General features: G+C 49.0%; 62 protein-coding genes and 1 riboswitch (2 of these 63 running past the window's edge). Of the genes, 14 read left to right on the top strand and 48 right to left on the bottom strand.

The genetic code is table 11. The features are described from left to right. Positions 1-668: the 5' portion of a transporter substrate-binding domain-containing protein gene (locus ACRPK8_RS06385; RefSeq protein ID WP_432237446.1), read on the bottom strand. It extends 130 nt beyond the left edge of the window; the window shows 668 of its 798 coding nt (coding positions 1-668); it begins with the start codon at positions 666-668; its stop codon lies off the left edge, out of view. Then, a complete protein-coding gene (locus ACRPK8_RS06380) occupies positions 661-1,491 on the bottom strand; it encodes a transporter substrate-binding domain-containing protein (protein WP_432237445.1) in 831 nt (276 codons plus the stop codon). The genes ACRPK8_RS06385 and ACRPK8_RS06380 overlap by 8 nt, the downstream gene beginning before the upstream one ends. Before the next feature lie 264 nt (positions 1,492-1,755). On the opposite strand from ACRPK8_RS06380, the gene ACRPK8_RS06375 reads away from it, so the two are divergent. Next, a complete protein-coding gene (locus ACRPK8_RS06375) occupies positions 1,756-2,394 on the top strand; it encodes an SDR family oxidoreductase (protein ID WP_432237444.1) in 639 nt (212 codons plus the stop codon). A gap of 106 nt (positions 2,395-2,500) precedes the next feature. Here ACRPK8_RS06375 and ACRPK8_RS06370 read toward each other — a convergent pair whose 3' ends face one another. The 6 genes from ACRPK8_RS06370 to ACRPK8_RS06345 form a co-directional block, all read right to left on the bottom strand. Further along, positions 2,501-2,920 (bottom strand): universal stress protein, encoded by a 420-nt coding sequence (locus ACRPK8_RS06370; protein ID WP_432237443.1) that lies wholly within the window; start codon positions 2,918-2,920, stop codon positions 2,501-2,503. Positions 2,921-2,940: 20 nt separating this feature from the next. Next, entirely contained in the window at positions 2,941-4,404 is a 1,464-nt protein-coding gene (locus ACRPK8_RS06365; protein ID WP_432237442.1) for a SulP family inorganic anion transporter, read from the bottom strand. A gap of 184 nt (positions 4,405-4,588) precedes the next feature. Further along, positions 4,589-5,095, bottom strand: coding sequence for a peroxiredoxin family protein (locus ACRPK8_RS06360; protein ID WP_432237441.1), 507 nt, complete (start codon positions 5,093-5,095; stop codon positions 4,589-4,591). A gap of 134 nt (positions 5,096-5,229) precedes the next feature. Next, a complete protein-coding gene (locus ACRPK8_RS06355) occupies positions 5,230-6,240 on the bottom strand; it encodes a YhgE/Pip domain-containing protein (protein WP_432237440.1) in 1,011 nt (336 codons plus the stop codon). A gap of 68 nt (positions 6,241-6,308) precedes the next feature. Further along, positions 6,309-6,731, bottom strand: coding sequence for a MarR family winged helix-turn-helix transcriptional regulator (locus ACRPK8_RS06350; protein ID WP_023467873.1), 423 nt, complete (start codon positions 6,729-6,731; stop codon positions 6,309-6,311). Positions 6,732-6,806: 75 nt separating this feature from the next. Beyond that, complete coding sequence (locus ACRPK8_RS06345; RefSeq protein ID WP_432237439.1) at positions 6,807-7,541, bottom strand: nuclease-related domain-containing protein; 735 nt, start codon at positions 7,539-7,541, stop codon at positions 6,807-6,809. Positions 7,542-7,671: 130 nt separating this feature from the next. Between ACRPK8_RS06345 and ACRPK8_RS06340 the strand changes: the two genes are divergently transcribed. Beyond that, the gene (locus ACRPK8_RS06340; protein WP_432237438.1) at positions 7,672-7,977 is read left to right on the top strand and encodes a hypothetical protein; all 306 of its coding nucleotides are present in this window, start codon (positions 7,672-7,674) and stop codon (positions 7,975-7,977) included. 49 nt (positions 7,978-8,026) lie between these two features. Here the strand turns inward: ACRPK8_RS06340 and ACRPK8_RS06335 are convergent, their stop codons facing one another. The 5 genes from ACRPK8_RS06335 to ACRPK8_RS06315 all read right to left on the bottom strand — a co-directional run bounded on the left by ACRPK8_RS06335 (position 8,027) and on the right by ACRPK8_RS06315 (position 14,390). Next, the gene (locus ACRPK8_RS06335) at positions 8,027-8,575 is read right to left on the bottom strand and encodes a class I SAM-dependent methyltransferase (protein ID WP_432237437.1); all 549 of its coding nucleotides are present in this window, start codon (positions 8,573-8,575) and stop codon (positions 8,027-8,029) included. 105 nt (positions 8,576-8,680) lie between these two features. Continuing rightward, complete coding sequence (locus tag ACRPK8_RS06330) at positions 8,681-9,418, bottom strand: Bax inhibitor-1/YccA family protein (protein ID WP_432237436.1); 738 nt, start codon at positions 9,416-9,418, stop codon at positions 8,681-8,683. A 58-nt stretch (positions 9,419-9,476) separates the two neighbouring features. Further along, positions 9,477-10,268, bottom strand: coding sequence for an aminoglycoside N(3)-acetyltransferase (locus ACRPK8_RS06325; RefSeq protein ID WP_432237435.1), 792 nt, complete (start codon positions 10,266-10,268; stop codon positions 9,477-9,479). A gap of 13 nt (positions 10,269-10,281) precedes the next feature. Next, the gene (locus ACRPK8_RS06320; protein ID WP_432237434.1) at positions 10,282-13,287 is read right to left on the bottom strand and encodes an AAA family ATPase; all 3,006 of its coding nucleotides are present in this window, start codon (positions 13,285-13,287) and stop codon (positions 10,282-10,284) included. Then, positions 13,269-14,390 (bottom strand): exonuclease SbcCD subunit D, encoded by a 1,122-nt coding sequence (locus ACRPK8_RS06315; RefSeq protein WP_432237433.1) that lies wholly within the window; start codon positions 14,388-14,390, stop codon positions 13,269-13,271. The genes ACRPK8_RS06320 and ACRPK8_RS06315 overlap by 19 nt, the downstream gene beginning before the upstream one ends. 289 nt (positions 14,391-14,679) lie before the next feature. On the opposite strand from ACRPK8_RS06315, the gene ACRPK8_RS06310 reads away from it, so the two are divergent. Beyond that, positions 14,680-15,048 carry a hypothetical protein gene (locus tag ACRPK8_RS06310; RefSeq protein WP_432237432.1) on the top strand — a complete coding sequence of 123 codons (369 nt, stop codon included), beginning with the start codon at positions 14,680-14,682 and terminating at the stop codon, positions 15,046-15,048. 128 nt (positions 15,049-15,176) lie between these two features. On the opposite strand, the gene ACRPK8_RS06305 is transcribed toward ACRPK8_RS06310, so the two are convergent. The 8 genes from ACRPK8_RS06305 to ACRPK8_RS06270 form a co-directional block, all read right to left on the bottom strand. Beyond that, complete coding sequence (locus tag ACRPK8_RS06305) at positions 15,177-15,533, bottom strand: hypothetical protein (protein WP_432237431.1); 357 nt, start codon at positions 15,531-15,533, stop codon at positions 15,177-15,179. A gap of 121 nt (positions 15,534-15,654) precedes the next feature. Continuing rightward, entirely contained in the window at positions 15,655-16,659 is a 1,005-nt protein-coding gene (locus ACRPK8_RS06300) for a ThiF family adenylyltransferase (RefSeq protein WP_432237430.1), read from the bottom strand. Then, a complete protein-coding gene (locus ACRPK8_RS06295) occupies positions 16,656-17,420 on the bottom strand; it encodes a thiazole synthase (protein WP_432237429.1) in 765 nt (254 codons plus the stop codon). The genes ACRPK8_RS06300 and ACRPK8_RS06295 overlap by 4 nt, the downstream gene beginning before the upstream one ends. 2 nt (positions 17,421-17,422) lie before the next feature. Next, positions 17,423-17,623, bottom strand: coding sequence for a sulfur carrier protein ThiS (gene thiS, locus ACRPK8_RS06290; RefSeq protein WP_432237428.1), 201 nt, complete (start codon positions 17,621-17,623; stop codon positions 17,423-17,425). Further along, a complete protein-coding gene (locus tag ACRPK8_RS06285; RefSeq protein WP_432237427.1) occupies positions 17,620-18,564 on the bottom strand; it encodes an FAD-dependent oxidoreductase in 945 nt (314 codons plus the stop codon). The genes thiS and ACRPK8_RS06285 overlap by 4 nt, the downstream gene beginning before the upstream one ends. After that, positions 18,561-19,154 (bottom strand): thiamine phosphate synthase, encoded by a 594-nt coding sequence (locus ACRPK8_RS06280; protein ID WP_432237426.1) that lies wholly within the window; start codon positions 19,152-19,154, stop codon positions 18,561-18,563. The genes ACRPK8_RS06285 and ACRPK8_RS06280 overlap by 4 nt, the downstream gene beginning before the upstream one ends. A gap of 82 nt (positions 19,155-19,236) precedes the next feature. Beyond that, positions 19,237-19,339: riboswitch (TPP riboswitch) on the bottom strand. Between the two features lie 56 nt (positions 19,340-19,395). Beyond that, positions 19,396-20,616, bottom strand: coding sequence for a beta-N-acetylhexosaminidase (gene nagZ / locus ACRPK8_RS06275; protein WP_432237425.1), 1,221 nt, complete (start codon positions 20,614-20,616; stop codon positions 19,396-19,398). After that, complete coding sequence (locus tag ACRPK8_RS06270; RefSeq protein WP_432237424.1) at positions 20,613-21,038, bottom strand: OsmC family protein; 426 nt, start codon at positions 21,036-21,038, stop codon at positions 20,613-20,615. Before ACRPK8_RS06270 ends, nagZ begins: the two co-directional genes overlap by 4 nt. Before the next feature lie 190 nt (positions 21,039-21,228). On the opposite strand from ACRPK8_RS06270, the gene ACRPK8_RS06265 reads away from it, so the two are divergent. Next, positions 21,229-22,413 (top strand): MFS transporter, encoded by a 1,185-nt coding sequence (locus tag ACRPK8_RS06265; RefSeq protein ID WP_432237423.1) that lies wholly within the window; start codon positions 21,229-21,231, stop codon positions 22,411-22,413. 127 nt (positions 22,414-22,540) lie between these two features. Then, complete coding sequence (locus tag ACRPK8_RS06260) at positions 22,541-23,029, top strand: DoxX family membrane protein (protein WP_432237422.1); 489 nt, start codon at positions 22,541-22,543, stop codon at positions 23,027-23,029. A 28-nt stretch (positions 23,030-23,057) separates the two neighbouring features. Here ACRPK8_RS06260 and ACRPK8_RS06255 read toward each other — a convergent pair whose 3' ends face one another. The 8 genes from ACRPK8_RS06255 to ACRPK8_RS06220 all read right to left on the bottom strand — a co-directional run bounded on the left by ACRPK8_RS06255 (position 23,058) and on the right by ACRPK8_RS06220 (position 28,174). Then, entirely contained in the window at positions 23,058-23,351 is a 294-nt protein-coding gene (locus tag ACRPK8_RS06255) for a hypothetical protein (RefSeq protein WP_432237421.1), read from the bottom strand. Positions 23,352-23,433: 82 nt separating this feature from the next. Continuing rightward, positions 23,434-24,528: a hypothetical protein gene (locus tag ACRPK8_RS06250; RefSeq protein WP_432237420.1), complete on the bottom strand. Its 1,095-nt coding sequence runs from the start codon at positions 24,526-24,528 to the stop codon at positions 23,434-23,436. 10 nt (positions 24,529-24,538) lie between these two features. Beyond that, complete coding sequence (locus tag ACRPK8_RS06245; protein WP_432237419.1) at positions 24,539-25,354, bottom strand: hypothetical protein; 816 nt, start codon at positions 25,352-25,354, stop codon at positions 24,539-24,541. Further along, positions 25,351-26,028, bottom strand: a complete 678-nt coding sequence (locus ACRPK8_RS06240; RefSeq protein WP_432237418.1) for an ATP-binding cassette domain-containing protein — start codon at positions 26,026-26,028, stop codon at positions 25,351-25,353. The genes ACRPK8_RS06245 and ACRPK8_RS06240 overlap by 4 nt, the downstream gene beginning before the upstream one ends. After that, the gene (locus ACRPK8_RS06235; RefSeq protein ID WP_432237417.1) at positions 26,021-26,401 is read right to left on the bottom strand and encodes a GntR family transcriptional regulator; all 381 of its coding nucleotides are present in this window, start codon (positions 26,399-26,401) and stop codon (positions 26,021-26,023) included. The genes ACRPK8_RS06240 and ACRPK8_RS06235 overlap by 8 nt, the downstream gene beginning before the upstream one ends. Before the next feature lie 145 nt (positions 26,402-26,546). Then, complete coding sequence (locus ACRPK8_RS06230; RefSeq protein ID WP_432237416.1) at positions 26,547-26,735, bottom strand: hypothetical protein; 189 nt, start codon at positions 26,733-26,735, stop codon at positions 26,547-26,549. 13 nt (positions 26,736-26,748) lie between these two features. Then, positions 26,749-27,624 carry an SDR family oxidoreductase gene (locus tag ACRPK8_RS06225; RefSeq protein WP_432237415.1) on the bottom strand — a complete coding sequence of 292 codons (876 nt, stop codon included), beginning with the start codon at positions 27,622-27,624 and terminating at the stop codon, positions 26,749-26,751. Positions 27,625-27,712: 88 nt separating this feature from the next. Continuing rightward, positions 27,713-28,174: an NUDIX hydrolase gene (locus ACRPK8_RS06220; RefSeq protein WP_432237414.1), complete on the bottom strand. Its 462-nt coding sequence runs from the start codon at positions 28,172-28,174 to the stop codon at positions 27,713-27,715. 327 nt (positions 28,175-28,501) lie between these two features. Here ACRPK8_RS06220 and ACRPK8_RS06215 point away from each other — a divergent pair, with 327 nt between their 5' ends. Beyond that, positions 28,502-29,239 carry a peptidoglycan DD-metalloendopeptidase family protein gene (locus tag ACRPK8_RS06215; RefSeq protein ID WP_432237413.1) on the top strand — a complete coding sequence of 246 codons (738 nt, stop codon included), beginning with the start codon at positions 28,502-28,504 and terminating at the stop codon, positions 29,237-29,239. Positions 29,240-29,499: 260 nt separating this feature from the next. Beyond that, positions 29,500-30,435 carry a peptidoglycan DD-metalloendopeptidase family protein gene (locus tag ACRPK8_RS06210; protein ID WP_432237412.1) on the top strand — a complete coding sequence of 312 codons (936 nt, stop codon included), beginning with the start codon at positions 29,500-29,502 and terminating at the stop codon, positions 30,433-30,435. A 42-nt stretch (positions 30,436-30,477) separates the two neighbouring features. Here ACRPK8_RS06210 and ACRPK8_RS06205 read toward each other — a convergent pair whose 3' ends face one another. The 7 genes from ACRPK8_RS06205 to ACRPK8_RS06175 all read right to left on the bottom strand — a co-directional run bounded on the left by ACRPK8_RS06205 (position 30,478) and on the right by ACRPK8_RS06175 (position 38,195). Then, positions 30,478-31,587: a glycerol dehydrogenase gene (locus ACRPK8_RS06205; RefSeq protein ID WP_432237411.1), complete on the bottom strand. Its 1,110-nt coding sequence runs from the start codon at positions 31,585-31,587 to the stop codon at positions 30,478-30,480. A 153-nt stretch (positions 31,588-31,740) separates the two neighbouring features. Beyond that, positions 31,741-33,081, bottom strand: coding sequence for a branched-chain amino acid transport system II carrier protein (gene brnQ, locus ACRPK8_RS06200; protein ID WP_432237410.1), 1,341 nt, complete (start codon positions 33,079-33,081; stop codon positions 31,741-31,743). A 283-nt stretch (positions 33,082-33,364) separates the two neighbouring features. Beyond that, positions 33,365-34,558, bottom strand: a complete 1,194-nt coding sequence (locus ACRPK8_RS06195; protein ID WP_432237546.1) for an acetyl-CoA C-acetyltransferase — start codon at positions 34,556-34,558, stop codon at positions 33,365-33,367. A gap of 13 nt (positions 34,559-34,571) precedes the next feature. Beyond that, on the bottom strand, positions 34,572-35,348 hold the full coding sequence (locus ACRPK8_RS06190) for a 3-hydroxybutyrate dehydrogenase (RefSeq protein ID WP_432237409.1): 777 nt from the start codon (positions 35,346-35,348) through the stop codon (positions 34,572-34,574). Between the two features lie 5 nt (positions 35,349-35,353). Next, positions 35,354-36,016: a 3-oxoacid CoA-transferase subunit B gene (locus ACRPK8_RS06185; protein ID WP_432237408.1), complete on the bottom strand. Its 663-nt coding sequence runs from the start codon at positions 36,014-36,016 to the stop codon at positions 35,354-35,356. Between the two features lie 13 nt (positions 36,017-36,029). Beyond that, positions 36,030-36,731, bottom strand: a complete 702-nt coding sequence (locus ACRPK8_RS06180) for a CoA transferase subunit A (RefSeq protein ID WP_029341303.1) — start codon at positions 36,729-36,731, stop codon at positions 36,030-36,032. Between the two features lie 24 nt (positions 36,732-36,755). Then, positions 36,756-38,195 carry a GntP family permease gene (locus ACRPK8_RS06175; RefSeq protein ID WP_432237407.1) on the bottom strand — a complete coding sequence of 480 codons (1,440 nt, stop codon included), beginning with the start codon at positions 38,193-38,195 and terminating at the stop codon, positions 36,756-36,758. 238 nt (positions 38,196-38,433) lie between these two features. Between ACRPK8_RS06175 and ACRPK8_RS06170 the strand changes: the two genes are divergently transcribed. The 3 genes from ACRPK8_RS06170 to ACRPK8_RS06160 are packed head-to-tail and all read left to right on the top strand — an operon-like array spanning position 38,434 to position 40,190. After that, positions 38,434-39,549, top strand: coding sequence for a GGDEF domain-containing protein (locus tag ACRPK8_RS06170; protein ID WP_432237406.1), 1,116 nt, complete (start codon positions 38,434-38,436; stop codon positions 39,547-39,549). A gap of 55 nt (positions 39,550-39,604) precedes the next feature. Next, the gene (locus tag ACRPK8_RS06165) at positions 39,605-39,772 is read left to right on the top strand and encodes a hypothetical protein (protein WP_214729564.1); all 168 of its coding nucleotides are present in this window, start codon (positions 39,605-39,607) and stop codon (positions 39,770-39,772) included. Between the two features lie 13 nt (positions 39,773-39,785). Beyond that, positions 39,786-40,190, top strand: a complete 405-nt coding sequence (locus ACRPK8_RS06160; protein ID WP_023467822.1) for a DUF350 domain-containing protein — start codon at positions 39,786-39,788, stop codon at positions 40,188-40,190. A 92-nt stretch (positions 40,191-40,282) separates the two neighbouring features. On the opposite strand, the gene ACRPK8_RS06155 is transcribed toward ACRPK8_RS06160, so the two are convergent. From ACRPK8_RS06155 to trhA, 5 genes are all read right to left on the bottom strand, one after another. Beyond that, positions 40,283-41,026, bottom strand: a complete 744-nt coding sequence (locus tag ACRPK8_RS06155) for a hypothetical protein (RefSeq protein ID WP_432237405.1) — start codon at positions 41,024-41,026, stop codon at positions 40,283-40,285. 214 nt (positions 41,027-41,240) lie between these two features. After that, positions 41,241-41,501 (bottom strand): hypothetical protein, encoded by a 261-nt coding sequence (locus ACRPK8_RS06150; protein ID WP_432237404.1) that lies wholly within the window; start codon positions 41,499-41,501, stop codon positions 41,241-41,243. A 21-nt stretch (positions 41,502-41,522) separates the two neighbouring features. Further along, the gene (gene rpiA / locus ACRPK8_RS06145) at positions 41,523-42,221 is read right to left on the bottom strand and encodes a ribose-5-phosphate isomerase RpiA (RefSeq protein ID WP_432237403.1); all 699 of its coding nucleotides are present in this window, start codon (positions 42,219-42,221) and stop codon (positions 41,523-41,525) included. A gap of 42 nt (positions 42,222-42,263) precedes the next feature. Beyond that, positions 42,264-43,988, bottom strand: a complete 1,725-nt coding sequence (locus ACRPK8_RS06140; protein WP_432237402.1) for a M3 family oligoendopeptidase — start codon at positions 43,986-43,988, stop codon at positions 42,264-42,266. Between the two features lie 122 nt (positions 43,989-44,110). Then, on the bottom strand, positions 44,111-44,758 hold the full coding sequence (gene trhA / locus ACRPK8_RS06135; RefSeq protein ID WP_053453003.1) for a PAQR family membrane homeostasis protein TrhA: 648 nt from the start codon (positions 44,756-44,758) through the stop codon (positions 44,111-44,113). A gap of 112 nt (positions 44,759-44,870) precedes the next feature. Here trhA and ACRPK8_RS06130 point away from each other — a divergent pair, with 112 nt between their 5' ends. Next, positions 44,871-45,386 (top strand): DUF1836 domain-containing protein, encoded by a 516-nt coding sequence (locus ACRPK8_RS06130; RefSeq protein ID WP_432237401.1) that lies wholly within the window; start codon positions 44,871-44,873, stop codon positions 45,384-45,386. A gap of 54 nt (positions 45,387-45,440) precedes the next feature. After that, positions 45,441-46,400, top strand: coding sequence for a DUF4003 family protein (locus ACRPK8_RS06125; RefSeq protein WP_432237400.1), 960 nt, complete (start codon positions 45,441-45,443; stop codon positions 46,398-46,400). A gap of 75 nt (positions 46,401-46,475) precedes the next feature. Here ACRPK8_RS06125 and ACRPK8_RS06120 read toward each other — a convergent pair whose 3' ends face one another. The 4 genes from ACRPK8_RS06120 to ACRPK8_RS06105 all read right to left on the bottom strand — a co-directional run bounded on the left by ACRPK8_RS06120 (position 46,476) and on the right by ACRPK8_RS06105 (position 50,746). Next, entirely contained in the window at positions 46,476-46,751 is a 276-nt protein-coding gene (locus ACRPK8_RS06120) for a hypothetical protein (protein ID WP_432237399.1), read from the bottom strand. A gap of 61 nt (positions 46,752-46,812) precedes the next feature. Beyond that, complete coding sequence (locus ACRPK8_RS06115; protein ID WP_432237398.1) at positions 46,813-48,567, bottom strand: EAL domain-containing protein; 1,755 nt, start codon at positions 48,565-48,567, stop codon at positions 46,813-46,815. Between the two features lie 32 nt (positions 48,568-48,599). Further along, the gene (locus tag ACRPK8_RS06110; protein ID WP_432237397.1) at positions 48,600-50,231 is read right to left on the bottom strand and encodes a sensor histidine kinase; all 1,632 of its coding nucleotides are present in this window, start codon (positions 50,229-50,231) and stop codon (positions 48,600-48,602) included. A gap of 83 nt (positions 50,232-50,314) precedes the next feature. Next, on the bottom strand, positions 50,315-50,746 hold the full coding sequence (locus ACRPK8_RS06105) for a YaiI/YqxD family protein (protein WP_432237396.1): 432 nt from the start codon (positions 50,744-50,746) through the stop codon (positions 50,315-50,317). Between the two features lie 125 nt (positions 50,747-50,871). Here ACRPK8_RS06105 and ACRPK8_RS06100 point away from each other — a divergent pair, with 125 nt between their 5' ends. Together ACRPK8_RS06100 and ACRPK8_RS06095 are read left to right on the top strand one after the other, a co-directional pair. Continuing rightward, on the top strand, positions 50,872-52,617 hold the full coding sequence (locus ACRPK8_RS06100) for an ABC transporter ATP-binding protein (RefSeq protein ID WP_432237395.1): 1,746 nt from the start codon (positions 50,872-50,874) through the stop codon (positions 52,615-52,617). Beyond that, positions 52,614-53,495 (top strand): NAD(P)-dependent oxidoreductase, encoded by an 882-nt coding sequence (locus tag ACRPK8_RS06095; protein ID WP_432237394.1) that lies wholly within the window; start codon positions 52,614-52,616, stop codon positions 53,493-53,495. Before ACRPK8_RS06100 ends, ACRPK8_RS06095 begins: the two co-directional genes overlap by 4 nt. Positions 53,496-53,545: 50 nt before the next feature. On the opposite strand, the gene ACRPK8_RS06090 is transcribed toward ACRPK8_RS06095, so the two are convergent. The 3 genes from ACRPK8_RS06090 to ACRPK8_RS06080 form a co-directional block, all read right to left on the bottom strand. Beyond that, a complete protein-coding gene (locus ACRPK8_RS06090) occupies positions 53,546-54,181 on the bottom strand; it encodes a DUF975 family protein (RefSeq protein ID WP_432237393.1) in 636 nt (211 codons plus the stop codon). 184 nt (positions 54,182-54,365) lie between these two features. After that, positions 54,366-55,028, bottom strand: coding sequence for a copper homeostasis protein CutC (locus ACRPK8_RS06085; protein ID WP_432237392.1), 663 nt, complete (start codon positions 55,026-55,028; stop codon positions 54,366-54,368). Positions 55,029-55,052: 24 nt separating this feature from the next. Next, positions 55,053-55,604, bottom strand: the 3' portion of a protein-coding gene (locus ACRPK8_RS06080) for a DeoR/GlpR family DNA-binding transcription regulator (protein ID WP_432237391.1). It continues 213 nt past the right edge of the window; the window shows 552 of its 765 coding nt (coding positions 214-765); the start codon falls outside the window, past its right edge; it ends in the stop codon at positions 55,053-55,055.

Below are 55,604 nucleotides of genomic sequence, written 5' to 3'. Positions count from 1 at the left end.
GGAATCCACTTCTCCTGAATCCTTGGTGCAGCAAGTCGTTGATCGAGTGCTTCATAATGAATCGCCTCGACTGTATCGGTAATCATGACATCGACTTCGCCTGAGGCGACCGCGTGAGGGATGTCGAGGTTCTGTTCATACATGACGATCTTCGCTTTCGTGAACGTCTTCCGGACGAACTGCTCATTCGTTCCGCCTGGGTTTAAACCGATCGTGACGTTTGGACGATTGATCTGTTCAATTGAAGCGAAGCGTTCGGCATCTTCTTTACGGACGAGCGGCGTCTTCTGGAACGATAGGTAACTCGACGTGAAGTCACCGATGATCTCCCGCTCGATATTCTTCGTGACACCACCGACGACCATATCGAATTTGCCACTTGCGAGATCAGCAGATAACGTCGGCCAAGTCGTCGGAACGAATTCGACGTCGATCCCGGTCGTTTTCGCGAACGAGCGGATGACTTCGATATCGAACCCTTCGTATTCGTTCGTCTTCCGGTTCAAGTAGGTGAATGGCTTGTAATCTCCGGTCGTCCCGACGACGATTTTTTTCGTCGCAAAGACATTCTTTGCGTGTACACGTCGTGGTTGTTCGGTTTGCCATAACGTCAGTAAACTGGCAAATAAGACACCACCTCCGACGACGATCCATCCCCACTTATTCATCTACTCCCGCTCCTTTCACTCCGACCGTCTCACGCGTCGAGACGATGTCCCATTTTTCCTTTAGTTGTTTCATCTGCTCTTGCCCTTCCGCACTTTCAATCCAGACGCGGAAGACGTCTCCAAGCTGTTTTTGTCCCGGTTGCATCAAATACGCCATCTCGGCTGGTTCCCATGCTTCTGACAGTTTCGGAACTGCAAGATCGAGTTCTGTTGCGTAGTGCAATGCCTCGATGTCGTCTGTCACCATGACGTCGACTTGCCCACTTTGGACGGCTTTTGGAATGTCTAAGTTGTTCTCAAAGACGGTCACATCCGCCTTTGGAAAATGCTTCTTCACGAACGCCTCGTTCGTCCCACCCGGATTGACACCGATTTTGACTGATGGATCATTGATCGTTGCAAGCGAATTCAAGCGTTTGACATCTTCTTTCTTTACGAGTGGTGCTTTTTGAAAGGAGAAATACGATGCTGTAAAGTCTCCGACGACCTCGCGCTCGACTTTTTTCGTGATCCCACCGACAGCGATATCGAACTTGCCTGATTTCGTATCCTCGGATAACGTCGGCCATGTCGTCTTGACGAACGTCACGTCAAGATCCGCTGCTTTCGCAAACGCTTGGATGACATCGATATCAAAGCCTTGATAACGATTTTGTTCCTCGTTCCAGTATGTAAAGGGCTTATAATCCCCCGTCGTTCCGACGACCAGTTTTCGGTCTTCGAAGATGTCATGTGCTTCGGCATCCGTCTGTTGGTTCCAGATCATCCAAGCGGCAATACCTGTCAAAACAAGTCCAGCTAATAGCCATGGTTTCTTTCTCATCGTATCTCTCCTTTCTGTTTCGTCGTTGCCCATTCACCGAATATTGCTACAATTTAACCCAAACGATTTTCGATGTGGGTAATAGTCATTATCCTACCACACTTACACGTGATTTCAAGATAATTTGACGATTTTATGCATAAAAGCATTAAAAAGATGTTTTGATAACGGTTACAGTTTTATAAGTCGTCTCTCTTTACAGAATCCCCTCGTCTTTTCCATACTGAAACAGAATCATCAAATCGTGAAATGGAGGAATGGAACATGAGTCAGATTTTCATCATTGGTGCAAATGGTAAAGTAGGTCGTCACGCTGCTCGCTTACTGCAGGATTCAGAGCACGATGTCAAAGTAGGATTACGTTCCAAGGACCAGTTCAGTGATTTTGAGAAATTAGGTCATACACCGGTCCATCTCGATCTTGAAGCGGATGTCGCGACGATCACCGATGCATTACAAGGATCAGATGTCGTCATCTTCACGGCAGGATCAGGTGGTCATACAGGAGCCGACAAGACGATGCTGATCGACTTCGATGGTGCTGTCAAATCGATTGAAGCAGCGGAAGCCATCAAGGCGAAACAGTTCATCATGGTCAGTGCCTTAAATGCCGATTCGCCGGAAACATGGTCTGACAGCATGAAGCCGTATTACATCGCGAAACGTTACGCGGATCGTGTCCTGAAGGAATCGTCACTCAACTATACGATTCTTCGTCCAGGCGGACTGTCGGATGAAGCCGGAACAGGAAACGTCACGACGGATCCGTCCGAGCAAGCAACTAAAAAAATTCCACGCGAGGATGTCGCACGCGTCATTCTAGCTGCGATCGGTCACGACAAGGCGTCGAAGCAAGTCGTCACATTACTTGAAGGTGACACACCAATTAACGAGTTGTTCTAATACAAAAGCTCACGTCTCCATTTCTGAGACGTGAGCTTTTTTGATGACTTTACTTTATTGTTCTTTTATTAATTCTCGTTCAATCACAAAGTCAATTCCGACTTTCTTATTTGACAATCATCACAGGACTTTTCACGCGCTTGGCAATTTTATGACTTACGCTCCCCAATACCATCTCTTGCAAACTATTTAGACCCCTGCTACCGATAATCGTCACATCAACTTTCTGTTTGTTCGCATGATCAACGATTGCCGGACCCGGATCTCCTTTTAACATCGTCACATAGTAGAAAACATTCGCTTCCTCTAGTTTTTCTTCGACTGCTGACAGTTTTTTGCGTCGGGCAACTTCGAGCGCTTCTTTTCCTTCCGTATGCAGGACATCATCTTTCACCTTTGAATAATCAGTGACGAAGACGACTTCAATTTTGCTTCTCTCACTCAGTCGAGCAACTTTGATCGCTTCTTCCGTCGCTCGGACCGAGTGTTCCGAGCCGTCAACCGCTAATAGAATATGTTCGTACATATCATTCACTCCCTCGTTTTTTAATGAATGGGCATCTTCGCTACCGGATCATTATGAATCGCAAGACGATCGATCAGCTTTTGACTTTCCGGATTCAGTCCACTGATTTCTACCTGGTTTTGATTCGCCATCAGGCGCATCATCACCTTGTCAATTGCCCCTACTCCGGAGTCATCCCAAATCTGAGTCGCACTAAAATCAATCTGAATCGTAGTATCCCGGATTTCATAATTAAAGCCCGCTATGAAATGATCAACCGATGCAAAGAATAATGGACCTTTCACACTGTAGATGATTTTGCCGGCCGCCGTTCGCTGCTCGACCTTCATTTTTGATACTTTTGCAACAAAGAACAAGGCGCTTAGAATGACGCCTGCAATCACACCGATCGACAAATCATGTGTAGCAACGACGATGAAGACGGTCGCGAGCATGACGAACACATCAGCTTTTGGTGCTTTTTTGATATACGTAAAGGTCGACCAGTCAAACGTCCCGATCGATACCATGATCATGATGCCGACAAGGACCGGCATCGGAATCTGAACGACTAAGTCTCCCATGACGATAATCAAGAACATGAGAAACATTCCGGCAACTAGAGCGGATAACCGACCGCGTCCGCCTGATTTTATGTTGATGATGGATTGTCCAATCATCGCACATCCCGCCATTCCGCCAAAAAATCCAGTGATGACGTTCGCGATTCCTTGTCCACGTGCTTCACGATTTTTCTCACTGTCCGTTCCTGTCAAATCGTCGACAATCGTTGCCGTCAATAATGACTCCACTAATCCAACAATCGCTAGTGCCAATGCATACGGGAAGATGATTCGTAAGGTCTCAAAATTCAAAGGAACATTTGGGAAGAAAAAGGAGGGTAAGGTGCGTTGAATCGCTCCTAAATCCCCGACTGTTCGTATATCACTGTTCATGTTGATAGCTACTGCAGTCAGGACGACGATGGCAAGCAATGGCGCTGGAATCGCCTTGAAAAATAGAGGTATGACATAGACGATCAATAAGGTAACCGCAACGAATACATAGGTCATCATCGAGATTCCAATGAAATGAGGTACTTGAGCCATAAAAATCAAAATGGCCAGTGCATTGACGAATCCGATCATAACGGCTCTTGGAATGAATCGCATGATTCTTGCTACTTTCAATACACCAAAGATCATTTGGATGATACCAGTCAAAATGGTCGCTGCTAATAAATACGCGACGCCATGTTCTTTGACAAGTGGTACCATCAGAAGCGCCATCGCTCCCGTCGCAGCTGAAATCATCCCCGGTCGCCCACCTACGAATGCGATAATGACGGCGATACAAAACGATGCATACAATCCGACCATCGGATCAACCCCGGCAATGATTGAAAACGCGATGGCTTCAGGAATCAGGGCAAGCGCTACGACAATGCCTGCTAAAACATCACCTTTCATATTCGAGAACCATTGTTCTCTTAAACTCTCTTTCATATGGATATGCTTCCTCCTTTTTTGTTTAGTTCAAACCATTCTTCATTCTCCAGACTGGTTTTATCTAGCATCAGTCTAGCACTATTATTCCCAAAAAGGAACCTTTTTAGTTTTAGGGCGATGAAAAACCTCTTGAGCCGATCGTCGTCGCAGACTGATCGTGCCTCAAGAGGTTTCAAGAGAATCATATTAAATTCTTTTTGATGTACTGGATGATTTTTCGCAGTTCCGTGGCACTTGGTCTTCCGAATGGGCTCGTCTGTACTTGTTGATACAGGAGATGACCAGTTTCGTTAATTAGAAAATGAGCAGGTTCTCCATGTTCACCATGATCTTCATACGGTGCATCTGCACCATGATAATGGACTCCATAGTTCATCAAGGTTTCTAAATCATCGGCATGAAGTACAGGAAAATGAAGTTCATGCTCCTCGACCATGTTTTCTAAGTTTGTCATCTCATCCGTCGCAATCGTGACGAGTCGAATCTTTTTATCCTCAAAATATCCCCGCTGTTGTTCCAGGTCTTTTAAATCCTGAACACATACCGGACACCATGCGCCTCTAAAGAATATAATCAAATGCCAGCCTTCGAACTGTTTAACTGATTCACAAAAATGAAACATCTCACCCCCGACTTGTCGCAGTTTGAAATCTGGAGCTTCTTCTAGTAATTCAAGTGACTTTGCCATACGGATTGACCCCTTTGTTCAATGAATTCCATTATCAAAACACATCGATCCATATAACCGATAACGGTTTATGTTTTTTCCCAAAGTCGATATCTCATAAACAGATGAAGTCTATTCCGCATTTCAACATTTTCTTACGCCACAAGTTCATCGTTCATCTGCTCCTTTTTCGTAGCGGTCAGCAAACACGTCACCAGCATACTCCCTACGAACAGGAATGATAAATGCAGAACTTGTGCCCCGACCGACCCATCCATGAATAATAACCGACCGAAGCCAGAGACGGCATTTGGAACGGGCAGGAACGTTCCGAGTGATTGATAAAACGGTGCCAGCATTTTCGCAGGGACAATGTTTCCGGCAGTCATCAGCTGGAACGGGATTAAGGCGACATTGACGAGTGGCGCAATTGGACCAAATATTGCAAAGTTCATCTGCGTGACGGCGATGCAGGTTGCGACGACAAGCACTTCAAAAGCCCATAGGTTGAGGAACGGTGTCGTAATGTCAGTCAACAGATGTGCCATTGAGATGAGGAGCAACGGTACGACGAGTAAGACGATGCCGTGCAGCAGTTGCCGACTCCAGAAGAGGTTCCATTTCGTATGACGACTCTTTAAAATCGTACTGACGAGATTGAATTGAATTCCCATCGTCATCGCCGCGATGTAGATGACGAATCCGAGAACGAGCGGAAGCATCGACAAGGCAAAATCCGTGACGGCATGTTCCGTGACGATTGACGTCGTGAACGCCTGCTCACCATTCAACTGTTTGCTGATCGTTTCCGTTGCCCGCTCGAGAATCGCATTGGCGAACTCGGCATTCGTCTGACTGACGTGTGCCGTCAGTTGATGCGTTGCATCATCCTTATGTAAGACGAGATCAACTTCACTCGCATCGAGTGCTTCCAATCCTTTCGCTTCCGTCGCCATCGCTTGAACCGTGAACGGCGCACTTTCTAACGACTTGATGAATGGATCGTTCGCTTCACCGACGACCCCGACGTTCAATTGATCGAGCCGTTCCGTTGTTCCTTGGTAACCAGTCATCCAAACGACGAGAAATAAGAGCGGGACGACGATCGCAAAGACAAGTCCGACTTTCGTTTGTGTCATTGACCAGACATCTTTCCATGCGTTCATATTATAATCTCCTTTTATATGCAGTACTTATAATATCATGTGCAACTATATATCCGAAGGAAAACCATTCACGTCACATTCCGGTGAATGGTCTCAAGTGTTTCCTTTAATTGCTCGATTTGCTCTCGCGAGAGTCCACGAAACGCTTCGAGTTGTAGCTGATCGAGCTCTGGTCCGAGACGATCGACGATGTCGCGTCCTTCTCGTGTCATCAAGAGCAGAACCGCTCGTCGGTCCCGAGGATCCGGCGTCCGAACGATCAGTTCTTTTTTACCGAGCTTATCGAGAATCTTACCAATCGTCGTTTGATCACGTTCTGTCACGAGTGCCAGTTGCTTTTGCGAAACACCATCTTGTTTAGCGAGTTCGCTCAGGACAGAAAACTGCTCTGGTGTCAGTCCGAACGCCTCCATCCGTTTAGCAGCAGCACGTTTGAACGCATAATAACTACGGGATAGTTGCATCCCGAGCGACCATTCCGATTCCTTCATCCCATCATCTCCATATAGTTGCACTACTTATTATTTATTTACTATAACGGAATCCGAAGTATTCCGTCAATGGCATCATTTCACTTGTCGTTGCTGAATGCCTTCGATATGCGCTTGTTGCGTGGCACGATCGACTTGTGAATGAACTCCGAGTTTTCCTGCAATCGTATCGACTTGACTCGGTGTCAATGGCTTTCCTGTCGCGAGTTGCTCGATCGTCTTACGTAAGACGTTTCGTTTCAAAACACGAACATGTGCTGAATCGACAGTAATCTTTTTGAGTTCACAGCGTTCGCTGAAGACGATCAAGGAGTGAAAGAGCGCAGGATCCGTTCCTTCTAAAAAGCGTTGCATGCTCTTCAGGTGTCCTTCATTTTGTTTGATCGGATTATAGAAGCGTTGCTTGAAGCGATTCTGGAATTGTTGCGTCCACTGACGGTCCTGCTCGCGTCCGAAAATCCACCCGCTGTAGTTTTTCGATTCGAGCACATAGATGCCACTCTCATGAATGAATGTTACGTCAATCTCCGTCGTGCCTTCGCCCCGCGCACGCGGTAAGTATGTATTAAAGACGTACGTGCCGTACCCAGAGATTTGGTCAAGTTGACGTGTCGTCAAATACTCGCCCCATTTCCCTTTATCACGGACGATCCGTAAAAACGGTTCACGTGTCAGTCGGTAATAACGGCTGTTGTGATATGAACTGCGTTTAACGAAGAAGAACAGACCAAATGTTCCGAAGAAGAACAGCACCATGATCAGTCCGATTTGAATCAAGAATGGCAAAAATGTCACTAACACATTGTCCACTAGATTTATCTCCTTTCCATATTAACCCTTTATTTTCCACTATATCAGCATAATCAATTTCCATTTCATTTTCCACTATTTGTTACGAATCATTTCATGTGGTACGGTGGATGAAAGGAAGGTGTTCATTATGGATTCTGTCGTCACGTTCGCATCACTGATTATCTTACTCTTCATCTGGATGTCCTTATCGCAAAAAGCGGACGAAGCGAAACGCCGCCAACAAACGATTCTAAAGAAACTACAATGCATTGAAGAACACCTCGGTCTGAACGAAGTGTCGTTAGAAGAAACAGCGTTACAAGTCAAATTGATTCAACTGCTTCATGAAGGCAAAATGGTCGAAGCCGTTAAACGGGTTCGCGAATCACTCGGTTTATCCTTACTCGAAGCGAAACAGTACGTCGATCAATTGAAACAAGAACACGGTCTATGATCAAAAAGACCATCTGACATGTATCCGTCAGATGGTCTTTTTGATTTGTTTAGGCATTCGGCTTCCTCGCATCAAGAATCAACGAAGGGAAACTCATTCGTTCTGCATTTCGGGGATCGTATCGTTTCGAACGGAAAATGACTCCGTCCGCACCGTCCCAGTCTGCTTGATGGAAGATTCCATCTTGATCGAAATATTCAAGGAGCCGCACCTGAAATCCGGCTGCTTTGAAAACATTGCTTAACGTTTCATATGTATAGACAATCTTGTGACCCGCCGCCGGATGATCAGCCGGTCCCGGTCCACCGACCTGAACGATTGTTTGATAGGCTTCATCCGGAAAATAACCGTCCGGTACGGCACAGCGGACGTATCCGCCTGGCGCAAGATACGCGTAGCAGTGTCGTGCTGCTTCCTTTCCTTCTTCAAGCGTCAAATGCTCCCAGACATGTTCGGCAAGAATTGCTTGCAGCGTGTCGCTCGAACACAGCCTTTCCCAATCGGACCGATTAAGCAGATTCAGCTCCGCTTCCTGAGTATGGTACCACCCCGGATTATTATGATACGGTCCTGCCCCGATGACGATGCGTTCTTTCATGTGAAGGTCCCCCTCGTGTTTACTCCCCTCATTATTTCTTTTCCCCCGACGAAATTCCTGCTTCCGACAACAAACAGACGACGGAGTCTCCGTCGTCTGTTGCTTTTAATCCCGCGCCGCGAGGCGGTACAAGAGATCAAGTAATTCAATATAGAGCCAGATGATCGTCACGATCAATCCGAATGCTGCGACCCACTCCATCGACTTCGGAGCACCGGCGCGAACTTGTTGCGAGATAAAATCGAAGTCCATCACGAGCGAGAGGGACGCGACGATGACGATGACGAACTGAATCCCGATCGCAAGCGGTGAGCTACCTGTCATGAATGGAAGGTCGACACCGAATAACGAGAGAATCAAGTTGACTGCGTACAAGACGAAGATTGACAGAATCGCCGCTGTCACCGCTGAGCGGAACCGCTGCGTCACTTTAATCATGCCGGTCGAGTAGACGAACCACATTGCAAATGCAACGACGAATGTCGCAACGACCGCTTTCCCGACGATCCCCGGGTACATGCTTTCGAACATGAGCGATAACGCTCCGACTGCCACCCCTTCAACGATTGCATAAACCGGTGAAAGCACCGGTGCTGTCGCCGGTTTGAAAGTGATGATCAAGGCAAGAATCAGACCGATGACGAGTCCCCCAATCAATGCCGGGAACAACAATCCTTGATTTTCTGCGAGGAAGAACCAGCTTCCTCCGGCTGCTGCCGTGACGAGGGCGAGCAGTAAGAAAATCTTACTCATCGTCCCGCTTTTCGTCATCGGACGTTCTCCGACACGTGCCGTATCGAATCCACGGCGTAATGCCGGGTTAACTTTAAATCGTGAAGCCATTGCATTCACTCCTTTTAATGTATCTGTTTTTCTATTACGTTTGATTCCCGGAAAAGTTTCAGAATAACCACTGGTCGAGTGCTTTTAATTGCAGCATGACGACTGGAATCGAGGCCTTGGCATCGATACGGTGTGATTTCGCTTGTCCAATCAGACCGGATGTCACGAACTCTGACCCTTCGAGCGCTTCGCCGATCGGACCAAACGCATCGCTATCGACTTGCCGGTGCCGGTAATGGATGAACCGTTCCGTCGTTCCCTCTTTCACTTTGCAGCCATCCTCGACATCCGGACGATTTAAACCATATTCCGCGTAATGCCAGACGGTCGTCGTATCCCAAGGCGAACCGATATGCAGGATTTGACCGTCCGCTTCGATGAAACGTTCAATCGGTGAACCCGGACCGAAGCCATTTTCTAGTGTATGATTGGCAACGAATGTCGCCGCATTCTTCCCCCAAGCGGTGACGGACCACATCGGGTGGTCGCTTCGGACGACACCTGGGTACGTACGGAAGACCTCCGGTACGCGACCGATGCCGCGTGTGACCGTTTTTGCCGGGTCATATGCCGGCATCTCCCGGCGGACTGTCTCCCACCATTCTTCCGGCACAGCCGGTTGACTCCAGTTTTTCGGATCTGAATTATCAGTACTTTGCGCCGGCATCATGATCAACCCTTCGGTCGTGACGACTTCCTGTAAGGCCTCGATCAATGCTTGCACACCGCCAGGAATCCAGCCGATTTGTTTGAGTGACGTATGGACGAACAGTTTCATTCCCGGCGTCACACCTAACTCGTGTAATTCTTGTTTGATTTGTGATTTCGTGACCATGTTTCGAGTTTCCATCGTTCTTAGCTCCTTACTCGACGACGAGTTTAATCGTCGACCCCGTTTTTCCTTGCTTGACCTCGATTTTCGCATCAACACGTGACTTCAGCTCCTGGACGTGACTGATGATCCCGACCATGCGACCGCTCGCTTGAATCGAGAGCAGTGTCTCGATCGCTTGTTCAAGTGATTCCGGATCAAGTGTTCCGAATCCTTCATCGATGAACATCGTCTCAAGCGACACCCCGCCACTCGCTTCCTGAACGACTTCCGACAGTCCGAGCGCAAGCGCAAGCGATGCTTTGAAACTCTCTCCACCGGATAACGTCTTGACGTGACGTGTTTGCGACGTGTAGGCATCAAAGACGTTTAAGTCCAGTCCATATTTTTTGAGTCCTTTGCCGGCTTCCGTCTTCCGTTCAAGCTGGAAACGACCGGATGTCATCTCGTGCAGGTGCCGATTTGCGGCGAACAGAATCTCATCGAAGTATGCCGTCTGAACGTACGTTTCAAACGTCATCCGTTGTGCGTTCTCGCCGACACCGACACGAGCCAGTTCACCGATGACCCCATATCTCGCATCCTCATCCTCGATTTGACGTTGTAAGTTTGCCCAAGCCGTTATCAACTGATCGATATGTGCGCGTTCCTTCTCAAGCCCAACTCGTCGATCCGTGTGCTCTGCCAGTGTATCCGTCGTCTCTTTTACTGCCGTCCGCAACACCTCAAGATCCGGACGCACCTGTCCGTCCGTCTTCAAGCGAGCTTGTTCCTGTTTCAGTTTTAATTCCTGTCGCTCCAAGCGATCCTGCTCCAGCCGTTCGAGGAGCTGGCGAAGGTCTTCGCGCGACCGTCTCGCTTCTCGGAAAGCTTCGATCGTCGGAAACGCTTCTTCTGATAAGACACCACGAAGTGCCTGTTCACGGTGCGTTAGGCGATCGTTCTGTTCCGAAAATGCTTCGGTCATTTGACGGAATCGTCCTTGATGTTCCGCCAAGTCACGATCGAGCTGCTCCTTCTCGCGTAGCTGTTGCTGTTTGTCTTGCTTGAATTGCTCGATACGTGTTTCTGCCTGTTGTTGTTCCTCCCGCAGTTCCGGCAATGATTTCGCGGTTTCTCCGGACTGACTCAAACGTCCCGTCAGATGGGCTAGTTCCGACTCAACACCAGTCCGATCTTTTACCACCCTATCGACGTTCAGCTGGAGCTGCTCCATCGATTGCTCGAGCTGTTGCAGACGTGTCTCAAGACGCCCTTTTTCCGTCTGCGCTGACACCAATCGGGCTTCTGTCTGTTCGACTTCCTGAAGCTGTGCTGAAACATCCGCATGAGATGACTTGTTTTCACTCGTCTTTTGCATCTCGGTCGTCAGTTGTTGCAGCCGCTCCGCAATCGTCCGGTAAGAGGCTTGTAATTCCTGATGTGCCTGTTGGGCGTCTAGGAACCGTTGTTGCGCTACATCGACGGATAGTTCCTGCGCGACGGCAACAGCATGTTGCGGATGCGATGTACTGCCGCATACCGGACAAGCCGTTCCATCCGTCAGTCCTTTGGCAAGTTCAGCAGCCAGCTGTTCCCGCTCATGCATGCGGGCTTCTTCATACTGACGTGCCGCCGTCTCTTTTTGATTCCGGACGCTCGTACCGCGGACAATCAATTGTTGCCGTTCTGATTCCAACTTGTCGTACTCAGTGTACTTTGCCATCAACTGTTGCAGGGTAAAGCGGCGTTCCTGCGCCTGCAAGCGTTCGGCACCGACGTTTTGCAATGGACGCAGTTGCTCCTGCACCGTCTTCCGTTCCATCCGTGCTTGTTCGAGTTGCTTTCGTAATGGTTCCGGATCGAGCTGTTTCAGTCGTTCCGTCAGTTGTTGCTGTTGCTGTCGTAAACGGGTTTCCGCTTCTAACCGCTCACGCTCTTCCTGAATTTTTTCAAGGCGATGACTGAGTTGTTCTATTTGCGGTTCTTCTGCCAGTAACCGATTCAGCTTTTCTTGGATGACACCTAGCCGCTCCGTCAAACGAGCGACCTGCTGCTCCGTTTCCTGTTTTCGACGTGTGAGTTGTGTCAGTTGTTCCTGATCCTGTTGCCACTGATCATGAATCGGTGCAACGATTTGGGCACGTTCAGCCGCTGTGGCTTCTTTTTGCATCAGCTCGATTTCCGGTAACCGGTCGAGCAGTTTTTGCTCCGTCCGGTGAAGGTGCTCTTGTTCCTGAAATGCGGCTTCGAGTTGCTCGCCTTGTTGTAACAGCAGTGTTTTTTCCTCAAGGATCGAACGTGCCTGTACTTCGGCTTGACGTGCAGCCGTTAACCAGTCGTCGCGTTCCGTCGTTAAGGCGTCCAGCCGTAGCCGGATGTCTGCTTCCGTCAGTTCACTCCAGTTTGCTTGCAATGGTAACTCTTCAAGCTTTGCCCACTGTTTTGTCTTCGTTTCCTTAATCCGTGCCGCAAGATCGAGCGCTTGCCGGTGCAAGCGTTGCTGGAACTCACCGTAGTGTTCCGTCTTGAACAGCTGCTTAAGAATCTGCAGTTTGTCTTTTGACTCTGCCATCAACAGTTCGCGGAACTTATTTTGCGGCAACAAGAGAATTTGTGAAAATTGTTTATGGTCAAGCTGAATCAGCTCTTGAACCCGTTGCTTGATTTCTGGAATTTTGACTGCGAGCGGTTTCCACGTCGAACCGTCGAACCGTGAAAGCTCCGCTTCATGCGAATAACCGGTTTTATTGACCGGATGTGGTTGACTTGGTTGGCGAATGATCCGGTACCGTTCCCCTTTCAGCGTAAACTCCAGTTCGACTTCTGTCTTTTGCTCGGGCATGGCAAAATGACTTCGTAGTTCGCTCATTTCCCGTTCACCGCCTGACGTTTCGCCATACAGGGCGAACGTCAATGCGTCAAAGATCGTCGTTTTTCCTGCCCCGGTATTCCCGGAGATGACGAACATCGTCCGTCCGGCAAGTGCCGTGAAATCAATCGTCTCTTCACCAGCAAATGGTCCAAAGGCGCGTAATGTCAGTTGTTCTGGGCGCATGTCGCTTCCTCCTTCAGGACGGCTTGCATCGCTTCCGTCGGTTTCTTCTCACGAACTGCTTCATAAAACTCACTGAATAGATCCGCAACGGATGCATCTTTGACTTGCTCACGCGACGCCTTGACCGCCCGCGTACTCTCGCGGACGAATCCGATTCGCTCGAGGTGCAAGATGTTCGGATAGATTTTTTTCAGCTTGCCCATCGGGTCCATCAAGGCTTCGCCGTCCGTTAGATTGATCTTTAAGTAATCGTCCGTTGTTTGTGTCGCGACGAACGCCGGGTCTGTCAGTTCACCAAGACTACCCGTCAATTCCCGCAAGTCACGTTTTGGGGCAAGCGGTTCGAACCGGCGATCGAACATACCCGCATCGTTCAACGTCAACACATCGACGCCTTTGACGTGATGCGCTTCCGAAAATGAATATTTCAAGAGTGATCCGCTGTAACGGACCGTCTCCGACTGAATCGCAAGTGGATTATGCAAATGACCGAGTGCCGTATAGGTAAACGGTGCAAACTGGCTCGCGCTGACCTGTCCTGCCGTTCCGACAGATAATTGCCGCTCGGAATCCGTCTCGAGTCCACCGATCACAAAGGCATGTCCGACGAGGACACTCGGTCCCTCAGGTGTACAACTCGCAAGAATCGTTCGCATTGCGTCATCATGTGTCTTAATCGTTTCATCCTTGTGTACGTAGCGGACGGTAGCCGGATCCGCGAACGGCACCGGATAAAACGAGACCCCTTTGATCGTGACCGGAGTAATGACCGGCGTTAGTTTTCCGACGAGGTGCAAACCAGCCCGTTGGAGTAACGTTGTTCCGAAACTTAACCGTTCGGCCGAATCGTGATTTCCGCTGATCGCAACGACTGGGATATCCCGGTCAAGAATCAAGGCAGCGAGCGTCTCGTCAAGCAGTTCGACGGCTTCCGTCGGTGGTACGGCGCGGTCGTATAAGTCACCTGCAATGACGATCGCATCCGGTTGTTCTCGGTCGACGAGTGCTAAAAAATCGGCTAGAACCGCCCGTTGGTTCTCGAGCATGGATTCACCATGAACGATTTTTCCAAGATGCCAATCGGCAGTATGTATCCATTTCATCTTCATCACACTCACTTTTTAAATATAGTAGCTTCAGTGTAGCATGCGAGCGTTCATTCTGCGACGAACATCCGTTTGGAATATAAAAAGCAGGAGTTATTCTGACACACGACGATGCTATGATGAATTCAGAAGAAAAAATTAGAATTCTTCTTAATCAAGTGAACATCAGTTTATCTTTAACATCAACTCAATCTCTATTCACCTTATAATTTTTGACGACTGTAAACTTCAAAAAACTGCTAAACTATAAGGCATACATTTCCATTCGGATCGAAGGAGCTAAAACATGAAGAAGTTATTAATATTGACTGTATTATGTGCCAGTTTATCAGCCTGTGGCATCAATGAATCTAAACTCAGTTTTAGTGAGTTAAAGACAATACCTAACAATCTACAAACGAAGATTGATCCTGGTTCAACTCTGCAATTGATTAACACGAAGGGCGATACTTCTTATGTCGTATATCGCACAAAAAAATCAGTTGCTACTGATCTCGAAACACAAAAAGATACGGTAAAGATACAATTAAATGAATCTAAAGCTCATGAGAAGATGAAGCAGCATGTCTATAAATTAACTTTAGATCCTAAATACGAAATCATCGATGTTTATTTAAACGGCAAATCTACCGCATTTGATAATGTAACTAACTGATAAATTTAGAGATAAAAAGCAAAAACAATATACACACAAAACCCCTTCATTTCTATTATGAAATGAAGGGATTAAAAAGAAAGCAGGAGGCGAATGTCTCCTGCTTTTTCAATCTGACGACGAACAGATTATTTCGTCCGTTGTCTTCTAGAACGTTGGACGGAACGAATGACAGAAACCGATCCGCCAATGATCGCACCGACGCCGACGACGATGCCTGTCTTGAATTTTTTGCCCGCTGGTTCGGATGTATGCGTTGTTTGATTGTGTTCAAAGAGTTGTTGGAGGGGCGACGACGTCTCGACTTCGAGAATTTTCGATGCATCCTGATGCACATCATCTCTACGTTCGACACTACAAGGTGACAGATAGAATGGGTTCAAGTTCGTCCGGTACCGGTCCGGATTCCAGTTTGCTTGCTGGACGACTGCCTGTGTCTCTTCCGTCTGTACTTGATCCTTCATCGGATCGAATTCTTGTTTCATCTGAATCACTCCTCTTCACGTTCAAAACCTGTAGACCGTTTTACGTCTGAAGTCTTATTTACCTGTTTTTTAAACATTTAAAACATGCATTTGAAAAATTAGTTTACTGTTTTGTGAACGTTTACCCGAAATAAGCGTGATAGAGCCGTTTCGCTCTCACGAGATCGGCTTCCCCATGGATTAAGACACGTCCATCTTGAAAGGCGACCATCCGATGTTCATCCGTCGTAAATGCCAGCAAATACGGATTATGGGCGGCAATCGTCGCAACCGGCTCGAGACGTTGTTTTAATTGATCAAGATCCCGCTTGCCGTCGCCCCGGATTTGAACCGCATCCCGACCGCACAGTGCCGTAAAACGGATCGATTGATCCGCTACGTAAGGATAAGACGGCTCGATGCCGCACGACGGGCATTCCGATTGCTTCAGTGACTGGACGTTGATTTGTTGGAACGTATTCGACCAGACATCAAACGCTAGCAAGCGCGTCCGCATCGCGTCCTGGTCCCCGCTTAACCACTTCAACGCTTCCGTCACCTGTAAGGAAGCGACCATTTGCACAGCCGGACCGATGATCCCCGCTGTATCACATGTTTCCTGATCGCGTGGTAATTGATCGAGCAGACAATGCAGACACGGCGTCTCCCCGGGACGGACGGTGAAGGTGATCCCGTAACTGCCGACGCAGCCACCATAAATCCACGGAATTGATCGGAGCAAAGCCATATCATTCATCAGCAACCGAATATCAAAATTGTCCGTCGCGTCGATGATCAGATCGATATCATCGAGTAGCCACGTCAGCGCTGCCCGGTCGACGTCTAACACGTGTGCTTCGATCGTCACCGTCGAATTGATTGCTTCTAGCCGTGCTTTTGCAGCAATCGCCTTCGGTACAATCTGACGCGCATCGTCCTCCGTATAAAGTTGTTGTCGCTGTAGATTACTCCACTCGACATAATCGCGGTCAACGATCCGGACGCTGACACCAGCGCGGACGAGTTGTTCTGCCGACGCGGTCCCGAGTGCCCCCATCCCGACAATCAGGACCTTCGCTTTTGCCAAGCGTGCTTGTCCCGCTTCCCCGATCGGTTGAAACCGGGTTTGCCGTGAGTACCGCGTCATCGAATCAATCCAGTCGTCGGACTGCTTGCGACCGCATACTGTTTCTTCTCGATTCGTCCCGCTTCGTATCCAAGCCGCCCCGCTTCGACAGCTAACCGCATCGCGCGCGCCATCTTGACCGGATCCTTGGCGTGCGCGACGGCAGAGTTCAGTAAGACACCGTCCGCCCCGAGTTCCATCGCATAGGCGACATCAGCCGGTGAACCGATGCCGGCGTCGACGATGACCGGGACCGTCGTCTGCTCGATGATGAATTGCAAGTGGAACGGGTTGAGGATTCCTTGTCCGGAACCGATCGGTGACGCTGCCGGCATGATGGCGTGACAGCCGAGTTCCTCGAGTCGTCGTGCAAGGACGACGTCGTCCGACGTATACGGCAAGACGATGAACCCTTCTTTGAGTAACTCTTCCGAGGCGCGTAACGTCTCGATCGGATCCGGTAAGAGTGTCTTGTCGCAACCGATGACTTCAACTTTGACCATGTCGCACATCCCGGATGCCCGTGCAAGCTTCGCCAGTCGAACGGCTTCTTCTGCTGTCTTCGCACCAGCCGTATTCGGTAGTAACTCGTACTTCGCCAAATCAAGCGACTCCAAGAAATTCGCTTGTTGTTTATCGAAGAGATCGAGCCGGCGGACGGCGAACGTCAAGATTTGTGCAGCCGACGCGTCAATCGCCTCCTGCTGTACCGTAGCATCCGTATATTTTCCCGTACCGAGTAATAACCGTGAGTCAAATGTCTTTTCTCCAATTTTCAACATCTTTATCCTCCTCCTACGAAATGAACGATTTCGAATGTGTCATGATCCCGAACGATCGTCTGACCGTAAGCCCGGCGGTCGATGATCTGTCGGTTCTGTTCGACGATGACGAGCTTTTCTTCTAAGCCGAGTTGCGTGAGCATGTCCTCAATCGTCTCAATCTGTTCGATCGTGTGGTCATTGCCGTTAATCGTAATGTTCATCGGACTTCCTCCTTCTGAATCAACCGTAATGTGTTTGCCAAGATTTCTGCTGTCACCGGTGCAAGTAATATGCCATGCCGGTGATGCCCCGTCGCTAGAAAGATCCGACGGGAGGAATCGGCGACTCCGAGATATGGCAAGCCCGACTCTGTTTGCGGCCGTATGCCGGACCAGACTTCTTCGATGACGGCGTCACGAATCGGCGGATACAGTTGCTCCGCTGCTTGAAGTAGTGACATGACTCCTGCGACACGGACACCGACTGTCTCATCGTACGGCAGTTCCGTCGCACCGATTAAGATCCGTCCGTCCGCTTTTGGAACGAGATAGACAGAATCATCAAACAGAATCGAAGGTAATGGTTCCCCAGCGAGACGGACCGCGAGACACTCGCCTTTGACCCCGTATGTCGCAATCGAGATCCCTGCTGTCGCGAGCAAGGCTTGCGATCCGCGACCGGCAGCAACGGTCACCGTTCGCCCCGTCCACTCTCCTTCATTTGATTCGATTCGCACGGTATCCTCATTCTCACAGATACGTGTCACATCCACCTGTTCTTCGATGGATACACCCCGTTTACGTAAGGCAGACATCAATGCAGTCGTCAGTCGTCGCGGATCGATTTGACCGACCGATGGAAATACGTACTCTCTTCCGTTTCGTTTCAATAAAAACGGTTGTTCCCGGTAGCCACAATCAATCCCGGTCTCCCGCTCGAGACGACGTGCGAGCAGCGGATACAGACGACGACTTCGCGCGGCAAGTGCATGCAATTCTTCTCTCAGCTCGATGTCTGTCGCAAGCATCCCGGCAGCCGCGCGACTTGTTTCTTGCCCGCATGTTCCGCGCTCAAGGACAAGAACGGATTCGTTTTGACAGGCGAGACTGTAAGCAAGTGTCAAACCGATGACTCCACCACCAATGATGATGTGATCCGTCATACCCGCACCCCCTGATAACGCTTGATCGCAGCAAGCGGGTCCGCTTGACCGAGAATACCGGACAAAACCGCGATTCCTGCTGCACCGGTCCCTGCAATCTCAGAAATGCGATCTGGTGTGATGCCGCCGATGGCGATGACCGGTTTCGTCGTGAAGGTGACGACTTGTTTCAGAGCATCAACACCCCGTGGTGGAAGATCCGGCTTCGACGTCGTCGGATAGATATGACCGTAGAGCAGTCGATCGGCTCCTTCTGCTTCTGCCGCCAGTGCCTCTGCCAGTGAATGAACGGATTTACCGATTGTCAGATCCGGAAAGTGACGCCTTACATCGCGGACACGTAAGGAACGGCGTGTTAACTGCACACCGATGCCAGCGACATGGGCGACATCGACCCGGTCATGGACCGTTAACTGATCAGGGGAATACCCTTGCGCAAAGAGTGTTTCAATCAGATCAAGCAATTCTGCCGCCGATAAATTCGATTCCCGTAGGTGCAGCTGATCCGTGTAAGGTTGAAGCGATTGAAAGGTTTTCACCCCATCACGTGGATCGATGGATCCTGTCGAAATCAGATGTAAACGCATCATGTTCTTCCTTTCCATACGAAAAAGGACCACTCCCGATGTTGAAAGGAGTGGTCCGAAAATGCGCTGAAGCGCTAAGGATATCTAAGGTTTCGAGCCACTTCCCTCCGCTAGTACGAACTAGATCAGGTTCAAAGGGTCCGGATACTTCCGTCTCAGTCTGCTGGGAGACTCCCCTAGTGTCTTTTCGTGTTTAATTGGCTTGCCCCATTAGTCTAGCATGAGTCGTTTCGCTTCGCTAGTCCTAGTTGAGCGCTTCGACTTGCTGAACGAGATCCGATTTCGTCGGGCGCTGTTGCTTCTGGCTATCGGCATAGGTCTGCTTCAGCTTCAGAATCCGCATTACTTTGGCATCAAGCATTTTCATCGTTAACGCCTCATCCTTCACCGCTTGCATGACTTCAGTATGGACCTTCGTATAAGCACCCGCTTCTGAAAACATCGCCATGTCTGCGCCGTTAACGAGTGCCTGCCGTGCCGCTTCCGCGAGACCGTATTGTTTCGTGATCGCTCCCATGACGAGATCATCCGTAATGATGACGCCCTTGAAGCCGAGCTGCTGACGCAAGAGGTCGGTCAGGACAGCTTTTGAGAGCGAGGATGGATGTGTATCGTCATACGCGGGGTACAGAATATGAGCGACCATTACCATCTCTGCCCCTTCTTGGATTGCTTCTTGAAACGGGACGAGTTCCGTCCGCTTCAGTTCTTCCTTCGATGCTGTCACTTTCGGCAGACCGACATGGGAATCGACACTCGTGTTGCCATGACCGGGAAAATGTTTGACGACCGGAATCGTACCCGTCTCCTGCATCCCGTGCATCAGGGCAGTACCCAAAGACGCGACCGTTTTCGGATCAGCACTTAAGGCACGGTCACCGATGATCGGATTGTTCGGGTTACTGTTAACGTCAAGGACCGGTGCAAAGTCCATGTTGAATCCATAATACCGCGATACATGACCAAGCGTGCTTCCGACGTCTTCCATTTTCGCCGTATCCGCGCCTTGCGCCATCTGTTGACTCGTCGGCAGACGTAATCGTTGATCCGGCACCCGGCTGACCCGTCCACCTTCTTCGTCAATCCCGACGAACGCATACGGCTTTTGATTCGTCTCTTGAATCGCACGGGTGAACGTCAAAAGTTGTTCTTCTGACGTGATGTTTCCGCCGAGCAGTAAGACACCACCAATCGCATGCGTCCGCAACAACTGCCGATCGGCTGCTGAAAGTTCCGTACCCGCAACGCCGATATAGAGCAGTTGATCGATCTTTTCAGACGTCGACATCGCTGCTAATTGTTGTTTGAGTTCTGCATGCTGTCGTTCTTCCTTCGTCGGCTTAGGCTTCGGTTTCTTCACCTCGGTCGGTTGCTTCGTTTCTGATTGTGATGGTTTCGTTGGTTCCGTCGTCTCCTGCGCACACCCTGCAAGCAACAGACAACCGATCAGTACGGTCTTCTTCACAAAGGATCCTCGCTCCGGACACCATTAATTGAATAATAGACGGAAATCTCAGCGTTCAGGGATTGTGAGACCGAACAATATTTATCTTTTGATAACGAGATGGCACGACGGACCTTATCTTCTGGTAGATCACCTTCGAGTCGGTAATGAATCGAGATCGATGTAAAACGCCGCGGATGATCCTCTGCTCGTTCTCCTTCGATATCCATTTCGAAATGAGTGATCGTCAAGCGCATCTTCTCTAAGATCGAGACGATATCAATCCCAGTACAGCCGGCAACGGCATGTAGCAAGAGCTCGGTTGGTCGGGGTGCCTGGTTTTCACCACCGTTTTCCGGTGCTGCATCCATCGCAAGAGGATGTCCTGATTCCGTCTGTCCACTAAACCCCATCTGTTTGTTCCATGTCACTGTCGCTTGCATCGTCCCCACTCCTTTGTCCGTAGTCTTCTTTTCTAGTATACGCAAAAAACAGAAAGCTTGGAAATTCACACGCTATTTCGAATAATGGTTCTTTTCCCGGAATCGCGCTTTGCAATACCCGACGAAATCGTTTCGTGCTATCCTGTTACTCATAGTTTCGCGCGCAAGCGCCAGAATTGAGGAATCATCCATGTCACCTACTACTCGTTTAAGTCGACGCGATTGGCTGTTAATCGCCACGTTGTCGCTCCTGACGTTCGTTCTCGGTACGAGCGAATTCGTCATCGTCGGGATCCTCGCTGAAATCTCCTCAGCCCTTGATATTACGATCGCAACAGCCGGTACGCTCGTCTCCGCTTTTGCTATTTCTTTTGCGATTGGTACACCGATCGTCATGTCGCTGACCGGTCATCTGGAACGGCGTCGCCTGATTCTACGTCTGTTACTTGCCTGGGTCTTACTGAATCTCGCCAGTAGTTTTGCACCAAGTTATGAAGTGTTGCTTGCCACCCGCATCCTGACAGCCATCTTGACCGGCGTCTTGATTTCGCTTGCAATGGTCGTCGCAAGTGACGGTGTGCCGGTTGCGAAGCGCGGTGTCGCCGTCTCGTTCATTTTCGGTGGTTTTACACTCGCGAACGTCCTCGGTGTCCCGATTGGTACGTTCATCGGTCAACACGCTGGATTCGAAGCCACGTTTTGGCTGACAACAGTCATGGGATTGATCGCGTTCCTCGCCGTGTGGAAAATCGTTCCGGTCCAGCAATCGACGGGTTCCGGTTCAATCAAAGAGCAGCTTGGACTGCTCGCCAACCCACGGATCCTGATCGCTTTCTTTATTCCATCGTTCGGATTCGGGGCAACCTACGTCGTCTACACGTACCTTGTACCAATCCTGCAAACGGAACTTGGGATCGCGAAGACGTGGATCAGTCCGATCTTGCTCGCTTACGGTGTTGTTTCAATCTTTAGTAACATCCTTGCCGGTAAAATCGCTAGCAAAAATTCGATGGGACGTTTACGGTTCGTCTTCGTCGTACAAGCAATCGTCCTTGCTGCGTTATACTTCACGACAGCATCCCTTTCACTTGGACTGTTCAACATCGCTTTGATGTCGCTGATGTCGATTTTACTGACGACTTCAACACAGATCTACTTGATTGATCTCGCTGAAAAGTTCAATCCGGAAGCAAAAGGACTTGCTGCTTCATTGATGCCTGTTGCGAGTAACGTCGGGATTGCTTTTGGTTCCGCACTTGGTGGTATCGTCTATGCAAACGGTCCAATGATGAACACGGCACTCGTCGGTGGACTGGTTGCACTCGTCGCTGCCTTGTTGACTGCAATCAGTCACCGCCTCGATCAACGGTCGTGAAACCGTTACCTTATCCTTTTTTGTAACAGGTCGATGACGGTTCAATGACGTTATGATGATAGTCCCCATCTGACTGATGATTTTTCAGTATGATGGGGACTATGTTGTAGTAGAGGAGTGTCTGAAAGTGAAAGCATTACACATTACAGGTCTTGGTCTGTTGACGATCATCCGGCTCTGGCTCGGGATCCAGTGGTTCATCGCCGGCATCGGCAAGTACATAAACGGCTTTGATGCACAGCCGTTTCTTGAAGGAGCGCTCGCAAAAGCGACAGGCGAAGACGCACTCGTCAGTTCGTGGTATGCAACGTGGATCGAGCAACTCGCCTTACCGAACGTCGGGCTGATCAATGTCTTGATTCCGTTCGCGGAACTCGTCGTCGGTATCCTGTTGATTCTTAGTCTATTGACGGTTCCCGCCCTCATCGTCGGGAGCATCATGAATCTCAATTACTTACTTGCTGGGACGATTGCGTTGAACCCGGTCTTCCTAGCAGCAACAGTCATCTTACTCGCTGCAGGACGCTACGCGTATCACATCGGCATCGATCACTGGATCATCCGCTGGTATCGCTCGTCGCAGCAACCGCATCCCCTCGACCGGATTCCGGTCTAACGAAAAAACTCTCCCGAACGCGGGAGAGTTATTTTTTTTGCTGTTCGAGAATCGTCTGCTGTGTCGGAACCCCGCCGATCGAAACTGTCCGCTCGAGGAACAGGTATGGTTTGCCATCAACTTCAAAGCGACGGTCACCGAGATAACGTGCCGAATGTCCATCTGTTGCAAGCTTTTGTTCGATGGCTGCGGCGTGTTCGTCGAGTGAATAAAACCGATCGTCAAACGTTAACGTGATGTTTTTCTTACGGTACCCCAGTAAGAAGCTGTAGTAGAACCAGTACATAGCACCTGCGAAGATGACAAAAATCAAGAATTGCATGTGAGTTCCCCCTTTGTATAGTCTTTATACGTTGGAAGAAAACAGGAGGTTTCACATTATACGTGGAAATTGGTTACTTTTATTAATTTGTTGTGATGTCATGTAAGAGTAATTCATTTTTTGATCCTTTTTGATGAATGTCAGCTTCATAAATAATCTCAGATGTCAGCGGATCGATCACCAATGATTTGACTTCATCTTTTTTTGTCCGGTAAGCGAAGTAAATATGCTCGCGATCTACGGCAACACTTCTATTTGCAAAGTTTTCATCCGTCGCAATCGAATCAAGCTGAATCGATTTGGCAGAGGTCTGATGTGATTCGAGATCGTAGATGTGCCAGTTCAACTTTTTCTGATCCGATACTTGTGCAGAGGATTCGTCAAGACCTAAGAAATATTTTCCACCGTTTATAGCATATGAGGAGTACGCTTCCTCGAATACTTTTAATATTTTCGTTTGCTTTCCATCCTTTACGACGGTTTCAGATAAAAAATCTTCATCATCTTCTACTTCTTTTACTTGATCAACAATCATTTTCCCATCATAGAATGCTCGAATCGTATCATTTTTACCTAGACGGTCAGGTAATTTGATTTTTGCCATCGATTTCTTTTTCAAATCGATTTGATAGATATAATCTCTTTCGATTTCGCTGTTACGAGTAAACGAATCAATTAATAACATGTCCCCTGTTCGTTGAAACGGAGAGAAACGTAACTTTTCATTCATTTGAGTTTCAGGCAATTTGATTGTCATATCCGTCGACTTGTTCGTCAGCGCATTCCAACACTGTAACTCCAGCTCGTCTTCATTCAACTTATTTAGACCGTATGTAATCGAATCTTGAGTAAACACATGTGTATCATTCTGCCAAATGAATTGCTGGAACGACCTTGGGGCATCCCCCCAATTAGAGTCATCATTAAAAACATACGACAGTATTGGTTTGTTGTACTGCTTAACGTTCCCGTTCATCGAAATGTTGTATTCGTTCGGATTTTGACCCCACTCACTGAGACGAAGTTGCATATTTCGAACGACATCTTCGTTTGGATCACCTTTTTTCGTTTCGACGATAAATTTTACTTTATCGAAAGAGAGCACCTGCCCAACATAAAATCCTAAAGACACAATACAGATGACACCTAAAAGTAATACATATTTGATTGAACGCATAGTGTCCTCCTTAAACAGCAATTTTCCATTTTAGTAGACGAAGGCTTCTCCAAATCACGTAAACAAAATAGAGAACGAATACCCCCGTCAATACATACGTTTTTTCTGAGTTCAATAACAGCTTCGTCTGCTCTAGAAAATATATACTCGCTACTGAACAGATGACCAGAATGAACATCTCAATTCCCACTCGAATGAGTCCACTCCATTTACGGTAGGAGCGTTCAATTAAGACAAGTAAAAACATGAAGCTTACGATAAACAACGATACTGCAAGAATGATGAGTAAATTCGTCAAATTCAGCGAGTATAGTTCGCCTAATGTACTTCCGACAGTTCGTAAGCTATTTTTATCCATATAATCCTCTCGGACAACCCATTGGAAAAGACGGTTCCCCACTTGAATCAAGCACCACTGGATACCGAGAAAACTCATGATGATCAAAAAGACTGTCGTCAATTTCGAGAAGAAAATACTTGCTCGATTTCCTGGAAGCATCAACAGACGATAGATATACTTCGTTTCACCAATCCAATCTCGGTACCAAATCTGAATGGTATAGATAACGACTAATGCCATCCCAATCAATGTCATATAACTGAAAAAGGAAGTTGTATCAATAAACGAAATTTTCCCATAGACATTGAATGCTTCATACAATGTTGCAGTATTTGACTTCAAGTAATCTTCGATTCTGCGCTCATGCAGCTTGATATTTACGACGACCGACACTAACTCAATTACTGCCATCACAAGGACAGCGATGACATACAGCTTAAAACTCCGCTTAATTTCTTCATTCGTCAATTGTATGTATTGTTTCATCGAAGGTAAACCTCCCGCATCCGGTCCTGCACCGACTTGCCGTACAGCTCCCGCATCTCTTCCGTCTCGTGTTCATCGGTGATCCGACCGTCCTGTAAGAAAACGACCCGGTCGATCAAGTGCTCGATTTCCTGAATTTCGTGTGTTGTCATCAGGATGCCGCGCCCTTCCATAAAGTGACTCGAAAATAATCCGGCAATTTGTTCTTTCGTAAACAGATCGATTCCGGCGAACGGTTCGTCGAGTAACAAGTAGGGACGATCAAGGGCAAATCCGAGGATTAAGCTGACCTTCGCCTGATTCCCTTTTGATAAGTCCGTGATCTTATCTGTCGAGAGGAGCTGGAAAATCCGCATCAATTCATCCGCCGTCGCTTGATTCCAGTCAGAATAATAATCCGCCATGTAAGTCAGTGCATCACCGACCGTCATGTAGCCTGGCATCGTCTGGATATCTGGAACAAAGGCAATCTTGTTTCGATTAATTTCACCATCGACGAGAACTGTTCCCGCGTTGATCGGGACAAGACCTGCGATTGCCTTCAGGATCGTCGATTTCCCCTCACCGTTTAGTCCAATCAGACACGTCAACTGATCCATCGGAACCGAGAACGAGACGCCTTGAAGGACTGGTTTTTTACCGTATTTCTTTTGTAAGCCATGGACTTCAAGCATCGATCTTCCTCCGTTCCGTTTCCTGATAGACGGTCTCGACCTTCGAGACGACCTCATCGAGTGGGATTTGAATCGCTTTGACGGCATCGATGAATTCAGAGACGGCTTCTTCGAGCATCTCAGTCCGTACGTTTTGGACAACTTGTGGATCGCGTGTAATCTTACTCGGGACATTCCGTTCTGTCGTAATCAATTGCTGCTCCTCCATCTCTTTGTATGCTTTTTGTGCGGTATTCGGATTAATTCCGAGCTGTGCGGCGATTTCGCGGCGGGACGGGATCTCTTGCCCGCTTTGCAATTCCTCGGTCGCGATTCGTTGTTTGAACCAACGGACGACCTGCAGGTACACCGGGCTTCTTTGGTCGAACTGCATCGGTAGACCTCCCTATTTATATATTGTATTAAAACAATAATACACTTTTCTTCTGTATCATACCCACCATACAGTTTGCCTGTCAAGACGGACTTTTTATAACAAAAGCCACCATCCTCGGCTCGGATGGTGGCTACTTCAGTCTTTAATACGGATTCGGATCTTCCTGCGGAGTATCCGGAATCTCGGTTGGTTCAGGGAACGTGTCCGGTTCCGGTTGACGGACCGGATCTTCCTGCGGTGTATCCGGCACCTCACTTGGTGGTGTCTCTGGGACTTCGTCCGGTTGTTGATCCGGTTCGCGTTCCGGTACTTCGTTCGGATTCTTCTTCATGTTGTTCTCCCCCTTAAGATGTAATGTAATCGCCGCCGTTGATATGAATCGTCTGACCCGTGACGTAACTGGAATCGCGTGAAGCGAGATAGACATAAGCCGGTGCATTTTCCGATGGTTGTCCTCGGCGCTTCATTAACGTATCTTCCCCGTGCGCCTCGACTTTTTCCTTTGTAAACGTCGCCGGAATGAGCGGCGTCCAAATCGGACCCGGTGCAACGGCATTGACGCGGATTCCCTTCTCGATCAAGCTCGAAGCAAGGGAGCGTGTCAATGTCGTGATTGCACCTTTCGTCGCCGAGTAATCGATCAATGTCGGTGCCCCGCGATAGGCTGTCACCGAGGAGGTGTTGATGATCGTATCCTCTTTTTTTAAGTGAGGTATCGCAGCTTGAATCAGATAGAACATTGAAAAGACATTCGTCTCGAACGTTTCCTTTAATTGATCGGGTGTGATGGCAAGGAAGTCATCCTGCGGGAATTGTTTCCCTGCATTATTGACGAGAATATTCAATTGACCGAACTCTGAAATGACGGTATCGATGATCTCTTGCGCATTTTCCGGCTGACTGACATCTTTTGCGATCTTTAAGGCTTTCACCCCGTAACCTTCAATCAACGATTTCGTCTTTTCAGCGTCTTTCCCCTCATTTAAGTATACGATTGCAACGTCTGCTCCTTCTTTCGCATACGCGACAGCGACGGCACGACCGATTCCACTATCCCCGCCCGTAATCAGTGCGACCTTCCCTTTTAATTTTCCTGAACCGACATAATCCGGATCATCATAGACCGGTTCCGGCTTCATGGCGTACTCGACACCCGGTTGTTGTTCTTGCGTCTGTCCCCGTGCTTCCTGATGCATCGCTTCGAATTGTTCTTCTCTCATCAACGTTCAGCTCCCTTATGACTGATGAATTGAACTACATGATTATTGATTCCCTTGCGATACATCGATAAACGTTTTTCCGCAAAAGTCAGATGTCATTCGTCAGTAACGTCGGAAATACGTTCGTGCGGAGCATATGCGCTAACTCTTGCGGATACAACGTATAGTGATCCAGTTCATCGATCGGTACGAAACGATACGTCAATCCTTCCCCTTCTGGACCATAAAAGTCTTCCTTCACGACAGGAAGCGGCTTCTGGCACGTCACCTCATAGAACAGCCCCAGTTCGTGAAACTGATGCTGCGCGTAATTGAAGAAATTTTCATGTAAAAAACGAAAGACCGGCGGCATGATCGGCTGCCCCAATTCTTCTAACAACTCACGTTCGATTGCTTTTGCGCCACTCTCGCCAAACTGGACGCGTCCTCCGGGTAAAGACCAAAAATCATCTTTGCCTTGACGATGAATCAACAGATGCCCGTCCTGGATCAACAGCGCCACTGCGCGAATGTTAAGCTTTTTTTGATCTACTGTAAACGTTAAGTCCATCTCGTTACCTACTCTCTTTTTTAATTGATCCCCATACTTTCTCATCATTTCCCATAATTGCATCTTGTCATCAAATTCATCTCGTTGTAACACGGATTCATCTTGATTTTAAGGGATTTTGCAATTGAACAGACATTCAATATTACAACAATTGCTATTAGAATATATTTAAGCAATCGAATTGAAACACAAACGTCTGACGATTGAATGCTATACTCTCGTTAGTCAAATGACGGCATCACTCATTTCAATACACACTATACGCATTCACTTCCATAGATGTCATTCCGACGCCAACACTAGATTCACAACTTAGGAGGAACATTCATGAAACGAACAATTACGACGTTAGCAATGAGCGCCCTCGTTGTTTCAGGTTTTGCAGCTACGGGTACAGGTAAGGTTGAAGCGGCTTCTGGTTCATCATACAAAGTAAAAATCAAAGTAGACGGACTACGCGTCCGAACGGGTCCATCGTTACACAACCGGATCGTCGACGGTGTCAATACCGGTCAAACCTTCAAATACCTCGGTCGTACAGGAAACTGGACGAAAATCTTGTATAAGGGTGAGAAACGCTTCGTTTATTCTGGTTACGTCAAGAAGTACAGCGCTTCGAGTAAATCAGCGAAAAAAGCATCCTTCTCCTCTTCGACCGGATTCATGCGTCCGACAAGCGGACCAATCACACAAGGTTACGGAAATGCTAGCGGTAAATACGGCTACACGTTCCATAACGGAATCGACTTCGGCGCACCTGCTGGGACACCGGTCAAAGCAGCTGCTGCAGGGAAAGTCATCAAATCATCCTATCAAGGGGCTTACGGGAACCATGTCATGGTCGAACATAAAGTGAACGGTATTTCGTACACAACGGTTTATGCTCACTTAAGTAAACGTTCTGTTTTCGTCGGTCAATCGATTCCTAAAGGCGCAAGCATCGGAGCTGTCGGCAGCACCGGAAATTCGTTCGGATCACATTTACACTTCGAGATTCACCGTGGACACTATGTCTATAGCGGTTCATCTGCTGCAAGCAGTGTCAATCCACTCGCCTTCTTATAAACGACTGTCAGGTACCTCGATTCGGGGTACCTTTTCAGTTATGTACAGGGCATTTCATCATATCCAGTTACGCCCATTGTTGTCAAAGTTTTTCGGGAATGATTCAACATTCAATAAAATTAAGTCTATTCAATATAATTTATTGAAATAATATCGAAATGTGAATGTAACATTTAAACATTTTCGTAAATGTTATACTCATCTATGAAATTTACATAACGGTTCTGTCACACAGCTTTAGAATTCAGGAGGAATAATTCATGCATGGTTTTTGGAAAGGTGTTTCAGCGACAGCCATCGCCGTCGCGAGTTTTGCATCGTTTGCCATCCCGCGTGCGGATGCAGCAACGACATTCTATAAAGTAAAGGTCATGGAAGACGGCTTACGGGCACGTACCGGTCCATCGACATCCTACGGAACAATCACTAGTTTCGATAAAGGTGATACATATAAATATCTGGGCCGAACAGGCAACTGGACAAAGATTCTCTACGGTTCTAAAAAAGTCTACGTCTCATCCACATACGTTAAAAAATACTCCGTGACGCGCTACTACAAAATCAAAGTCAACGTCGACAACCTGCGTGTCCGCAGCAGTAGTTCAACGAGCAGTTCGATTGTCGGAAGTGTCGATCAAGGAGAACGTTTCCGTTATCTCGGTCGTACAGGTGACTGGATTAAGTTCCTGTATGGTGGAGACAAACGATTCGTCCACGCGGACTATGTTACGAAATATGCTGTTCTGACATTAACGAACAGTACTGGAGCCTCTAAAGCATCCACGAAGAGTTTCGCGACACCGACGAGCGGTCCGATTACACAAGGATACGGACCGACGAGTGGGATTTACGGTTACACGTTTCATAATGGAATCGACTACGGTGCAGCAAAAGGCACGCCGGTTTACGCGACAGCAAGCGGTAAAGTCATCACATCCCAATATAAAGGCGCATATGGTAACTACGTCATGGTTTCGCATACGATCAACGGATCGCCGTTCATCAGCTTGTATGCGCACATGAACAGCCGCTCGGTTTCGGTCGGTCAAACGGTCGCACAAGGTCAAAAACTGGGAACGGTCGGTGAGACAGGTAACGCCTTCGGGACCCATCTTCATTTTGAGCTTCATAAAGGATCATACGTCTACAGCGCAACGTCTGCCGGCAGCAGCGTCAATCCGCTCGACTATCTCTAAATGACAATCCCCCTCGCCATCTCGGCAAGGGGGATTGTTTGCTTATCGATTGCGTTTTGCCTGATACGCTTTCGAATAGCGATCGGCTGCAATGATCGCATCGGCGACTTCGTCAGCAGTGACGTTGAACCCATTATGGATCGTCTCCCCGTCAGCCGTTGCTGCCTCGCCGACTTTGACGATGTCTTCCCGTGATGCATCCTTTAGCTTCACATCTTCGAGCGTCACCGGTAAGCCGAGGTCCGTATAAAATGCGATATAGCGCTCGATTTCTTCTTGTGGATGTTCTTCGAGCGCCAGTTGAACGAGTGTACCGAAGGCGACCTTCTCCCCATGCGTCAAGTGATGGATGTCCCCGTCAAGTGCCGTGAAGCCATTATGAATGGCGTGCGCTGCAGCTAATCCACCACTCTCGAAGCCGAGTCCGCTTAAAAGCGTATTGGCTTCGACGACGGCTTCAAGTGCTGGTGTGACGACTTGTGCCTGAACGGACTCATAGGCCAGACGCCCGTGTTCGAACAGGACTTCCTCGCACCGTTTGGCGATCGCTTGCGCGGCAATCGTCGGTCGTCCGCCTGCCATCGTCTCGCCGCCGAATGCAACGACACTCCGGACTTCGACCCATGTCGCCAGCGCATCGGCGATGCCGGACGCGAAGAACCGCGCCGGTGCTTGCGCAATCAGCTTCGTATCGACGAGAACGAGATCGGGATTCTTTTTATAGAAGCGATAACTTTCGAAAATTCCTTCGTCGGAATAAATAACAGACAGAGCACTCGTCGGCGCGTCAGTCGAAGCAAGCGTCGGCACGATGACGACGGATACGTTCAACTCATCGGAGACCGCCTTCGCTGTATCGAGCGTCTTCCCGCCACCGACACCCATGACGAACCGGACGTCCGCTGCTTTTGCTTGCTCAGCAATTCGCTGCACTTCATGCCTCGAAGCTTCACCGCTGAAATCGGCTTTCTCGATGCCGACGTTTTCGCCGGACAACGACTGCTCGACGCGTTCCTTGACGATTTTCCAAACGACATCATCCGCGATGACGAGCGCTTTTTCACCGAACGGGCTCACATATGTACCGAGCCGGTCAATGACATCCTTTCCTTGGACATACTTCGAGGGACTAATGAAGACACGTTCTGACATGTTTCAACATCCTTTCTGTAAGGGACACGATGGTCAATGACATACAGTAGAGGAATTGCCGTTTCGTCTCCCACTTAAACGTACAATTCAGTGAACAAAAAAACGGATAGCCGATCTGCTGATCGGTTATCCGTTTGATTGAATCGGTAATACTTAAGCAACCCGCGATGACGACTGTGTCTCCGCTGTTTTCTTACCGACGATGGCTCCGATCACTCCACCAATGATAGCTGGAACGACCCATCCGAGACTGACGGAAGCAAACGGTAATACGGCATCGAACGCGTTCGTGACGGCCGAGACGTTGATTCCTGCCGTCTTTAATCCATCAAACAAGCTGACGACGAATGTCATCCAAAGCGCCCCTTGATAAACGGCCGGTTTTCCTTTAAAGAGCGGATGCAGGAACGTCAGGAAAATCAGACAGATTGCCAGTGGATAAAGCGTCATCAAGACCGGTTTCGAGACGGCGAGCAATTGGTTCAGACCGATGTTCGCAACGAGTGCGCTGAAGATCGATAGACCAATCGTCCATTTGACGTATGAGATTTGTGGCACGAGGGCCGAGAAGAACGAGGCACACGCCGTGATCAACCCGACACTTGTCGTCATACAGGCGACTGTAATCATCAGACCAAGCAAAATCGCCCCGTATTCACCAAAGTAATGATCCGAGACAGCAGACAAGATTTCGGCCCCGTTCGCCAGTTGACCGATTTCCGAGACACTTGACGCGCCCATGAAGGCAAGCGCCGTATACGTGATCGCAAGTAAAGCTGCTGCGATCAATGACGCTTTCGTACAAATCAGCAACAACTGTCGCTTTGATGTGACACCTTTCTCCTTGATCGCTGCGATGATGATGATGCCGAAGACGAAGGCACCAAGCGCATCAAGTGTCATGTATCCTTCCTGGAAACCATTAAAGAAGGCATTCGACTGATATGTCTTCAAAGGATTCTGAAAACTTCCAATCGGATGAAGGACGGCGACGACAATCAACAACCCGATGAATGTAATCTTAATCGGCGTCAGAATCTTACCGACGACATCGACGATCTTCGTCGGGTTCAACGATAAAAGACAAGCGACCGTGTAGAACAAGACCGTGAAGATGAGCAGTGGCCAGTGGCTCGTCGACTCACTGAAGAATGGCTTGATGCCGATTTCGTACGAGACCGTTCCAGCGCGTGGAATCGCGAAGAATGGACCGATTGCCAGATATAGGATGACAGCGAAGCCGACTCCGAACGCCGGATGGACACGTGACGCCATTGCTTGTAGATCGCGTTCCCCTGAGTACGCGAAAGCGAGAATCGCGAGCAATGGTAGACCGACACCGGTGACGAGGAACCCGGCATTGGCGACCCAGACATGCTCCCCTGCGAGCTGTCCGAGCATCGGCGGAAAGATGAGATTGCCTGCCCCGAAGAACAGGGCAAAAAGCATCATGCCGATGACGATGATGAATGATGTTGGAACAGTTTTAGACATAATAAACCCCCACTGATGATTTCCGACTCCGTCCGCTCCCTAAGCGGATGAAGTACTTCGTTCGAAAGAATACCATACGTTTGAGACCTCGTGCTAGGAGTTTATCCGGAGAATATTCTGAAAATTGTGTTGAAAGTTTGATATAGCTCGTTTCTACATAATTTGCTACGTCTGTGCGTCGAAGCATGAAATCGGATTCATAAGTTCATCTGACTTAATGAGAAATAGCAAAAGCATCAAACGCAGAAATTAATTTTTTCCACGTCTGATGCTTTTCGATTTTTTATCTAGTTTCATATGCTTTAATAATCGTCGCAACCCCTTGTCCACCACCGACGCATAACGTCGCAAGCCCATGCGTCTCACCCGTCCGCTCGAGCTCATGAATCAACGTAACGAGAATCCGTGCACCACTTGCACCGATTGGATGACCGAGAGCAATTGCTCCGCCGTTCCGGTTGAGTTTCTCATGCGGGAACTGAAGCTCCGCATCAACCGCGAGGGATTGCGCTGCGAACGCTTCATTCGCTTCAATGACATCGATGTCGTCAAGCGAGAGTCTCGCTTTACCGAGCGCCTTCTGAACCGCTTGAACTGGACCGATTCCCATGATGCTCGGATCAACACCGGACGTTCCATTCGCAACAATCTCAACGAGTGGTGTCACGCCGAGTTCTTTTGCCTTCGCCTCTGACATGATGACGAGTGCCGCAGCACCGTCGTTGATGCCTGACGCATTACCTGCTGTGACCGTTCCGTCCTTTTTGAATGCCGGGCGCAAACGACTGAGTGTTTCGACAGACGTTCCCGCGCGCGGAAACTCATCCTGATCAAAACGAATCGGATCGCCTTTTCGTTGCGGAATCAATACTGGTGTGATTTCCGAGACGAACCGTTCTTCCGCGAGTGCCGTCTGCGCTTTTTGCTGACTCGTCGCCGCGAACTGATCCTGCGCTTCGCGGGAGAGTTCATACGCATCCGCTAAATTCTCTGCCGTAACGCCCATATGGTAGTCATTAAACGCACATTCGAGCCCGTCCTGGATGATCGTATCGACGAGCGGTTGGTCACCCATCTTCAGTCCAGACCGTGCGCCCGCGAGGACGTAAGGTGCCTGACTCATGTTCTCCATCCCACCGGCAACGATGACATCGGCTTCGCCTGACTTGATTGCCTGATACGCGAGATGGACAGCAGAGAGACCCGATCCGCAGACCTTATTGACGGTCATCGCGGGGCACGTCTCCGGTAATCCGGCAGCCAGTGCCGCCTGCCGTGCTGGATTTTGACCAAGTCCTGCTGAGAGGACGTTGCCGAAAAAGACTTCATCGACGTGACTCCCTGCGACGCCAGCTTTCTCGAGAGCCGCGCGGATGACCGTCGCTCCGAGTTCCGTTGCTTTGACGTCCTTCAAACTTCCATTGAAATTCCCGATCGCCGTGCGCGTCGCACTGACGATGACGACTGCTTCACTCATCTGCTCCATCTCCTTATTGAATCGTATATCCACCATCAAGGACGTTCGCTTGTCCGGTAATGCCTTTTGCTTTGCGGCTCGCAAGGAACAACGCGTAATCTGCGATTTCTTCGACAGCAAGGAGCCGCTTTTGCGGAACGAGCGGATAGATGACTTCCTCAAGTACCTTCTCAAGCTCAACGTGTCGCGTTTTCGCTAAGTCTTCCATTTGATTCCGAACGAGTGGTGTATCGACATAACCCGGACAAATCGCATTGACGGTGATCCCGTGCTCCGCTCCTTCAAGGGCTGCGACTTTCGTTAGACCGAGCAATCCATGTTTTGCTGAGTTATACGCTGCTTTACCGGCAAAGCCGATCAAGCCGTTGATCGATGCCATGTTAAGAATCCGTCCGTAGCCTTGTTCCTTCATGATCGGAAAGGCATGCTTGATCGCGATGAACGGTGCCGTCAGCATGATCTTGATCATCAATTCGAACTTCTCTGTCGGAAACTCTTCAATTGGTGAGACGTGTTGAAGACCCGCGTTATTGATCAAGACGTCGAGTCGACCGAACTGTTCGACCGTCTGCTTCAAGACCGCTTCGACCTGTGCTTCATCGGTGACGTTGAGCGTCATGCCGACTGCTTCATGACCGGCCGAACGAATCGCTGCCGCTGCTTCCTCTGCTGCTTCTGCGCGGACGTCTGTTACGACGACTTTTGCGCCAGCTGCTGCGAACGCCTTCGAGATTTCTAGTCCAATTCCACTCCCTGCACCTGTAACGAGTACGATATCTCCTTGTACCATCAGTTTCACTCCCCTGCCGTCACGCGCTCGAGTTCCGGACTGACCGTGAACCGAGCTTCCGTGACTTGTTTGACGTCCTCGACCGTTTGACCGTTCAGCGTCTCGATCAAGACCATCCCGTCCGGTGTAAAATCAAAGACGGCCCGGTCCGTGATCAGACGGTTGACGACGGCGCGTCCTGTCAACGGCAAAGTACACGCCTGTTTGACTTTTGATTCGCCGTGTTTGTTGACATGCTCCATGATGATGATGACGCGTTTCGCTCCATTGACGAGATCCATCGCCCCGCCCATGCCTTTGACCATCTTGCCTGGAATCATCCAGTTCGCGAGGTCACCGTTCTGATCGACTTCCATCCCGCCAAGGATTGCGAGATCAATATGCCCGCCGCGAATCATCGCGAACGACTCGGCACTATCGAAATAAGAAGCTCCGGTTTGTGCCGTGACCGTCTCTTTGCCGGCATTGATCTCGTCCGCATCGACCTCATGATCGAGCGGATACGGTCCAATCCCGAGCAGACCATTTTCAGATTGCAACATGACATGCCTATCATCCGGAATCGCATTGGCGATCAATGTCGGAATCCCGATTCCGAGGTTGACGTACATGCCGTCTTCGATTTCCTGAACCGCTCGTTCTATGATGATCTCTCGTGTCGTTCTCATATAGATCTCCTCCTCAAGCTTCCCGGACAGTCCGGCGTTCGATGCGTTTTTCATAATCCGTCCCGACGACGATGCGCTGGACGTAGACAGCAGGTGTATGAATCTCGTTCGGATCGAGTTCACCGACTTCGACCAGTTCTTCGACTTCAACGATCGTGACTTTTCCCGCTGTCGCGACAATCGGATTAAAGTTACGCGATGTCTTGCGGAAGACGAGATTCCCGAGACGATCTGCCTTCCAGGCTTTGACGATCGCAAAATCGCCGACGATTCCTTCTTCGAGCAGATAGGTTTTCCCGTCGAACTCCTTTTGTTCCTTTCCTTCGGCAATCGGTGTGCCGACGCCTGTTGGTGTATAGAATCCGGGAATGCCAGCACCACCGGCACGGATTCGTTCCGCAAGCGTACCTTGTGGAACGAGATCGACTTCAATCTCGCCACTGAGATACTGTTGTTCGAACGTCTTGTTTTCCCCGACATACGATGAAATCATCTTTTTGATTTGTCGCGTCTGCAAGAGGAGACCGAGTCCAAAATCATCGACGCCACAGTTATTACTGACGACCGTCAAATCCTTGACGCCCTTCTCTTGCAACGCGGTAATTGATTTTTCCGGGATTCCGCAGAGTCCGAAGCCCCCTACGACTAGCGTCGCCCCGTCAAAGATGTCGGCTGTCGCTTCCGCGAATGATGCATATACTTTCCCCTGTTTCATCTGATGATGCCCCCTTCTAACTTCTTAATACAATCCAGTTAAGCTATACAATCCAATCATCAGGAAGACCGTCACTGTCTTAAGGACTGTAATCATGAAGATATCCTTATACGACTGACGGTGTGTCAGTCCCGTGACCGCTAGCAACGTGATGACAGCACCGTTATGCGGTAACGTATCCATCCCGCCGGACGCCATCGAGATGACGCGGTGCATGACTTCCGGTGGTACGCCGCCTGACGTGATCGCCTGTGTATACTTGTCCGACATCGCACTTAACGCGATCCCCATCCCGCCGGATGCGGAACCAGTGACACCGGCAAGCGTCGTTGTCGTAACCGCTCCGTTGACGAGCGGATTCGTAAATGTCTCCGAGATCCCACTTGAGACGGACTTGAATCCAGGAAGTGCCGCGATGACGCCACCGAATCCATACTCAGCACCCGTATTCATGACCGCTAAGAGTGCGCCACCGATACTGATGTTCAGACCGGCCTGGAAGTTCGTCTTGATTTTCGGGAAGTCATACAGCATCGCGGAAAGAATTCCGATCAACAATGCCATTTGGACGGACCAGATCGCAAGAACGGCTGGTGTCTCAATCTTTCCGAATGCTTCTAAACCGATTGCTGAAAAGTCGAATCCTTCCGGATACCATTTTGGAATCGACAGGGTGAAGATTTTGTTCATGACAGCAACGAGGACGAGTGGAACGAAAGCAAGGACTTGACGATAGACTGGTTGACGGTCCGTTTCGAGCGTCATTTCCGGTTCGTTCTTCAATTCCATCTGCGGTGCGGCACTGGCCGCCGTCGCTTCAAATCCAGCGTATCCTTCACCTGCTTGATGGGCTTTTTTCTTGCGTGACTCGAGATACCACATGCCGACGACTAGGATGAACAATCCACCGACTGAACCCATGATCGGGGCAGCGTAGATATCCGTTTTGAAGAACGTCGTCGGGATGACGTTTTGAATCTGTGGTGTTCCTGGTAAGGCGTCCATCGTGAACGTGAACGCACCAAGGGCGATCGTTCCCGGGATGAGGCGTTTCGGGATGTTTGCTTCGCGGAACAAGTTCGCAGCGAACGGATAGACCGCGAACACGACGACGAACAGGCTGACGCCGCTATATGTAAGAATGGCGCCGAGCAAGACGATGGCAAGGATGGCACGTTTTGCACCAATCATCCGAATGATCGTCTTTGCGATCGACTCCGCGATACCGGACATCTCAACGACTTTTCCGAAAATCGCTCCGAGGAGGAAGACCGGGAAGTACGCCTTGATGAAGCCGACCATCTTTTCCATGAAGATGTTCGAGAAGAAGGGCAATACCCAGTCCGGGTTCGTCAGTAAGACGGCGAACAAGGCACAGATTGGTGCAAATAGGATGACCGAAAAACCACGATAGGCAACGAACATCAATAAGGATAAGGCAAGAAGAATGATGACAAGTTCCATGAGTAAGATCTCCTTCAAATGTAGTAAGCGCTTTCATTTCGCTTCTTCCTCATTTAACAATGCTGTATGCAGGAGGTCAATCAAATTCCGTTTTTCTATAAGTACAGCTTATAGAAATCATAAGTTCACATTATAGACACAATTGTTCGTTTTAGATTATGTTTTGATGGAACAGGAAATACATCTTTTTTGGCGTATCTAACTAGTATCGTACTTTTATTGAAGGGATGGACGATTGATGAAAAGCATCCTTTTTGACGTCCTGCATAACGTCACATTCTTAATGGCCGGATTTTATCTGCTTGGAAAATTGTCTCCCCTCCCGATTACCCGGGAATCTCCACGGTCGACCCGCGTGCTGTATGGTCTTGCCTTAAGCGTCATCTCGCTTCTCCTGATGCAGATGACGATTGAAGCAGCTCCCGGCGTCATGGTCGATTTACGTCACATTCCGGTCATTGTCGCCGCCTATTTTGGCGGTGCGATTCCGACGATGATCGTAACGGTTGCGATCATCATCTACCGCTTCAGTCTCGGAACGAACCTGGCTGCCTTTGTAGCCTTCGGTTTCATCGTTGCCGTAGCCCTCGGAACGACTCTGATCGTGCGTGAAATGCCGCCCTATGCCAAACGGACGTTCACGCTCGTCACGATCTATGCGACCGCTTTACATGCCCTTGTTTTGTCGATTGTCTTACCGAAACAGATTCTCTTGTTTGAAGTGATGACAATCGTCATTCCAGCTTCCTTCGTCAGTAGTTGGCTCGCCTTGCTGATCATCCGTGATATCCGTTTGACGAAACAGTCGTTACGGATGCTCCATCAAAAAGCACAACTTGACTTTTTGACGGGACTAAACAACTCACGTGCATTTAACGACTACTTTACGGATCTGAAACAACGGTTGATCCTGAACAAACAGTCCATTGTATTGGTGACGATCGATATCGATCATTTCAAGCACGTCAACGATACATATGGACATGAATCAGGCGACGAAGTACTGCGACAGTTCGCCAACCGACTGCGTGACGGCGTCGCAGAAAGCGGGTATCTATCGCGTAACGGCGGTGAGGAGTTTTCCATCCTGTTTGAAGGGATGGCTCTTGCTGAAGTCCTGCCGCTTGCGGAACAATTACGCGAGCGGATTGCATCCACTCCGTTTCATTTGGCAATGACGGATTTATCGCTCACGGCATCATTTGGTATAGCCGCGTATGATGAGACAACCTCTCAAATCGACCAACTCATGCCCGATGCCGATGCTGCGCTGTATCAAGCGAAACAACAGGGACGCAATCAAGTCGTTTTGTTTTCGCTCAATGCGGAATCGGCCGTCAGCTTTCAAGAATAACGATGGACGCCACTCCTGAAATCCGCTACCTTTAAAGTAGAGGTAGGTGAATGGCATGAAGTTAGCAAAAGGTCCCTATATCCTGATCGGCCTCCTTTTAGGTCTCGTGTTCGGATTCATTGGTGACAACTTCTATTTGTATGTATCAGCAGGCATTCTTGTCGGAGCACTGCTCGAATTATATGTTGCATACGAACAACGCAAGAAAAATAAAAAATCATGATGGAGGTACCAGCATGACATTCAGTGATCTATTCCTTTCGACGCTCTCGTATATCGGTGTCGCGACCGTACTCCTTGCGATCGGTGTCGTCCTGTTCGAAGTGACGACGAAATCAAAGGAGCTCGAACTCATCCGTAACGGGAAGAAAGCGGCCGTCTATGCCTTCGGTGGACGTATTCTCGGTCTCGCCATCGTCCTCTATTCGAGTATCTCGAACTCTGTCAGCATTCTCGATATGGTGTTATGGGGTGCACTTGCAATCGTTTTACAAATCGTCTTGTTCTATCTCGCGGATTTACTAATCCCACGGTTAAGCATGACGAAAGAGATTGATGCGAACAACGAAGCAGTCGGTTTGCTGCTGCTCTTCTTGTCGATTTCGATTGGTTTGATCATCGCAGGATCGCTTACATATTAAAATCTGCCCGTGATTCTTTTAAAAAGCTCCTATGAAAGAAGAAAATCTTCTTTCATAGGAGCTTTTTTATACCGAAGTATATTTCCATACTCTTATTTAATACTTGTAAAAGTCTTATCCCATTCCAGTAATTTATTGAACTCAGACATCTTAAAATCTTTTGGAAGATTCGTTACGTCAATCCATACCCATGAACGAAATGCTATAGCCCTCTCGTCATCTGCTCCCATCACGATCACCTTTCCAGCCTTCATCGATCCGTCTTTCATCTTCGTCACTAATTTTGCCAAGTCTTTTTCCACCGTATGTTTCGCTTCCTTATGTACGTTCACCATGATTTCAACATGCTGCATCGATGCTTCGCTCAATTCTGTATATCGCATTACATTGTTCAGTTTTACATCGTCTAAGGATAATTCTGGTGGAGAGTTCACCTCAATCCGAATAAAGTTGTTTCCATACACTTCTTTTGCTTCGTTCGTGAGCGCCTTACGAATATCGCGTGACCAAATTTCTTCTCGATATGTATCGTACAACTCATCATTATGATACGTGGCATAGAACGATACATGATCCTTCTTATCCGGTTCGTCCGTATGAAAGATTGCTCCGTACTCACTTCTAGTCGCATCGTATCGGGTAGACTCTAGGTCAAATTTCGTTTTGTATTCTCTCTCTAAATCTACCTCCAAACGTTTTCCGATTTCTTTTTCTTTGATCGGATTGCCATTCATGATTAAAACAAATGAACCAACGACAACAATAAAACCAGCGATGATCACGATCCAACCAAACTTCAACCACAACCGTCTCATTCTTCTTAACCACCAATACATACATGTGCCTCCTGCTGTTCATTCTTAATGCTTCACGGATTATTTTCTACAGTATTCATTCCTGATCGCTGGTCGCTTCGAATCAGTTCACTTCTGTCCAATACTTCAATTACATATTTGACAGTAATCGATATTTCATACACTAAAACTAAACGGCTGAAGTCCGTTCACTCCTCGGACTCAAGCCGTTTAAGCAATTCGTAGCTGATTTCGGTTATTTTTCAAGCTCTTCCAGTTCCGTCCGCGAACGCGGAAAACCGTTCGCTTGCCACTCGGCTCGATAGATCGAATCCAGTTTCGTCAATCCGACCTCATCCGGATCCTTCGTTGCATCTGGACTCGGATCCTGATCAAGATGCGCTAAATAATCACGTAGCGTATCGGTCTGTGTGCCCTGTTCCCGCTTCCTGAACAACAGTAGACTTGCACCGGCAATAACACCTGCTCCGAATAAATACCGTTTTTTCAAGCCCATACGGTTTCCTTCTTTCTTCCCTTAAACCAACCCACCACCGTCACGCAGTCGTGGATGCGCGATGCGTTTGACCTTTCCCTCTTCGACCGTCAGGACATGATCGGGCTGTCGCTCGAAGTAACCGGTCTCAAGCACACCCGACCAGCTCTTGACTTCTTTTGCGAACAACCGGACGTCTGAGACTGCTGATAAATCAACATCCAAAATCACGTGCCCTCCATCCGTGACAAAGGGACGATCGTCTCTGACGCGTAGTGTTGCTGAGACATGTTTATCACGCAACCGCTCGCGCACATACGGTAAGGCAAACGCATCCAGTTCAACCGGTAACGGTCCGCTTAAATGATGGACGAACTTCGACGAATCGGTCAGATAGAGCAACTCGCGACTCATCAAGGCAACGATTTTCTCACGAAATAGCGCACCGCCCCCGCCTTTGATTGTTTGGAACTGACCGTCGATTTGGTCGATCCCGTCGATCGTCACATCGATTTCCATTCCCTCTTCCAGGTCGATCAACGGAATCTGAAGACGTTCAGCGAGCTTCACCGTCGCAAGCGATGTCGCGACGCCTTGAATCTGTAGACCCGCCTGGACGAGTGGACCGAGCGCCTCGATGAACCGTTCCGTCGTCGAACCCGTCCCAAGACCCACTATCATCCCATCTTTTACATAAGCCAGTGCTGCTTCAGCAACTACTTGTTTCTCCTGTTCATACATCCGCATCCCTCCCTACACTTCTGTTCCCGTTTCGATTCGTCTTCAATCGACGGAGACGGATGATTCCGTCAGTGCGAGATACTGCTCAATCGCCTGGACGAGCGGTTGCTGGGCTTCAAGCCAAAACGCAACGGAGGTCGGATCGGCGTCGAGATGACGTGTAACAATCTCATCGATCGTCGCTTGACCGGAATCATGCATGACGGCTTCAAAGACTGTCGAAAATTGACTTGGATCCGCTTGAATCGTCCTGTACAAACTATTGCTGAGCAGATAACCAATCGTGTAGGGAATGTTGTAGAACGCAAGATTCGGGTTGAACAAGTGACTGATGTACATCCACTTATAGCGCGCCGGTTCAGGCAACACCGGACCGTAGGCTAACCGTTCTTCGTCTTGCAGGAGTTCACTTAACCGGTCGGCACTGACCGTCCCTTGCTGACGTTCCGCATAAAACCGTTGCTCGAACCGGAACATCCCGGGAACGATGCTGGCATATTTCAGTCCTTCCCGAATCTTGACCTCTAGAAGAGCAAGCACTTCTTCGCGTTCCGTCGTCTCTTTGATTGCAGCATCGAGGACGAGGTTCTCCATGAACGTCGAAGCCGTTTCCGCGATGCTCGTTCCTTTGACTTGATTTAAATATGGTTCGTCTTGCAGTAAATAATTATGATAGGCATGACCGAATTCGTGGGCGAGCGTCGCGACGTCCGGATAACTGTCGCGGTACGTCATGAAGATCCGGCTCTCCTTGGCAATCGGAAAGGCGGCACAGAATCCACCTTCCGCTTTTCCGGGGCGATTCTCTGCATCGACCCATCCCTTACTAAACACGTTTTCCGCGAAGGCGCCGAGCTGCGGATGCAACTGTTTGAATTGTGTCGTGACGATTGTCTGTGCCGATTCAAACGGAACACGCCGTACGGAGCGGTATGTACTCGTCTCAAAATCATGCCATTCGCCCGTTGACCGCTTTGCCTGAGCAATCTTACGGGCGTAATAGGCGTGAAAGAGGTCGCGGTGTTGATCGAGTGCGTCCATCATCGCTTGTAGGCTCGCTTCCGAAATCCGGTTCTGCTCAAGCAACTCGGTCAACGGTTGCTCCCAGTTCCGCATCTCATACGATTGTAGTCTAAAGCCGGCAATCCGGTTCAGAATCGTCGCAAACAGGTCAGCTTCTTTTGCACACGCAGCGTCAACCGCTGCTGCTGCCGCTAAACGAGCCGAACGGTCAGGTGCGAACGTCGCTTCATGTAGCGCCTGACCGATTGTGACCTGCTTTCCGTTCAAGTCGACCCGTAATGCCATGAAGCGCTGATTGTAAAGCTGTCCCCAGCCCTGGAATCCGTCCACACCGAGACCCTGCAACAATTGTTCCTGAACTAATGGTGCGCGTCGGGACTGGATGTCACGGCGCTCGTTCAAGAAGAACGCGTAGGGTGAACCGGCAACAAACGTTTCCCAGTCTTCTTCCGCTACTGTTGCGAGCTTTGTATCGAGTGCTGCCGCCTCACTGCGCACCATCGCTTGGACGAGTTCAATCTCTTCGAGCAATGAATGGACTTCTGAGCGCGTGACATCTTCAGCGTACAGGCAATAAATGAAGTCGCTCCATTCCTCGACGTCTCGTGCGACTTGCTGATAACGTTCGACCTGTTCTGTCACAGTAACGGGACGGTTCGTCAATGCCGCTTGTATCGTAGTAATTCCTGCTTTGACATCGTTAATCGTGTAGAGTTTTTCTAATTGCCATCGTGTCTGTTTCATGCTTTTCCTCCTATGCGTAATCTATTCGTTCTTTCATTCGTGAGAACGCTTCATTTCTCCTGTTTTTTCCATCGGTCATAAAAAAACCTCCCTCAGTCATTGACCAAAGGAGGAAATCATCATCACAACACGAAAAAATAAACACACAGGAAGTGAGCCAGACTTCCGAGAAGGACGAAGATATGGAAAATCTCATGGAATCCGAGATGCTTAAACGATAGGACACGCGGCTTCAGTCCATAGATGATGCCGCCGATCGTGTAAAAGATACCACCGAGGAACAATAAACCGATACCAAGCGGTGAGAGAACTTGCGCGAGTGGCGTGATCGCAAATACCATGATCCAGCCCATTCCGATATAGAGCGTCGTCGATAACCAACGCGGACTGTTGAACCAAACCAATTTGAACGTGATTCCGGAAACGGCAATCAACATGACGATGCTGAACAAGACCCAACCGGTCGGACCGTTCAGACTGACGAGACAAAACGGTGCATACGATCCGGCAATTAATAGATAAATCATCGAGTGATCCAGCCGGCGCCAGATGGCAATTGCCCGGTCACTGGCAAGGACCATATGATACGTGGCCGAAACGGCATAAAGTGCCATCATACTGACCCCAAAAATTATCGCTGCAACGATTGCGAGTGATGCTCCACGTTCTAATGATGCTTTAATGACGAGTGCGAGTAACCCGACAAAAGCAAAGACTGCCCCTCCCAAATGCGTTAATCCATTGATCGGTTCTCTCATATAAGCTTTCACTTTTGTTCCTCCCCTGATATGTAGTTTCGAATACTACATGGCGTTATATACATATTCTATCATATGATGGAGAAGTAGAAAGTCCTATTTTAATGATTTTGGAGGTTTTTTTATGACACGTTCTGACGACACGCGATCCGATCGTCAATTACAGCTTGAAGATATCCCGAACATCGATCTTTACATGGACCAAGTCATCCAACTGTTCGAACGGACATTCGAGGAAACGACGCGGAATGCGGACGAGACGATCTTGACGAAGACGATGATCAACAATTACGCCAAAAAGAAATTATTCTTTCCGGTGACGAATAAAAAGTATACGAAAGAGCATTTGATTCTGATCAGCCTGATTTATCAGCTAAAGAGTTCGTTTTCAATCAATGATATCAAGACGATTCTTACACCCTTAAACGAAGGAATCGAACAGAACCGACTCAATCTCGCTGACTTTTACCGGAATTACCTCGAGCTAACAGAACAAAATACAGCCCGCTTCATAACGGAACAAGAGGCTTTGACTGCGTCGACGACTGACCCGTTAGAGCAGATTCTCGCTATGGCTCATATGAGTAACTTGTACCGAAGAGCGGCAGAACAGTTGATCGACACTCAACTGAAAAAATAAGAGAACGGTTTCACTGCGTGGTACACTAAAAGAAAAGGCAGAGGAGGAACGGTCATGGGGATGGCAACGGCTTTCTTGCGACATTTAAATGACATCGGTCCAGAACTCAGAACGTATCAGGATGGTATTCTCATCGAACTGGCATTCGACCGGACGATTGGAACAGAGCAGGTCTCAACAAGTGTGTTACTTGATACGGCAGACGATTTAACGACACGACTGCGCACGCAAACTACTCAAGCATTACTTCTTGCTTCGAAGATTCATGCCTTTGACGCCCATGCACCGAGCCGCATAGCTGAAATGATGTCGATTCACGGCTATTTTAAATCGCACCGTTTATCGCATCCCTTGAATGCCTACTCCACTGCCCTGTTCATCAGCCGCCTTTCTCCGCAGGACGCGGTACTTGATCGCACGATTCAACTGTATACACGTCTCAAAAAACAGCATCGTTTCATCGTGACCCCTTTACTGACCTCTTTTATCTACTTTCATGCTGCGACGCGCGGTGAGATAGACGAATTAGCTACGCAGATCGAAACGGTTTACCAACGATTAAAACGACGCTTCGGTCGCGCCCAACAGACATATATCGTCGCCTTATTGTTCGCTTTATTACCAGAAAACGATTGGGACCGCTACATCGTACAATTGGAGACGTCACGAAAATTACATCGGAAGCATCACGTAACGCTCTCGTTTCATGGGATGCTCGCGTTACTCGGGAACCCGAGTGAACACGCCTCCTCCCTCGAACAGATGGCAGATGACTTACGGCAAGACTTACATTTTAAATATCGAAAAGATTTAATCTATTTGACGGCGATCCGGCTTTACTTGAGTCAACAGACGATTCTGCAACAACTCTTCCCGTCTTCCATTCTACCCCCAGATGGTACTGGCATCCCCTTCCTTCTTTTTCCCGTTGATTTGACGGATACCTCCCATGCGACGGATGGCGGAATCGACGGCGGATTCGATGGTGGAGGGGATGGCGGCGGTGGCGAGTAGACTGTTGAAACACTGCATCAAAAAAGCAATCCAGGTTCTGCATTTTTCGCAAAACCTGGATTGCTTGTTTATCGGTTATTCGTTTTCTTGCTGATTCTCGTCATCAGATGGCTCGACATCGCCATCTTCATCTGAAGCATGCGATAAATCTGGCGTTTCTTCACTTGAAGTGCCTTCATCTGGTTGTTCTGCATTTTTTGTTTCTTGCTCTTGCTGCTTCGAGTCTTTTTTATCTTTTGATGCTTCTGGTACGTCCGTATGATCTTGCGGATCACGTCCGGCAATCTCATCCTTCGTCATCCGGTTTCCCGAAGTAATCGGATCCGTTTCTTTTTCGTGTTGATCAGCCATTGGGCATCCCCCTTAAAATGTACTTGTTCCACATTTTAAAGTATTCCCGCCTGAAGCCACGTTAAACCTCAGATCGACCTCGGACAACGTCCTCGATGAGTAGCTGCTCGATCGGTTGTGGATGGTGTACCTCATACCCCTGCACATAAAGCTGCTCGTTCAACAATTGAATCTGTTGAAGCTGAGATGCTGTCTCGACTTCCTGGATGACAAGGGCGATGTTCAGCACGGATGTCAGGGAGTGCACGGAGCGAATCATCGACTGCTCCAGTTGATTCTGGACAAGACGACGGGTGAAGATTGGATCTAGTTTGACTGCTTGAACCGGCAGACGTAAGAGTGAATTCAACGAAGCATAATGACTACCGAAGTGGTCAACGGTCAGCCGATAGCCTGCATGTCGTAATTGCTCCAGTCGATTGATCGCAAAGCGACGACGCGTTTGTAATACTTCCTCACGAATCTCAAGAATCAGTCGTTCTTTCGGAAAATAGGATTCTTCCGAAAGTCGAATCAATTCAGAAAACAACTTCTCCGATTCAAACTGGTTCGCTGACAGGTTGACAGCAACAGATATCTTTCGGCCAAATGCCGCTTCTAGGCGTCGTTGATCCTGGATGGCCTGACAAATCGTGAATCGCCCGATGTCAGGGAAGATTTTCATTTTTTCGGCAATCGGAATGAAATCCGACGGACTGACGAACCCAAGCACCGGGTGATTCCAGCGCAACAATGCTTCAACCGCAACAAAATGTTCTTGTTTGGCATCGACGATCCATTGGTAATACAGTTCGAACTGTCCTCGTTCCATCGCATGGGATAACTCGACTTCAAGAACCGACGCGAACGGATGTTGTTCCACACTCCGGTCTGGATTGACGAACGACGTCCGCCGTTTTCCTTCATGTTTGACTTGTTGCATCAAGGCTTCGGCTGCATAAATCTGTGTCTGACGATTCGTCATGTCTCCCGTCAATAGACTGACACCAGAGGAAGCCGTCACCTGAATCGGTTGATCGGTAATACCAACAATCGGTTTTTCAATCGCTCCCATGATCAAATCGGCAAACGTTTTAGCATCCTGTTCAAAGTCTTGTTCCTGTTCCAGTTCTGCTAAAATGACGAACTCATTCCCGTCCATCCGTCCGACGACATGATTCGGTAACGGCAGATATTTCAGACGTTCTGCGATTTTCCGAAGGACCTCATTTCCAACCCGGTAGCCGTGCGTCGCATTAATGGTGTGAAACCGGTCGAGATTCAAGACCATCAAAAATGCCGGATGAATCGTCACGCTTGAAATCAGACGGTTCATATAGCGCTCATTATAGACATCGGTCAAAGCATCTTTAATGACATACGTTTCGACATTGATCGACTTACTGATGATATCCGCGTAGCGTTCGACCAGGGCCACATCCTGTTCCTTGAAGTCAAACGGTCGGTCATCAAACGCACAGAGTGTTCCGATTTTTTCGTTCTCGGCATTTCGAATGGCAACGCCGAGGAAACTCCCGTTCCCGAGTGCTATCGTTACGGGATGATTGACCGTCAGCGGGTCATGGAGCAGTTCATTAATCGACACCTTCCCATCCGTTTCATCGACGACCAGTTTACAGAGGACCTGTTGGAAGACATGGGTCGAACCTTCTTCAATTAGTTGCCGCTCGTGATTGATTGCTTTGACGACGAAATTACTGTAGGAATCATTCAATGCAAAAAATAACGTGTTGACGCCGATCCGCTCACTTAACTTCTCGAGAACCTCCTCGACGAGCGGATGAAGTGCTTCATACCGGATATGCGAATTGTTCACCGCGTCTTCCTCCCTTCCTTGTACGATTTTGGTCATAGATCAAACGGCAGCTGAATGATGAAGGTACTGCCCTCTCCTTCGGTCGACTGAACGGAAATCGTTCCGCCGTGATCGAGAACGATCATCCGACAAATCGCAAGCCCTAAACCCGTTCCTCCGATTTTGCGCGTGTCCGAATTATCCGCGCGATAGAACTTATCAAAAATATACGGTAGTGCTTTTTCTGGAATTCCGATTCCTTCATCTGAAATTTCGATCCGTAATTGATCCGACTGGTTTGATCCTTTGATTCGGATTGCTCCACCTTCAGGCGAGTATTTAATCGCATTCATGATCAAGTTCGTCAAGAGTTGCTTCATTTTTTCCTCACTTGCTGTAATCGTATAAGTACCCGGTTCGAATGCGACACTGACCCGGTGCGCCCGGCTCGCGAGATCAAATAAGGGTTTCATCTCAAACATCAACTGTTTTACATCAAGCGATTCTTTTTGTGTACCGTGCGTTGAATCCTCGCCTTTTTGAATTTCTAGGATATCGTTGATCAGCTCCGCGAGACGGACCGTCTCCGAGTGAATCGTCTGTAAATACCGTTGCTGACGCTTCGGTTCGAGTTCACGCTTCATCAACAACTCCGTAAAGCCCATGATGGAAGAGAGCGGGGTCCGCAACTCGTGTGAGACGATTGAAACGAACTCCGCTTGTTTTAAGTCGAGTTCCTTATCTTTCGTCACGTCACGTAAGACGAGCATCATGCCCCACTCGACGTTTGCAATCGCAATCCGTTCAGCATAGGCACTCAGCAGTAAATTCCCGCGAAAGGCCGAGAGCTCAATCGTTTCGCCTGGAATATCCCCGTTCATCAATTGACCGATGTAATCGTGCAGCGCTTCTGGCTGATCGACATGTTCGAACAGTGACGTCGCCCGCTCATACGCATGGCGGAATCCTTGCGCCTGATTGACGAGTTTTGGCGGAAACATGTTCAGCAACGCCTGGTTGGCATAGATTTGTTCTCCACTGCTCTCGATATAGAGGACCGCTTCCCGAATCGAATCGAGGAGTTGATAGGTTTTGATTTTTTCATGTTCCATCTGATGAAACAGGAGATGCCGCTCTAGTGTCATCCCGAGTTTTCGTGAGAGATCCAGTAAGTCACCGACCTGCTCTAGATTGAACTGGGCAAAAGCATGACGGATGTATAGCAATCCGACGACTTGTCCGTTACTAGGAGACTGAACGGGAATCGCCGACTCGAATTGATCGCCAGTCGGCAATTGAACCGATTTACGCATGACGAACGCGCGACGCAGGACGGAATATTGATCGAGATCCTTTTCAATCAACTCCATCTCGTCAAGTCCTTGTGCGACAAGGTGATTCAACTGTTCCCGCCGATATAAGAGAATCGCTCCTTCCTCTACATCGAGCAATTGCAACAGAATCATCAAGACAGTCTCACAGGCTGCTTCGACACTCTGTGTCGCCAACGCTTCCATGATTTCATTCCGTTGCTTCAATTTCATTTCGACTTCTCGTAAATTCTGTTGTAACCGATTGATCTCACGTTGATCGAGTGACGTAAGAGATGCTTCAGTTGATGTCGGAACCGTTCCTTGGCGCAATCGGTAAGGACGATCCGAATGATCGCGTAAAATTCGTTTCAACGTGTTGTCTCCTTTCTGAATGCATTCCTGTTTCAAATTATAGCACGGTCAGTACCGTATCAACAGTTCCAGTACGGTCTTACTCACATGCTGGTTTGCACTAGTGCACGAAAAGCATCTTCGAACGCTCGGTCTGCGTCACGCGTGCGTTTTTTCGGTCCTTTCGTCCGCCCCCCGGCTCGCCGGATTTGTTGTCCGACATGCCGTGTGTGAAGCAATAAATCGATATTATCATTCGTGAACTGACGACCATTTTGATCGATTGCAAGCCCTCCCCGCGCTAAGACGAGCGCTGCTAGACCGTAGTCTTGCGTCACGACGAGATCCCCGCGTGTCATCTGGTTGACGATCGCATAGTCGACGGCGTCCGGTCCTTGACCGACCGTGATAGTCGTCGCCCCTTCCCGCATCATTTGGTGTGCCGTATCACATACTAAAAAGACGTCATGTCCCTGTCGGTGTCGAATGACGAGATCGACGACAGGACATCCGTCCGCATCTACGAAAATTGACATTATGATTCCTCCCTTATCGTACCCCCGTTTAGTGTCACAAACGGAAAGAAATTCTGTCAAGTCGCGCTTCCCATTTGACCGCTTTCTTGTTCTTTCGGACAATGGTAAAGAGAGGAAGTGTTGAAATGAACGCTGCGACGTTCCAGTCTTTTTACCTGTTATTAAAAAAAACGAAACCCCCGCTCGGTTTGCTGACCGCTGCTGTCTCCGTCTCTGTCATCCAGGCACTCGCTGCCTTGGCGATTCCCTGGTTTTTAAAATCATTGATTGATGGATTCACGGTCGATCAGCTGACCCCTCAATTAATCAGCCTGTTCGTATTCGTCTTCATCGTTCAAGTCGTCGCGAACGCGTTGTCGATTTATTGGCTGCAGATCGTCGGTCAGCGGATCGTCGCCAATTTACGGACGCTTCTTTGGAAGCACCTGCTGACGTTGTCCATTCCATTCTACGATGAGACGAAATCCGGTGAACTCGTCTCACGGCTTAATAGTGACGCAACAACACTTCAACAGTTGCTGTCGGAACAACTCGTCCGTCTGCTGACGTCCCTCGTCTCAATCGTCGGGGCGATCACGATCCTGTTTTTCCTCGATTGGCAGATGACGCTTGTCATGGTCACCGCCGTTCCGGTAACACTCTTGATCATCATTCCGCTCGTCCGCAAACTGCACAAGATCTCCCGCGAGACCCAAAAGGAACTTGCTGGATTATCTGGTTTTTTTGCCGAGATGCTCGGTGAAGTCCGCCTTGTCAAGTCACAAGCGACAGAAGAGCACGAGCTCGGGCGTGGGAAGACTCGGATCGAGAACCTGTACGGATACGGTGTCAAGGAAGGTCGGATCCAGGCCCTCTTGTTGCCTCTATTTAATGTCACCTTGACGACGATGTTGATCTTAATCATCGGCTTCGGTGCCTACCGGGTCGCGACGAACCAGATCACCGCTGGCGAACTCGTCGCCTTCTCGCTCTATTTGTTCCAAATCATGACGCCACTCGTGACGATGACGGAGTTCATCACGAAGTTACAAAAGGCACGCGGAGCGACGGAACGGATCATCGAACTGTTGGATGAGACACCGGAAACACCCGGGCATGTTGATGCCTCCCGTCCGTTCACCGACGTCACCGTTGAGCAGTTAACGTTCGGCTATAATGAGACACCGATTTTACAGGATGTCAGCTTTACGTTACCCCGCGGTAAGACGACAGCCATCGTCGGACCGAGCGGTTCCGGCAAAACGACGTTATTTGCGTTACTTGAGCGGTTCTATCAGCCAACTTCCGGAACCATCCGGCTTGGAGAACACGCGATCGCCGATTTAACGCTCTCATCCTGGCGCCAGGCAATCGGTTATGTCGCTCAGGACTCTCCGGTCTTATCCGGTACGATCCGTGATAATCTCACCTACGGTCTTATGGATGACGTGAGCGAGGAACGCATTCGGGAAGCTGCAAAAATGGCGAATGCTGATACGTTCATTGAAGGTTTCCCGGAAGGGTATGCGACGGAAATCGGGGAACGCGGTGTCAAACTGTCCGGTGGTCAACGGCAACGGATTGCGATCGCCCGTGCGCTCTTACGTGATCCGGAAATCCTACTGCTTGACGAAGCAACCTCCAGTCTTGACTCCGAGTCGGAACGTGTCGTCCAGGAAGCACTCGAGCGATTGATGGTCGGTCGGACGACGTTCGTCATCGCCCATCGTCTCGCGACGGTCCGCCATGCCGATCAAATCATCGTCCTGGAACAGGGTCGGATTTCTGGTATCGGGACACATGATGCCCTTGTCGCAAACAATCCATTGTATAATAGGCTCGTAACGCAACAATTCATCGGCACGGAACGTGCAAGGGGGAATCACGTATGAAGACAGTCGGTTTTATCGGACTAGGTGTCATGGGACAGGGAATGGTCCGCAATCTCCGCAAGGCAGGCTTTGCGGTCAAAGGCTACAACCGCACGAAAGCAAAAGGACTCGTCCTTGAAGCGGATGGTGTCGAAATCGTTGATACGATCCAAGATGTCGTCACGGACGTCGACGTCGTCATCTCGATCGTCGGTTATCCTCAGGATGTCGAGCAGATCTACTTCGAAGACGGGATTCTCGATCATGCAGCACCGGGAACGATTCTGATTGATATGACGACATCCAGTCCAGCGCTCGCTGAGCAGATCGCGAAGGAAGCGGCAGCACGAGGTCTTCAAGTACTTGACGCACCGGTTACAGGTGGTGACCTTGGTGCGAAGAACGGAACACTCGCGATTCTCGTCGGTGGTGAGGACGCCGCCTTTACGCAAGTCAAACCTCTGTTTGAAGCGATGGGCAAATCGATTTCACTCTTCGGTGGTCCAGGGAAAGGGCAATCGGCAAAGCTCGCGAACCAGATCGCAATCGCCGGCTCGATGATCGGAACGGCGGAAATGCTGTTATTCGTCACGCGGTCCGGGATCGATCCGACGCAGTTCATCGAGACGATCAAGTCCGGATCTGCCGGTAGCTGGAGTCTTGAGAATTTGATTCCACGTGTCATCGTTGAAAACTACTCACCTGGTTTCTTCGTCAAACATTTCATCAAGGATATGCGTCTTGCGCTCGAACGGGGAGCCGAGATGGGCATCGCGACGCCCGGTCTCGCGCTTACGAAGGATTTATACGAACAGCTTGCTGAGATGGGACATGCCGATTCCGGGACCCAAGCGCTGTATCTGTTACTTGCCGAACGCTCACGCGCTTCGGTGGAATAAGCAAAAGCCTGTACGCTACGTCTACTGACGTAATGTACAGGCTTTTTCATTCATCCCTCGACGGAGGATTGACGTGTTGGTTTTAAGCGTTCATAGAAGTGTCCCATCGTCGTATCGAAATACGGCGTCAAGAAAATGACCCCGACTGTACTGAGCAAGGCAAGAATGCCCCAACCGATGAAACTCAGGTACAGCATGATCAATTCACGCTTATGCCCCTTCATCATCCGACGGCTTTCACCGAGCACTTGCCAAAACGATAACTCCGGTCGGTCGACCAGAATGTACGGTACGAGCCGGTAGGCCAGGTAAAAGTACAGTGCCGGTAAAATCAGGAATGATCCGACATAGACCAATACCGTCACGATTGCATAGGCCGCAATCGTCCGGAAGGCACGGCGAAACGAAGAAAATCCTTCAAATAACGTTCCGATTCCCGCAGACTCCCCGCGCGTGAAGCGTAAGTAAGCGATCGTTCGTCCTACCGTCACCGGAGCAAGGACGATCGTCACGACCATGTTCAGACCGATGAAGCGGACCATGCTGTCGATATCATCTTGATCGAAGGACATCCGACTCGCAGCGAGCGCAAAAATGAGAAAGTAGATGATCGAGATGCTCAATCCGACCAACCAGCGTCCTTTTAATGTTCCAAGGGCGGCTTGTTTCAATTGTTTTGGTATCATGTCATACTCCTTCATCTCCACTAGTTCCACCTCTGATTTTAGCGTAGTCCTCTTGAAAAACCTAGTTATCCCGCTCCGCTTTTCGTCGCCTTCTCATGAATCGTCGCAAAACCGTCACGAACATACGAAAAATCCATCTTTTTCGTCTCACTAGACAAGAAAGATGGATGCATCGATCTACTGCTTATCCGAGAAGGCGTGTCAACCTCTCGACACGGTCTTTTTGGATGACACCGCCTTTTAGGACGGCGGATCCGACATGTAACTCGGATGCTTTCGTTGCTTGAAGAAGTGCCTCTGCATTCTCAAGCGTGATACCGGATCCCGGCAAGATGATCAGGTCCGGATATTCCTCAATCAATCGGGCAATCGTCTCTTTCCCTTCAAGCGCCGTCGCTTGACCACCTGACGTCAAGATCCGATCGACTTCTGGGAAATCAGCAAGCACTTCTGCCGCCTCGAAGATGTCTCGGCTACTATCGATGGCCCGGTGGAATGTCAATGACAATTCTCCTTTGTGCTTGATGATCTGACCGAGGAATCCTTCGTCGACACGACCGTCCTCTGTCAGAGCACCGACGACGATTCCCGCTGCCCCAAGTTCCCGGATCAAGTCGATGTCCGTGATGATTGTCTCCTCGTCCGCAGACGAATAGACGAATGATTTGCTGTGTGGTCTTACGAGAACGTGGACCGGAATCTCGACCGTTGAGACGACTTGACGGATTAGACCATAGCTCGGCGTTACTCCTCCTTCGGATAAGGCGGAAACGAGCTCGATCCGGTCCGCTCCGGCTTGTTCTGCTGCGACCGCTTCTTCTACGGTCGATGCGATGATTTCTAACATGTACATCCCTCCCGCATCAGTGTATCACGAGACGACCATCCAGTTCACGCGTTCGTTGAACAGTTTCATCTCCCAAGATGGCGGATAGGAAGCAGGACTCAGAACGATTTTCGCACGCCGGAACTCTGCCACCTTATACTTACGGTTCCCTTGGAATTCATCGTTTGCCAAGAAAGCATAGACGTCTTTCGTACAGCTGATGACCGCTTTTTGAATCAGAGACGATTCAATGTCATCGCTGACGAAGCCCCGTTCGATTTCGGCTCCGTCAAACGATAGGAAACAGGCATCAAAGGCATAGGCATCTAGCGCCTGTAACACTTCCACACCGACCGTTTGACCGTATGCATCGACTGTTCCGCCAAGCAGACGGATCTCACCCGTGAACGGTCCCGTCTTACGGCACTGCTCCAAATGACTGGCAACCGTCAATGAATTCGTCACGATCGTCGCGTTTCCTGTCAAATAAGGCAAGAGGTGTTCTACCGGCTCCCCCCGACCGAGAAAAATACAGGAATATTCGCTGAGCCAGCCTTTAGCGTAACGGGCAAGCCGCCGGGATAACTGATCGGTCCG

The sequence above is a fragment of the Exiguobacterium sp. TDN 0502 genome (assembly GCF_050846835.1).
Lineage (GTDB): Bacteria > Bacillota > Bacilli > Exiguobacteriales > Exiguobacteriaceae > Exiguobacterium_A.
The sequence above is the reverse complement of the archived record's forward strand: the minus strand, read 5'-3'. Positions and strand labels throughout refer to the sequence as shown.

Bases quoted from the DNA above. Each gene is read 5' to 3' on its own strand.
- ACRPK8_RS06230 (WP_432237416.1), bottom strand. From the start codon at position 26,735: ATGAAGAAGAATCCGAACGAAGTACCGGAACGCGAACCGGATCAACAA.
- ACRPK8_RS06265 (WP_432237423.1), top strand. From the start codon at position 21,229: ATGTCACCTACTACTCGTTTAAGTCGACGCGATTGGCTGTTAATCGCC.
- ACRPK8_RS06195 (WP_432237546.1), bottom strand. From the start codon at position 34,558: ATGAGTGAAGCAGTCGTCATCGTCAGTGCGACGCGCACGGCGATCGGG.
- ACRPK8_RS06190 (WP_432237409.1), bottom strand. From the start codon at position 35,348: ATGGTACAAGGAGATATCGTACTCGTTACAGGTGCAGGGAGTGGAATT.
- ACRPK8_RS06315 (WP_432237433.1), bottom strand. From the start codon at position 14,390: ATGAAATGGATACATACTGCCGATTGGCATCTTGGAAAAATCGTTCAT.
- ACRPK8_RS06085 (WP_432237392.1), bottom strand. From the start codon at position 55,028: ATGTTAGAAATCATCGCATCGACCGTAGAAGAAGCGGTCGCAGCAGAA.
- ACRPK8_RS06120 (WP_432237399.1), bottom strand. From the start codon at position 46,751: ATGGCTGATCAACACGAAAAAGAAACGGATCCGATTACTTCGGGAAAC.
- ACRPK8_RS06100 (WP_432237395.1), top strand. From the start codon at position 50,872: ATGAACGCTGCGACGTTCCAGTCTTTTTACCTGTTATTAAAAAAAACG.
- ACRPK8_RS06160 (WP_023467822.1), top strand. From the start codon at position 39,786: ATGACATTCAGTGATCTATTCCTTTCGACGCTCTCGTATATCGGTGTC.
- ACRPK8_RS06240 (WP_432237418.1), bottom strand. From the start codon at position 26,028: ATGCTTGAAGTCCATGGCTTACAAAAGAAATACGGTAAAAAACCAGTC.
- ACRPK8_RS06235 (WP_432237417.1), bottom strand. From the start codon at position 26,401: ATGCAGTTCGACCAAAGAAGCCCGGTGTACCTGCAGGTCGTCCGTTGG.
- ACRPK8_RS06350 (WP_023467873.1), bottom strand. From the start codon at position 6,731: ATGAAGGAATCGGAATGGTCGCTCGGGATGCAACTATCCCGTAGTTAT.
- ACRPK8_RS06335 (WP_432237437.1), bottom strand. From the start codon at position 8,575: ATGAAAGAACGCATCGTCATCGGGGCAGGACCGTATCATAATAATCCG.
- ACRPK8_RS06370 (WP_432237443.1), bottom strand. From the start codon at position 2,920: ATGTACGAACATATTCTATTAGCGGTTGACGGCTCGGAACACTCGGTC.
- ACRPK8_RS06170 (WP_432237406.1), top strand. From the start codon at position 38,434: ATGAAAAGCATCCTTTTTGACGTCCTGCATAACGTCACATTCTTAATG.
- ACRPK8_RS06300 (WP_432237430.1), bottom strand. From the start codon at position 16,659: ATGACGCGGTACTCACGGCAAACCCGGTTTCAACCGATCGGGGAAGCG.
- ACRPK8_RS06380 (WP_432237445.1), bottom strand. From the start codon at position 1,491: ATGAGAAAGAAACCATGGCTATTAGCTGGACTTGTTTTGACAGGTATT.
- ACRPK8_RS06340 (WP_432237438.1), top strand. From the start codon at position 7,672: ATGGATTCTGTCGTCACGTTCGCATCACTGATTATCTTACTCTTCATC.
- ACRPK8_RS06295 (WP_432237429.1), bottom strand. From the start codon at position 17,420: ATGTTGAAAATTGGAGAAAAGACATTTGACTCACGGTTATTACTCGGT.
- ACRPK8_RS06280 (WP_432237426.1), bottom strand. From the start codon at position 19,154: ATGATGCGTTTACATCTGATTTCGACAGGATCCATCGATCCACGTGAT.
- ACRPK8_RS06165 (WP_214729564.1), top strand. From the start codon at position 39,605: ATGAAGTTAGCAAAAGGTCCCTATATCCTGATCGGCCTCCTTTTAGGT.
- ACRPK8_RS06220 (WP_432237414.1), bottom strand. From the start codon at position 28,174: ATGGACTTAACGTTTACAGTAGATCAAAAAAAGCTTAACATTCGCGCA.
- ACRPK8_RS06210 (WP_432237412.1), top strand. From the start codon at position 29,500: ATGCATGGTTTTTGGAAAGGTGTTTCAGCGACAGCCATCGCCGTCGCG.
- ACRPK8_RS06365 (WP_432237442.1), bottom strand. From the start codon at position 4,404: ATGAAAGAGAGTTTAAGAGAACAATGGTTCTCGAATATGAAAGGTGAT.
- ACRPK8_RS06090 (WP_432237393.1), bottom strand. From the start codon at position 54,181: ATGATACCAAAACAATTGAAACAAGCCGCCCTTGGAACATTAAAAGGA.
- rpiA (WP_432237403.1), bottom strand. From the start codon at position 42,221: ATGTATGAACAGGAGAAACAAGTAGTTGCTGAAGCAGCACTGGCTTAT.
- ACRPK8_RS06185 (WP_432237408.1), bottom strand. From the start codon at position 36,016: ATGAGAACGACACGAGAGATCATCATAGAACGAGCGGTTCAGGAAATC.
- ACRPK8_RS06255 (WP_432237421.1), bottom strand. From the start codon at position 23,351: ATGCAATTCTTGATTTTTGTCATCTTCGCAGGTGCTATGTACTGGTTC.
- ACRPK8_RS06250 (WP_432237420.1), bottom strand. From the start codon at position 24,528: ATGCGTTCAATCAAATATGTATTACTTTTAGGTGTCATCTGTATTGTG.
- ACRPK8_RS06130 (WP_432237401.1), top strand. From the start codon at position 44,871: ATGACACGTTCTGACGACACGCGATCCGATCGTCAATTACAGCTTGAA.
- ACRPK8_RS06320 (WP_432237434.1), bottom strand. From the start codon at position 13,287: ATGCGCCCAGAACAACTGACATTACGCGCCTTTGGACCATTTGCTGGT.
- ACRPK8_RS06375 (WP_432237444.1), top strand. From the start codon at position 1,756: ATGAGTCAGATTTTCATCATTGGTGCAAATGGTAAAGTAGGTCGTCAC.
- ACRPK8_RS06175 (WP_432237407.1), bottom strand. From the start codon at position 38,195: ATGGAACTTGTCATCATTCTTCTTGCCTTATCCTTATTGATGTTCGTT.
- ACRPK8_RS06310 (WP_432237432.1), top strand. From the start codon at position 14,680: ATGAAGAAGTTATTAATATTGACTGTATTATGTGCCAGTTTATCAGCC.
- ACRPK8_RS06215 (WP_432237413.1), top strand. From the start codon at position 28,502: ATGAAACGAACAATTACGACGTTAGCAATGAGCGCCCTCGTTGTTTCA.
- ACRPK8_RS06285 (WP_432237427.1), bottom strand. From the start codon at position 18,564: ATGACGGATCACATCATCATTGGTGGTGGAGTCATCGGTTTGACACTT.
- ACRPK8_RS06245 (WP_432237419.1), bottom strand. From the start codon at position 25,354: ATGAAACAATACATACAATTGACGAATGAAGAAATTAAGCGGAGTTTT.
- brnQ (WP_432237410.1), bottom strand. From the start codon at position 33,081: ATGTCTAAAACTGTTCCAACATCATTCATCATCGTCATCGGCATGATG.
- ACRPK8_RS06180 (WP_029341303.1), bottom strand. From the start codon at position 36,731: ATGAAACAGGGGAAAGTATATGCATCATTCGCGGAAGCGACAGCCGAC.
- ACRPK8_RS06095 (WP_432237394.1), top strand. From the start codon at position 52,614: ATGAAGACAGTCGGTTTTATCGGACTAGGTGTCATGGGACAGGGAATG.
- ACRPK8_RS06155 (WP_432237405.1), bottom strand. From the start codon at position 41,026: ATGTATTGGTGGTTAAGAAGAATGAGACGGTTGTGGTTGAAGTTTGGT.
- ACRPK8_RS06125 (WP_432237400.1), top strand. From the start codon at position 45,441: ATGGGGATGGCAACGGCTTTCTTGCGACATTTAAATGACATCGGTCCA.
- ACRPK8_RS06225 (WP_432237415.1), bottom strand. From the start codon at position 27,624: ATGAGAGAAGAACAATTCGAAGCGATGCATCAGGAAGCACGGGGACAG.
- ACRPK8_RS06105 (WP_432237396.1), bottom strand. From the start codon at position 50,746: ATGTCAATTTTCGTAGATGCGGACGGATGTCCTGTCGTCGATCTCGTC.
- ACRPK8_RS06140 (WP_432237402.1), bottom strand. From the start codon at position 43,988: ATGAAACAGACACGATGGCAATTAGAAAAACTCTACACGATTAACGAT.
- ACRPK8_RS06360 (WP_432237441.1), bottom strand. From the start codon at position 5,095: ATGGCAAAGTCACTTGAATTACTAGAAGAAGCTCCAGATTTCAAACTG.
- ACRPK8_RS06325 (WP_432237435.1), bottom strand. From the start codon at position 10,268: ATGGAAACTCGAAACATGGTCACGAAATCACAAATCAAACAAGAATTA.
- ACRPK8_RS06270 (WP_432237424.1), bottom strand. From the start codon at position 21,038: ATGCAAGCGACAGTGACATGGAACAAACAGATGGGGTTTAGTGGACAG.
- ACRPK8_RS06355 (WP_432237440.1), bottom strand. From the start codon at position 6,240: ATGAACGCATGGAAAGATGTCTGGTCAATGACACAAACGAAAGTCGGA.
- ACRPK8_RS06305 (WP_432237431.1), bottom strand. From the start codon at position 15,533: ATGAAACAAGAATTCGATCCGATGAAGGATCAAGTACAGACGGAAGAG.
- ACRPK8_RS06150 (WP_432237404.1), bottom strand. From the start codon at position 41,501: ATGGGCTTGAAAAAACGGTATTTATTCGGAGCAGGTGTTATTGCCGGT.
- ACRPK8_RS06330 (WP_432237436.1), bottom strand. From the start codon at position 9,418: ATGGCTTCACGATTTAAAGTTAACCCGGCATTACGCCGTGGATTCGAT.
- ACRPK8_RS06205 (WP_432237411.1), bottom strand. From the start codon at position 31,587: ATGTCAGAACGTGTCTTCATTAGTCCCTCGAAGTATGTCCAAGGAAAG.
- thiS (WP_432237428.1), bottom strand. From the start codon at position 17,623: ATGAACATTACGATTAACGGCAATGACCACACGATCGAACAGATTGAG.